The organism is Kitasatospora sp. NPDC094019 (assembly GCF_044764505.1).
Taxonomy (GTDB): domain Bacteria; phylum Actinomycetota; class Actinomycetes; order Streptomycetales; family Streptomycetaceae; genus Kitasatospora.
In genome coordinates, this window is the sequence record NZ_JBIWIF010000013.1 from 1 (window position 1) to 57,671 (window position 57,671).

Annotated in this window: 40 protein-coding genes and 2 pseudogenes (1 of these 42 running past the window's edge); 14 read left to right on the plus strand and 28 right to left on the minus strand. The window is 73.3% G+C overall.

The window, feature by feature from the left end; all coding sequences use genetic code 11:
- Positions 1-3,330 precede the first annotated feature (3,330 nt).
- The 3 genes from ACIQ9P_RS26435 to ACIQ9P_RS26445 all read right to left on the minus strand — a co-directional run bounded on the left by ACIQ9P_RS26435 (position 3,331) and on the right by ACIQ9P_RS26445 (position 6,937).
- The gene (locus tag ACIQ9P_RS26435) at positions 3,331-4,029 is read right to left on the minus strand and encodes a hypothetical protein (RefSeq protein ID WP_402360959.1); all 699 of its coding nucleotides are present in this window, start codon (positions 4,027-4,029) and stop codon (positions 3,331-3,333) included.
- Between the two features lie 1,295 nt (positions 4,030-5,324).
- Complete coding sequence (locus tag ACIQ9P_RS26440; protein WP_402360961.1) at positions 5,325-6,107, minus strand: hypothetical protein; 783 nt, start codon at positions 6,105-6,107, stop codon at positions 5,325-5,327.
- A complete protein-coding gene (locus ACIQ9P_RS26445) occupies positions 6,104-6,937 on the minus strand; it encodes a hypothetical protein (RefSeq protein WP_402360964.1) in 834 nt (277 codons plus the stop codon). The genes ACIQ9P_RS26440 and ACIQ9P_RS26445 overlap by 4 nt, the downstream gene beginning before the upstream one ends.
- A gap of 100 nt (positions 6,938-7,037) precedes the next feature.
- Between ACIQ9P_RS26445 and ACIQ9P_RS26450 the strand changes: the two genes are divergently transcribed.
- Complete coding sequence (locus tag ACIQ9P_RS26450; RefSeq protein ID WP_402360967.1) at positions 7,038-7,526, plus strand: hypothetical protein; 489 nt, start codon at positions 7,038-7,040, stop codon at positions 7,524-7,526.
- A gap of 272 nt (positions 7,527-7,798) precedes the next feature.
- On the opposite strand, the gene ACIQ9P_RS26455 is transcribed toward ACIQ9P_RS26450, so the two are convergent.
- From ACIQ9P_RS26455 to ACIQ9P_RS26500, 10 genes are all read right to left on the minus strand, one after another.
- Entirely contained in the window at positions 7,799-8,038 is a 240-nt protein-coding gene (locus ACIQ9P_RS26455; RefSeq protein ID WP_402360969.1) for a hypothetical protein, read from the minus strand.
- Between the two features lie 2,298 nt (positions 8,039-10,336).
- Positions 10,337-10,609 carry a hypothetical protein gene (locus ACIQ9P_RS26460; RefSeq protein ID WP_402360972.1) on the minus strand — a complete coding sequence of 91 codons (273 nt, stop codon included), beginning with the start codon at positions 10,607-10,609 and terminating at the stop codon, positions 10,337-10,339.
- A 180-nt stretch (positions 10,610-10,789) separates the two neighbouring features.
- On the minus strand, positions 10,790-12,043 hold the full coding sequence (locus ACIQ9P_RS26465; protein WP_402360974.1) for a hypothetical protein: 1,254 nt from the start codon (positions 12,041-12,043) through the stop codon (positions 10,790-10,792).
- A gap of 331 nt (positions 12,044-12,374) precedes the next feature.
- Positions 12,375-12,779 carry a hypothetical protein gene (locus ACIQ9P_RS26470; protein WP_402360977.1) on the minus strand — a complete coding sequence of 135 codons (405 nt, stop codon included), beginning with the start codon at positions 12,777-12,779 and terminating at the stop codon, positions 12,375-12,377.
- Positions 12,776-14,773 carry a hypothetical protein gene (locus ACIQ9P_RS26475; protein WP_402360980.1) on the minus strand — a complete coding sequence of 666 codons (1,998 nt, stop codon included), beginning with the start codon at positions 14,771-14,773 and terminating at the stop codon, positions 12,776-12,778. Before ACIQ9P_RS26475 ends, ACIQ9P_RS26470 begins: the two co-directional genes overlap by 4 nt.
- Positions 14,774-15,460: 687 nt before the next feature.
- The gene (locus ACIQ9P_RS26480) at positions 15,461-16,447 is read right to left on the minus strand and encodes a hypothetical protein (RefSeq protein ID WP_402360983.1); all 987 of its coding nucleotides are present in this window, start codon (positions 16,445-16,447) and stop codon (positions 15,461-15,463) included.
- 57 nt (positions 16,448-16,504) lie between these two features.
- A complete protein-coding gene (locus tag ACIQ9P_RS26485; RefSeq protein WP_402360986.1) occupies positions 16,505-19,123 on the minus strand; it encodes a Helicase associated domain protein in 2,619 nt (872 codons plus the stop codon).
- Between the two features lie 125 nt (positions 19,124-19,248).
- Entirely contained in the window at positions 19,249-19,953 is a 705-nt protein-coding gene (locus ACIQ9P_RS26490) for a helix-turn-helix domain containing protein (RefSeq protein ID WP_402360989.1), read from the minus strand.
- Positions 19,950-22,193 carry a hypothetical protein gene (locus ACIQ9P_RS26495; RefSeq protein WP_402360992.1) on the minus strand — a complete coding sequence of 748 codons (2,244 nt, stop codon included), beginning with the start codon at positions 22,191-22,193 and terminating at the stop codon, positions 19,950-19,952. Before ACIQ9P_RS26495 ends, ACIQ9P_RS26490 begins: the two co-directional genes overlap by 4 nt.
- A 7-nt stretch (positions 22,194-22,200) precedes the next feature.
- Positions 22,201-22,821, minus strand: a complete 621-nt coding sequence (locus ACIQ9P_RS26500; RefSeq protein WP_402360995.1) for a helix-turn-helix domain-containing protein — start codon at positions 22,819-22,821, stop codon at positions 22,201-22,203.
- Between the two features lie 208 nt (positions 22,822-23,029).
- Between ACIQ9P_RS26500 and ACIQ9P_RS26505 the strand changes: the two genes are divergently transcribed.
- From ACIQ9P_RS26505 to ACIQ9P_RS26515, 3 genes are all read left to right on the plus strand, one after another.
- On the plus strand, positions 23,030-25,096 hold the full coding sequence (locus tag ACIQ9P_RS26505; RefSeq protein ID WP_402360998.1) for an AAA family ATPase: 2,067 nt from the start codon (positions 23,030-23,032) through the stop codon (positions 25,094-25,096).
- On the plus strand, positions 25,093-25,407 hold the full coding sequence (locus ACIQ9P_RS26510; RefSeq protein ID WP_402361001.1) for a hypothetical protein: 315 nt from the start codon (positions 25,093-25,095) through the stop codon (positions 25,405-25,407). The genes ACIQ9P_RS26505 and ACIQ9P_RS26510 overlap by 4 nt, the downstream gene beginning before the upstream one ends.
- Positions 25,408-26,115: 708 nt before the next feature.
- A complete protein-coding gene (locus ACIQ9P_RS26515) occupies positions 26,116-28,992 on the plus strand; it encodes a tetratricopeptide repeat protein (RefSeq protein WP_402361004.1) in 2,877 nt (958 codons plus the stop codon).
- Between the two features lie 199 nt (positions 28,993-29,191).
- Here the strand turns inward: ACIQ9P_RS26515 and ACIQ9P_RS26520 are convergent, their stop codons facing one another.
- Complete coding sequence (locus ACIQ9P_RS26520) at positions 29,192-29,614, minus strand: sigma factor-like helix-turn-helix DNA-binding protein (protein ID WP_402361007.1); 423 nt, start codon at positions 29,612-29,614, stop codon at positions 29,192-29,194.
- Between the two features lie 427 nt (positions 29,615-30,041).
- Here ACIQ9P_RS26520 and ACIQ9P_RS26525 point away from each other — a divergent pair.
- A pseudogene (locus ACIQ9P_RS26525) lies at positions 30,042-30,197 on the plus strand (IS5/IS1182 family transposase); the annotation flags it as partial.
- A 19-nt stretch (positions 30,198-30,216) separates the two neighbouring features.
- Here the strand turns inward: ACIQ9P_RS26525 and ACIQ9P_RS26530 are convergent.
- Positions 30,217-30,567, minus strand: a pseudogene (locus ACIQ9P_RS26530) (FAD-dependent monooxygenase); the annotation flags it as partial.
- 561 nt (positions 30,568-31,128) lie between these two features.
- Here ACIQ9P_RS26530 and ACIQ9P_RS26535 point away from each other — a divergent pair.
- On the plus strand, positions 31,129-31,680 hold the full coding sequence (locus tag ACIQ9P_RS26535; protein ID WP_402361010.1) for a hypothetical protein: 552 nt from the start codon (positions 31,129-31,131) through the stop codon (positions 31,678-31,680).
- 76 nt (positions 31,681-31,756) lie between these two features.
- On the opposite strand, the gene ACIQ9P_RS26540 is transcribed toward ACIQ9P_RS26535, so the two are convergent.
- Positions 31,757-32,206 (minus strand): hypothetical protein, encoded by a 450-nt coding sequence (locus ACIQ9P_RS26540; protein WP_402361013.1) that lies wholly within the window; start codon positions 32,204-32,206, stop codon positions 31,757-31,759.
- Between the two features lie 1,609 nt (positions 32,207-33,815).
- On the opposite strand from ACIQ9P_RS26540, the gene ACIQ9P_RS26545 reads away from it, so the two are divergent.
- The 5 genes from ACIQ9P_RS26545 to ACIQ9P_RS26565 all read left to right on the plus strand — a co-directional run bounded on the left by ACIQ9P_RS26545 (position 33,816) and on the right by ACIQ9P_RS26565 (position 40,165).
- A complete protein-coding gene (locus tag ACIQ9P_RS26545; RefSeq protein WP_402361016.1) occupies positions 33,816-34,265 on the plus strand; it encodes a hypothetical protein in 450 nt (149 codons plus the stop codon).
- Complete coding sequence (locus ACIQ9P_RS26550; RefSeq protein ID WP_402361019.1) at positions 34,262-37,024, plus strand: tetratricopeptide repeat protein; 2,763 nt, start codon at positions 34,262-34,264, stop codon at positions 37,022-37,024. The genes ACIQ9P_RS26545 and ACIQ9P_RS26550 overlap by 4 nt, the downstream gene beginning before the upstream one ends.
- A gap of 226 nt (positions 37,025-37,250) precedes the next feature.
- Positions 37,251-37,928: a hypothetical protein gene (locus tag ACIQ9P_RS26555; protein ID WP_402361022.1), complete on the plus strand. Its 678-nt coding sequence runs from the start codon at positions 37,251-37,253 to the stop codon at positions 37,926-37,928.
- A 107-nt stretch (positions 37,929-38,035) separates the two neighbouring features.
- Positions 38,036-39,001 carry a hypothetical protein gene (locus ACIQ9P_RS26560; RefSeq protein ID WP_402361025.1) on the plus strand — a complete coding sequence of 322 codons (966 nt, stop codon included), beginning with the start codon at positions 38,036-38,038 and terminating at the stop codon, positions 38,999-39,001.
- A gap of 747 nt (positions 39,002-39,748) precedes the next feature.
- Positions 39,749-40,165, plus strand: coding sequence for a hypothetical protein (locus ACIQ9P_RS26565; protein ID WP_402361028.1), 417 nt, complete (start codon positions 39,749-39,751; stop codon positions 40,163-40,165).
- Between the two features lie 835 nt (positions 40,166-41,000).
- On the opposite strand, the gene ACIQ9P_RS26570 is transcribed toward ACIQ9P_RS26565, so the two are convergent.
- The 4 genes from ACIQ9P_RS26570 to ACIQ9P_RS26585 form a co-directional block, all read right to left on the minus strand.
- Positions 41,001-42,020 carry a DUF4190 domain-containing protein gene (locus tag ACIQ9P_RS26570; RefSeq protein ID WP_402361031.1) on the minus strand — a complete coding sequence of 340 codons (1,020 nt, stop codon included), beginning with the start codon at positions 42,018-42,020 and terminating at the stop codon, positions 41,001-41,003.
- A 759-nt stretch (positions 42,021-42,779) separates the two neighbouring features.
- A complete protein-coding gene (locus ACIQ9P_RS26575) occupies positions 42,780-43,268 on the minus strand; it encodes a hypothetical protein (protein WP_402361034.1) in 489 nt (162 codons plus the stop codon).
- Between the two features lie 881 nt (positions 43,269-44,149).
- Entirely contained in the window at positions 44,150-44,365 is a 216-nt protein-coding gene (locus ACIQ9P_RS26580; protein ID WP_402361515.1) for a DUF6243 family protein, read from the minus strand.
- A gap of 677 nt (positions 44,366-45,042) precedes the next feature.
- A complete protein-coding gene (locus ACIQ9P_RS26585) occupies positions 45,043-45,723 on the minus strand; it encodes a TetR/AcrR family transcriptional regulator (protein ID WP_402361037.1) in 681 nt (226 codons plus the stop codon).
- A gap of 184 nt (positions 45,724-45,907) precedes the next feature.
- Between ACIQ9P_RS26585 and ACIQ9P_RS26590 the strand changes: the two genes are divergently transcribed.
- Positions 45,908-46,942: an NAD(P)-dependent alcohol dehydrogenase gene (locus ACIQ9P_RS26590; protein WP_402361040.1), complete on the plus strand. Its 1,035-nt coding sequence runs from the start codon at positions 45,908-45,910 to the stop codon at positions 46,940-46,942.
- A 427-nt stretch (positions 46,943-47,369) separates the two neighbouring features.
- Here the strand turns inward: ACIQ9P_RS26590 and ACIQ9P_RS26595 are convergent, their stop codons facing one another.
- From ACIQ9P_RS26595 to ACIQ9P_RS26625, 7 genes are all read right to left on the minus strand, one after another.
- Complete coding sequence (locus ACIQ9P_RS26595) at positions 47,370-48,116, minus strand: DUF2071 domain-containing protein (protein ID WP_402361043.1); 747 nt, start codon at positions 48,114-48,116, stop codon at positions 47,370-47,372.
- A complete protein-coding gene (locus tag ACIQ9P_RS26600) occupies positions 48,113-48,454 on the minus strand; it encodes a metalloregulator ArsR/SmtB family transcription factor (protein WP_402361046.1) in 342 nt (113 codons plus the stop codon). The genes ACIQ9P_RS26595 and ACIQ9P_RS26600 overlap by 4 nt, the downstream gene beginning before the upstream one ends.
- A 378-nt stretch (positions 48,455-48,832) precedes the next feature.
- Complete coding sequence (locus ACIQ9P_RS26605; RefSeq protein ID WP_402361049.1) at positions 48,833-50,098, minus strand: sensor histidine kinase; 1,266 nt, start codon at positions 50,096-50,098, stop codon at positions 48,833-48,835.
- Between the two features lie 4 nt (positions 50,099-50,102).
- Positions 50,103-50,945: a response regulator transcription factor gene (locus tag ACIQ9P_RS26610; RefSeq protein ID WP_402361052.1), complete on the minus strand. Its 843-nt coding sequence runs from the start codon at positions 50,943-50,945 to the stop codon at positions 50,103-50,105.
- 134 nt (positions 50,946-51,079) lie between these two features.
- On the minus strand, positions 51,080-52,225 hold the full coding sequence (locus ACIQ9P_RS26615) for an endonuclease/exonuclease/phosphatase family protein (protein WP_402361055.1): 1,146 nt from the start codon (positions 52,223-52,225) through the stop codon (positions 51,080-51,082).
- On the minus strand, positions 52,222-53,193 hold the full coding sequence (locus ACIQ9P_RS26620) for a D-alanyl-D-alanine carboxypeptidase family protein (protein WP_402361058.1): 972 nt from the start codon (positions 53,191-53,193) through the stop codon (positions 52,222-52,224). Before ACIQ9P_RS26620 ends, ACIQ9P_RS26615 begins: the two co-directional genes overlap by 4 nt.
- Before the next feature lie 516 nt (positions 53,194-53,709).
- On the minus strand, positions 53,710-54,774 hold the full coding sequence (locus ACIQ9P_RS26625) for an aldo/keto reductase (RefSeq protein ID WP_402361061.1): 1,065 nt from the start codon (positions 54,772-54,774) through the stop codon (positions 53,710-53,712).
- Between the two features lie 137 nt (positions 54,775-54,911).
- Between ACIQ9P_RS26625 and ACIQ9P_RS26630 the strand changes: the two genes are divergently transcribed.
- Together ACIQ9P_RS26630 and ACIQ9P_RS26635 are read left to right on the plus strand one after the other, a co-directional pair.
- Positions 54,912-55,751 (plus strand): helix-turn-helix domain-containing protein, encoded by an 840-nt coding sequence (locus ACIQ9P_RS26630; protein ID WP_402361064.1) that lies wholly within the window; start codon positions 54,912-54,914, stop codon positions 55,749-55,751.
- Positions 55,748-56,440, plus strand: a complete 693-nt coding sequence (locus ACIQ9P_RS26635; protein ID WP_402361067.1) for a hypothetical protein — start codon at positions 55,748-55,750, stop codon at positions 56,438-56,440. The genes ACIQ9P_RS26630 and ACIQ9P_RS26635 overlap by 4 nt, the downstream gene beginning before the upstream one ends.
- Positions 56,441-56,572: 132 nt before the next feature.
- On the opposite strand, the gene ACIQ9P_RS26640 is transcribed toward ACIQ9P_RS26635, so the two are convergent.
- Positions 56,573-57,671: the 3' portion of a GMC family oxidoreductase N-terminal domain-containing protein gene (locus ACIQ9P_RS26640; protein WP_402361070.1), read on the minus strand. It continues 368 nt past the right edge of the window; the window shows 1,099 of its 1,467 coding nt (coding positions 369-1,467); the start codon falls outside the window, past its right edge; it ends in the stop codon at positions 56,573-56,575.

Consider the following 57,671-nt stretch of genomic DNA (forward strand, 5'->3'; position numbering starts at 1 on the left):
GGCGGAAGCCTGCGGCTTGAGCAGGGCCTGGCGGCCCTGCGGCGGTGCTGACGCACCGCCAGGTGCGGGGGTGCCGGCTACGCCGTCACCGTGCGTGGTTGCTGGCCCGGGGCTACGCCCCGGGGCCCGGCTGCGCCGGGCGGGGGCAGGTGGGTGGCTGGGGCAATTCGCCGGTGGCGAATTGGCTTGTCGGGGGCGGCCCCTGGCGGGGCCTCAACTGTGCGGGTGGCTGGCGTCGAAAGCGGCACGGGCCTGCGGCCCGCCTTGGGGCCCGTTCCGGCCTGCGGCCGGGAGCGTTGACGATGTGACGTAAATCGCCGGTGGAGGGGCCTCCCCTGACGGGGTGTGCAAGTAGCGTTGACGATGTGGCGCGAATTTCCGGTAGGAGGGCCATCCCTGACGGGACGGCGAGTTCGGCGGGCCTTTTCGTTCACGATATCCCGCGAATTGTCGGTGGAGGGCCATCGCCTCGATATCAGCCACGGGGCGCAGCGATGCCCGACCCGGGGCCTGGGCGGCCCTGGGGCGGTCCGTCGGGCGGCCTGCGGCCTCCGGGGAGGGGTGGACGCGGGGCGGGGCCCTGCGGGCTCCGCAGGGCCGGAAGCAGCGGACGGCCGGTGTCGGAGGGCGGCGTCCTGCGGCACCGGCGGCGAGTGCTGGTTCGCGGCGGGCGAGGGCCGGCCCAGGCGGCGTCCGCGACGGCGACGGGCGCCAGGGCGCCGCCGAGCCACCCACCGGGTACCACCAGGCGTCACCGAAGGCCCACTGTCGGCCCGGCTCCCGGCGCGGCCGGGGACGGCCCCTGACGGGGCGCAGCCGGGTGCACGGCGCCCGTTCCCGAGAGTACGGCCATGGCCACCGGCACAGCACGGCGACGGGCGGGGGCGGCGCAAGCCTGCGGCAGGGCCCGGCGGGCACTCCCGGCCGGGCCGGCGGACCGCCACCGGCCCGCGCCGGTGAGCCGCCCGGCAACACCACGAACCACGGCGCAGCGACGACACCGAAGGGACCGGCCCTCTCCGGGAGGTGACGCGGTGCAGAGATGCAAGAGCTGTCACGGACTTCACCCCCGGCCCCGGAGAGACGGCACGAGGAGCAGCACCCACCCGGCCGGCGAGGCAGCGCGAGGAGCAGCACCACCAGGCCGGTGGCAGGGGGTGGACGCGGGCCGGGACGCAGCACCACACCACCACCCCGCCCTCCAACAGCCCCCACCGCGTTCCCAGCGCGGGCGGCCTGCGGCCGCGAAGGGAGTGCCGGCCTGACGGCCGCACCAGTGGGCGTGCAGGGGCCTGGGCCTGGCGGCCCGGCAGCGGTGTGGGTGCGGGACCGGGCCTGCGGCACCGGCCGGGGCGGCGGGCCGGGGCCGGGGCCGGGCGCGGCCGGTGCCGGGCGGTGTCGGGCGCTCTGGGGGCGGGCCGGGCGGCCTGCGGCCCCCCGGGGAGCGACGGCACACCCCGTGGGTGCCCTCCCGCGATGTGCCCGGCACCGCCTGCCGGAGCCGGCGCTCCGGGGAACGGCAGCGCTGCGGGGAGCAGCAGCGGGTCCTCCCCCGGGCCGAGGCGCGGGGAAGGGGAGCGTGCCGGCCGACCGGACGCGGCCGGGGCTGCTGGTGGGTCGGGGCCGGAGCAGCACGGCAGCAGGAGTCCAGGATGGCCGGGGGTAGCTCGGCGTCCAGACGGTCAGCCCCGGCCAGGGCAGCCGGGCCGGGGACAGGGCTCCCGGGTGGACCAGGGCCAGGAGCAGCACGGCAGCGGGACGCGGAAATGGTTGTAGCCCCGACCTGGAGGATCGGGGCTACAACCAGCAGATTGACTCAACTCGGAGCTGGTATCGGAGCTACTACTTGCACTGTCGCCGCTTGAGTTTTAACTGACGGTCGTGCCATCTCTGGCTTATGTACCACAAAGTGCGCCATCTCCACGCCTGACTTCGTCAGCTCTTCCGATATTTCCCTGAAGACCAAACCCAGATCAGGATCGTTTATTTTCCCAGAAAACCTTGTTCTTTTACTTTCCATTCCGATTCCCTTTTCTCTTGAGTCGGCGAGAAATAACAGCAGAAATCAGTCCGGATACCAGAAACGCGAGTGCGAAGGGGTCACCCTCCGAGTAAAACCAACCTGCACCGAAAGCGTACACCAGAACCATAGATCCGATTACGCGCATCAGAGTCCTGGAAAAGCCTTCGGCAAAGGATCCCAGCCGCCTAACGACCTGTCAACACTAGCCACAGAAGAGCAAATGAGAGTATCGCTCTCAAGCGCAATGCCGCAACACCTATTAAGGCACCGCACAACAGCATCGGCATCATGCCAGACAGGGCCGACAGCGGGGCGGGGCGCAGCCGGGCACCACCACCTGGTCCTCGCGCGGGCGGCCTGCGGCACCGGGCGGAGCCCGGGGCCGGCGACCGGCACGGCGACGTCCTGGCGGCCGACGGCAGGCGGCAAGCGGGCGGGGCGCCTCCCCCTCCTGGTCCTCGTGCGGGCGGCCTGCAGCCGCCAGAGAGTGCCGGCCTGACGGCCCGGCAAGGGGGCCGGCCGCGGGCGGCCGGGCGGGAACGGCCCCGGGGACGGCGGCCAGGAGCAACCGCCCGACACCGGCACGGCGCAGCAGCGGGCCGGGGACGGCGACCCGGCACGCGATGGCGGCCGACGGGCCGGACGGCCGAGACGGGCGCAGCAGGACGGCGGGCCAGGACCGGCGGCCAGGGCCTCGCCACGGCCTGGACAGCGGCCCACCGGGGCGCAGCCGCGGGGGCGGGACGCGGCACCGGGCCGGGCGGCGACCAGGGCGCAGCGGCAGGGCACGGCGCCGGTCCCCCGCCCCAATCCCCCGGCGAACCCACCCGCGAGTTCACAGACATTCACCGCCCTGCCGAAACAGCCCCGACCGACAGTAATCCCGGCCGAATAGACAAGACAAAACCAGGACGGAAACCAGCGGCAATTCCAACGACAATTCCGACGGGCCGTCAATCCGCCGGAACACCCCGAAGCCCGTCCCGCCCCCCGAACAACCCGCCCAGCCCGGAGCAGCCGGGAGCCGACCACCCAACGTCACCGGAACCGCCCACCCCGGGACCACTGCCAGCCCGCCGAACGACGCCCGACCACCCACCCGGATTGGTCCACCCGACAGCAATACCGGCAGTGAGGTCACACACCGGAACCGGAACCGGGAAGCCCGCGCCCGGACAGCCCGCGCCCGGACAGCCCGGGACCGGGCGGGCCGGACCGGCCGACCGGCCAGACGGCCGGCCAGGCCGGAGAGCCGTCCGGGGCCGGGGTGGACCGGACCGTCCGGGCCGGGGCCGCAGGGCTGGGGGCTAGCGGCGACGGCGGACCGAGCCGCGCCGCTGCCGGTCCAGCCTCACCCGCGTCGCGCGCTCCCACGCCCGGCTCGCCGGCTCCACCCACAGATCGTGGAGCTCGGCAGGGACGCCCAGGCCGCGCAACAGGGCCTCCAGCTCGGCCACCATCACATCGGCGCGGCGGTGGCGCGACCAGCGGCCCTCCAGCCGGGCCCGCACCACCTCCTCGCTCAGCCCAGGCTCCTCGTCCAGCCCCGACCGGCTGGCCACCAGTCGGCAGGGAACCGGCGTGCGGCCCCGGTGCCGCAGACCTTCGAGCGAGCGCGTCAGCCGGGACTGCATCGCGCCGCGGGTCAGACCCGGCGAGTCCACCGGCACGTGGCCATCCAACTGCGCCTCGCGCCGCAGGGCCAGCAGCGGCGCCGGGTCGGCTCCCGCCAGCTCGGCCAGGATCCGGATGGTCGACGGGTGGGGCAGCCGGGTGCCGGAGCGGGCGGTACGCACCGTCTCCACGACCACGGGCATCCCGGCGGCCGCGGTCATCGCCGCCACCCGCTCGTCGGTACACCCCGGCTCGAGACGGTGCAGGAGAGCGTCGAGAGCGGCGGCCAGCCGAGCGCGCCCGGTGCCGGCCGGGTGGACCGGCTCACGGGACCGGCCCGGCCGGTGCAGCGGCCGGGGACGGGACGGCCGGGGGTGCGAGTGCGAGCTCATGAGGGCCTCCAGGGCTGTCGTACGGCGGGTGTGCCGGGCCCCACCACACCACCCGGGCCGGCCCCGCCACAACCGCCGTCCACACCCCCGGGGGCTGCGACGCAGTAGTTCTCCACGCTCCCCAAAACCCCAGGTCACAGCGTCCTTCCCCCAACATCCAACCGAGCACCGAACCGGCACCGCGACGACCCGACAACCGAGGCGCAGTAGCGGGGCGGGCAGCAGCCGAAGAGCGCCCGCAGCGGGACGCCAGGCCGTGCCCCGACCCCTGACCCGCGCCGTCCCAGGCCGCCCCGGGGCGGGACTGAACGGGGCCGGGCGGGCGGAGGCAGGCGGGCGGCCGGGCGGGCGGGGACGGCCCCGGGGACGGCGGCCAGGAGCAACCGCCCGACACCGCACGGCGCGGCAGCGACTGCTCGACACCGGCACCGCACAGCAACGGGCCGGGACGGCCGCGGGCGGATGGCCGGCGGGCAGTGGGGAGCAGCCGCCCGCCACCGACACGGCGCAGCGGCAGCAGCGGGCCGGGGACGGCGGCCCAGCACGTGATGGCGGCCGGCGGGCCGGGGCCGGGGCCGGGAACAGCCGAGGCCCCCTGTCGCGGGGGCTGTCGCGGCCCGCCCACCACCACCCCGGCCTGCGCCGGACACAGCCCAGGGCCGGGGACGACGGCCCCCGCACGGCCCCGGAGCGTCCCGAGCACGCACCACACCCTCCGCCCCAATCCCCCGGCGAACCCGACCCGCGAATTCACGACCCGCCGAAACAGCCCCGACCGGCGGTAATTCCAGCCGAATCGACAAGACAAACCCAGGACGAAAACCGGCGGGATTTTCCGACGGACCATCAATTCACCGGAGCACCCTGCCCCGGCCCCGCCCCCGAACCGCCCGCCGGGCCCGGACCGAGGCCGCCCGGCCGGAAGCCGCGGCCACCCGCCGTCACCGAAACCGGACCGGCCCGGAACACCATCCCACCGCCGAACGACACCCGACCACCCACCCGAATTGGTCCACCGAAACGCGGAACAGACCCCCGAAACACCATGAGGTCACACACCAGCCCGGGGACGGAAGACCCGGCACCGAACAGCCGGGCCGGCCGAGCCGGACCAGGCCGGCGGGCGGTCCGAGCCGAGTTCCGTAACCATCAGTCCGTCACAAAACCCCCCAGCCAGCATCCCGACCGACCCGATACGGGACCGGGACCGGGACCGGGCCGAACGAACGGGCCGGCGGCCACGCCGGACGGCAGACAGCCGAACGAGCCGGGCAGGCCGGGACGAGCACGGGGCGCTAGCGGGCGCCCAGCCACCACATCACCGCGGCGCCGGCCAGACCTGCTGCGACGCACAGGGCGATCGCGCCGACGAATCGTCTGCGCCGGGACGGAGGCTGGACCCCGATCGCAGCGGTGCCGCGCCGGTCCGCATGGGCGATCGGGGCGGCGACATGCACCGGGGAATGATCACCGGCGGTGATGTTGATGTGTTGCACCACGCGGGCGACCTGTTCGGGAGTCGGATCGCTCCGCCCTGGAGGCATCGCGGCACGCAGCTCGGCGACCAGTTCGATCAGCCGGGTGCGGATCTGGTCGGTGGCTCCCTGGAACGCCGAGCGGTGGACGGTCCAGTAGAGCCGGTGGATCGCGCTGTTGTACTCGCCGTTCATGTACATCACCAGGTCGGCACTCATCGGGATGTCGACCAGCACCACCTGGTCGTCCCGGCGAGCCAGCACCTCCAACTGCGCCACGCCGTTGCGCAGCCGGACCTCCTCCTTGATCTTGCCCTGGACGAAGTCGGGGAGCTGCAGCGGGCTGATCTGCTGCCCCTTGATCAGGTAGCCGGGGGCCGCGCCGTCGATGGTGATGGTCCCAGGCACGATCCGGTACTCGGGCAGCTCATCGTCCCCGCTGTAGCCGTTCAGCTCGCGCAGCGCCCAAGTCCGCAGCTCGGTCGAGCCGGTACGCCCGCCGAGCGCGACGACCTGCCGCAGCACCGACGCCAGCGAGGTCTTCTCGTTCAGGACGTCGCGCTCCAGGCGGGCCAGCGGGCCCGGGCGCCAGAAGAGGCTCACTTCGCGGCGAGCAGGGGGACGACGATGGCGGCTGCGGCGACCACGACGCCGAGGATCGTCCACAGGACCGAGCTGCGGTGGAACCACGGCTGGACGGGGGCCGGGGCGGGTTCGTTGGTGTTCGCGGTGGCGGTGCCGCCGCGGTCGGCCGAGGCGGTGTTGGCGTTGATGGTGACCGGGGAGTTGCTGCCCGTCTTGATGTCGAAGGCATGCTTGGCAGCCTTGTCGACCTGGGCCGGGTTGGGGTTCTGCTGGCCTGCGGGCATCTGAGCTCTCATCTCTGCGACGAACTGGGCAAGGCGGGTACGGATCTGGTCGAGGACACCCTCGATGATGGGGGTGGCGACCTCCCAGTGCAGGGAGGTGATCTCGGTCCCGGTCATGCCGAGGTCCGTCTGCTGCTGGCTCATGAGCAGGGCGTACTCGGCCGCGCCGGGTGGGCTGGCGAGGATCGGGCCCTGCGAGCGGCTCACCATTGCCTCCAGGGCTCTCACCCCCTCGTGCACCGGCATCTTCTCGCCGAGCCCCGCGTTCCTGGCCGCTTCGGGGAGCTGTTGATGGCTGATCCGGTGGCCGTTGACCTGCATGATGCCGCCGAGAGAATGCCTGTTGACGTTGACGGCGAGCGCGGCCGGCACCTGCCGGTAGACGGGCAGGGCGTCGTTCGGGCCGTATCCGGTCAGCTCTCGCTGCGCCCACTCTCTCAGCTCCTGGTGGTGGGCGTACCCGCCGAGGATCAGGCAGCGACGCAGCGCCTGGGCAAGAGGGATGGTGTCGTCCAGCACAGCTGCTTCGAGTTCTTCGAGGCCGCAAACGTCTTCGGGTTGCACGGGCCCAGTGTGCCGGGTGGCACCGACACCTGTCCCTCACATATACCTACCGCGATCAATGTGGTGGCTCCGGAGCGGCAGAGCGCGGCACGCTGTGCGGATGGACTCCTTGCCGCCGCTGCCCGGCCAGCTCCCCTGGCCCGTGCCGGACCCGCGGGCCCGCTACTTCGTGGCCGACTACGCGCAGATGCACGACCTCGTGGCCGACCTGGTGCCGCCCGCGCACGCCCCGGCCTACATCACCAGCGTCTTCGAGACCGCCCGCGAGCTGGTCCGGCACTCCTACTACCGGTACGAGTTCACCACCATCGCCGTCTCCGTCTCGCTGTTCGCCCTGGAGCGCGCCTTCTCCGAGCACCTGGGGGTCAAGAAGCCGTTCCAGAAGATGGTGGAGCAGGCCGCCAACGAGGGGATCATCACGGCCGAGCTCGCCGGCCGGCTCGCCGCCGGCCGCAACCTGCGCAACAAGCTCGCGCACGGCGACCTGACCGACACCGCGCTCACCCCCGCCCTGGCCGTCGCGATGGTGAAGGCCGCCTTCGACAGCGCCGAGCTGCTCTTCCCAGCTCCGACTGACGGTCCGCTCTAGCGCCCGCTCCGACCGGAGATGGGTCCGAAGGAGTACGTGGTGAGGGGACCAGCAGTTTCTGGTCTCCCCTCACCACGTACTCGCTCTACAGGTGTGGGCCGATGAGGGGCACGGTGATGACCGAGATGGTCTCACCCGCCTCGTCCTTCTCGTCCGGCTCCTACATCCAGTAAACGCGCCAGGCGGTCGAGGGTCTCGTCGGCGTCTGAGGTGAAGCAGAGTTGGTCGATGGACGGCCCACCGGGCCGTCCATCGACGCTCTTGGCGGAGTGCTAGTTGTAGAGCGGGTCGGCCAGGCTGATCGCGCCCGTTACGGACTCGCACGGCCAGGGTGCGCCGTCACAGGCTGAGCAGGTCGGCTCGTTGCGGTCGCTGGGCGCGTGCTTGGCCAGCTCCGTGCCCGCGAGCATCCGGATGCCGCGCTCGTCGAACGACATGCCCTTGTAGGTGTCGCCCGCCAGGAATACGGCGCGATCGTATGCGGCGAACTGCCGCTCAAGGTCGGGATCCATGGCGGGAGCGTAAAACACCTGCACCCCGTGGGGCAGTCCAACTCCATACCCTCCGCCGCCGACCTACCCGCCCGGTGTCGCGCGTGCGCCGGCCCCCACTGCGGCCGACCACTCCCCAACCCCGCCTGCACGGGGCGGCCTGGCCTCTACTGCGGGCATGCCTGCCGTCAGGCTGCCCTGCGCCAGCGCCGCCTGACCCAGCAAGCCCCGGCGCTTCGGCAGGAGGCCCAGGAGCTACCGGAGGGCCACTACCGGAACTCGCCGCCGACGTGCTCGAGCAGCTGGCGGCGTTGGACGGTGAGCAGCTCGCCCTGGTCGTCCGGCACGCGCGGGCCGTGGCCGAGCACCAGGCGGCCTTCTGCGGGGCTCTCGGTGTCCCGCCCGACGGATGGGCCTCTGACCCGTCGTAGGCGGCCAGGCGCGGGCCCCATCCAGGTCCCGGTCAGCAGCTGGTGCCCGCCAGCCTCCTCGGGCTCTTCCTCGAACCCCGCGCCCGCCCCGCAGAAGCCGGCCGCCCTCTTGGGGCGTGACAGGATCAGATCGCTCCGCCCGCACACCATTGCCCGCAGGCGGAGCACCAACTTGGCCGACCGCCACCTGCTCGCACCGGACTCCGGCGGCCGGCCGGGGCAACACCAGGCAGGCCCCGGACGCGGTGTCCGGGGCCTGCCTGGTGTTGCCCTGCTCGGCCGCGCGGCGGGTCAGAAACCGCTGCGGCGTACGACGGGCCGGGTGGGAGGAGCGCTTCGGCGTCGCGGCGCCCGGCCGCGGTCAGACACCACAGCTTGCGCCCACCGGGCAGGCGGAGCCCCTCGCGGACCCGGCCGGCCCACTGGAGGTCGCCGAGCGCGTCCCGGACCGACTTGTCGCAGCGCTGGTGGGGCAGGACCAGCGTCCACAGCTCCCGGGCGGTGCGTCGTCCTCTCCATCGCCGCCCTCGGCTACGACCTCGGCCTGCGCACCCTGCGCCACCACCGCGCCTAACAACCAGCCGCCTGCGGCACGCGCGAACACGACGGATGTGAAGCTCCCAACGGCCCAGGGGGCCCTCACCGCGCCAGGCGCAGCACGGACCACCACCTCGTGCTCCAGGTCCTCCTGTTCCTCACACGCGGGCGGCCCACGGCCGCGGGGCCAGCCTGCAAGGGGTCGGGCCTGCGGCACCGGCCGGTAGTGGCGGCGTGGTGCTGGTGACCCGCGCCCCCGGGAGCGGGCGGAACAGGACGGGGGCGACGGGCGGAGTGGCGTCGAGGACGGGTGGCCTACACCCCCCGGGGAATCAGCAGCACACCCCCGAGAACGATGACGCACACCCCCGGCGGAAAGCAGCCGGGGCCGCAGAGACGGGGCCAGGGGGCGGAGCGGCGCCCCTCCCGGGAGAGCAGCGGCACGGCGCTGGTCGGGGGCAGTGAGGGTGCGGGGCACGGTACCGCGGCGACCGACCAGGCGAATGGGCAGCTGGACGGTCCGTCAGCCACCCCATGCCAGGGCGCGGAGCGAACCCGGCAACCGGCACAACGGAATCGGGTTGAACTAGCGAATAGCCCAGGCATACACAGAGGCCCCCACGCTAATCACTAGAGAGAACCCCAGAGCCCAAGAAGGGAGATGTGTACGGCTTACCCGAAATCTCTCCGGAAGACCTCGGCGGCGATCAATAATCTTTAGCTCTTCAATTCCCAGATCGTCAGCGAGCCCCCGCTGCATAATAGCCAGGGGCTCGAGGGCAAGCAGCGAACTCCGCCTCAGACTACTGCCCACAATCCACGCGACCAGAGAGCAGAGCCCTCCGAGAACCCCCACCGCTCCAGCCAGAAAATCTAGCTTCGAGTTTATCGCGGTGACATACCCCGTCACAAGAACGGCAGTAGTGACCATGTAAAAGTTCAACACCTGCATGGCTTGCCCATATTTGACCTCATGCCAACGCCAGGCGTGATCAAAGGCTATTCTTTGTGATTCTTCGGAGTTTCCCGTCGTCGCCACGAAGACACTATGGCACCAGATTGATGCAGTCGTCTACGGCCGCGAAAACCCGTCCGGCGAGGCCCACCTGACGGGCTGCCCAGCGGGCAGACGGGGGACGTGGTGAGCAGGCTCCGTCCGCCGTCGGAGCAGGTAGCGGCGGTGCCAGCCACTCCGACGGCGGACGGGGACGCCAGCGGCGGACGTGCCAATGCGTGCTCGGGGAGGACGTCACCCCTCTGCCCGCCAGGCCGGGCTCGGCAACTCGGCTCCCACCCAACCGGACCACCCGGATCAGACCGAATCCGGGCAGCCGCGCCTCGGCCCGCCTGATCAGCTGCCGACGCAGTTTCGCCCCGGGGTGGGCTGTCCTGCCGTCGGGGCCTGGGTCGGGTGCCCGGCCAGCAGCCGCTCAGCGACCTCCCCGTGGCGCCGCATCACGTCGAGGGCCGCGTAGAGGGCGTCGGCGAGGGCTCGGCGCGCAAGGGCGGGGTCGTCGGCGCGGGTCGCGCGGTCGAGCTGGAGCAGCAGCACCCGGTCGTGTCGGCGCAGCTCGTCCGCGAAGACGAGGAGCTCGACCGCCAGGTATGGAGCCCACCCATTCACTTCTTCTTCGGGCGCCGTACGACGCGGCGGGGGGTAGCCAGCCGAGCAATCCTGGTGTCGCTGGCCAGCTTGTCCGGGGTCCCAGTGAAAGCACGTACCGCCTCGAACAGTTCCCGGTCCGAACGGGCGGTCAGCTTGGGCTCGATGATGTCGAGCAGCTTCTTCCACCGTGCCTGAGGCTTAGCGGACCAGAGCTTGGCGGAGAGGCGCCTCGGTGAAGCTGCGCAGCACGCGGCCAGCCTGGCTGCTTGTCAGCTTTTCGAACAGCTTGTCGTAGCTGGGTAGGGCCGCGTTGGAAACGCCCCACTCGTTACCGAGGAAGACCTCGGCCAGCGTGAGGACGTACTTGCCTTCCACCGCTTCCGGCACGTTGCCGTACTGCCCAACGAGCACGGTAAGGGATCGGGCGGGTGCCGGTTCGGTGTGGAAGTTGTTGTAGCCATGATGGGCAGCCAGCAGGTCGTCCAGCAGCCCGTCGATCTCTGCCGCCCGCTCGTTCTCCGGCAGGTAAGCCCCGCCATCGACGAGGTTGAGGAGCTCCTTGGCTGCCCGGGCCTGCGTCATGTCGGCACTGGCGCTGAACCGGCCGTACTGAACGCCGAAGCGCCGCCGCGCCTCCTCGCTGATTTCTGGCCACAGCTCCGGCCACAGCATGAGGACGTTGTTGGCGACGACCGGTGTGCGGCTGGTGTTGGTGTAAAGGCCGAACAGGCCGGCGCCGAGCGCGTCGGCACGCTCTGCGGGAAGGTCTTCGAAGAACGCCGTGGTGTTCTTGACCTCGCTCGGGTCGAGCTGGTCCTTCTTGATGTTGGCCAGCAGTTTGCCCGTTTCGGCCGTGATGGTGTCGTACGGCAGGGTGATGACCTGCCGTACACACGTCTCCAGCCAGGCAGCGAGCTGCATGCCGGTAAGTTCCACCTGGTTGGGGTGGGCGGCGCTGGCGTAGTTCCGCATGTACCGGATGTGGTCAACCTGAGCGTGGCCGGTGGCAGAGAGCAGTCCGATCTCGCGGGCAGCACGCAGCAGGTCGATGTCGTCCACCTTGACCAGGTCGTCCTCCGTCGACAGGTGCTTCCGTCGGTCGTGTGACGGGACGGCAATGTCGAAGAAGTAGGCCAGGTCGTATTCGGCTACGCGCCGGCGAAGCTCGCGGACTGTCTCGTTCCATAGGTAGTCGAGCGCCGCGTCGAAGAGTCCGGCGGCCGCCGCAGTGATCATCTTGCTCACGTACACCGATCGGCTGCGGTCTTCCATGGGCAGTCGCCGGAGAGCGCCTCCGAAGCTCACGAGTGCCTGCTCGCGTTCCGGCAGCTCCACCAGCACTCCGTCAGTCGGGAGCCCGGCCTCGGCGAGCTGATCAAGGAGCATCTCCTCAAAGCGTTCAAGGTCGTCTACAGCAGGCGGCAGCGCGTCTCGGCGCGCGATCTCATTCACCGCCCGAATGTATCCGCCGGGAATGGTCGACGCCGCTGGCTTTTGCAGACCGCCGCGCCCCTGCAGATCCCCACGGGACAGGCATCCCGCAGCGCAGCCGGCTGCCCTCCCACCCCTGACGCCGGCCACCGGCAGCCACCGAAACCCACCCTCCGCAGTCCGGCCAGGGCGCCTCCCGAGGCCCGACCGTCGGCCAGGATTGGTCTACCAAAATGCGATCCCGGCAGCCGAACAGCCTTGAGGTCGCGGGACGAAACCGAAGACGGACACCCCCGCGCAAGACTGGGGGCGGACACCGCGGGGCGGTTGGACCGCCCCGCGGTGCAAATCGTCAGCGCCTGCGCCAGCGCCGATTGACGAGCGGCACGCCAAGGCGGGCAGCCACCGTCCGTTCCAGCTCGCCGACCACGTCGTCCGGAGTGTCAGCACGCAGCGGCAGCACCCAATAGGCCAGCCACTCCTCCTGTTTGGACCCGGACTCCGCCAGGTGCTGACCGATGCGAACCGAAGCGGCGCCCCCGCCGAGGGCCCGCTCGGGTCGGGTCCGCCCGCAGTAGCAGGCGACGCCTTCCCAGTTGACCGGGATGTAGATGGCACGTCGCTCGGTCCCGCTGTCCTCCCCGATCCTGATCGGGGAGTCCCGGTACTCCTCCAGCCACTGGCCCACCAAGTCGGCCAGCACGGCGTAGCGCTCGGGCGTCATCGTCACGACGCCCTGCCATACCTGGGCGGTCACCAGCTGTCCGACAGGGGCTCCGGCTCGGCGATCTTGCCGAGGCGAGCGGTGATGCCCGCGAGGATCGCAAACGTCGGCTCCACCTCGAGCCAGGCGATCTTGTCGACCGTGCCGTTCTCGTCACGGATGTCGATGAGGTCCATCAGCCGGTCCTTCGCCGTGGACACCGCCTCCTGGAACCGGGTGAGGCGCGCGGCCTCCTGGGCGGCGGGATTGTTGCGCTCCGCCTCGGAGATGAAGCCGTGCCGGACGGCCTGGCGCAGGAACGCGTTGAAGGTGGAGGTCGCCCAGTCCGACGGCAGCTCCACCAGGGACTTGGACTCGCTGTCCCACCAGCGCAGCGGGCTGCCGGCCCGGGAGCGCTTCACCGCGTCGGCCAGGATCTCGCGTCCCGGCTCGGTCTCCAGGAGACCCTTGATGATCTGCCCGACGCTGGTGCGGGCGATGGTGGTGCCGACCGTCTCCTCGGCCGAGCCACCGGCAGCCCGCAGGTGGCCGGTGAGCACCAGGGCGACCATCCCAAGCACACCGAGCATGAGGGCGGCCTGGGTGTCGCCGGCGTGGGCGCGGTCCCGGAGGCCGTCGATGGCGTCGTCCGTGGCGGCGTTCTCCACCGTCCACTCGGTGTCGACCAGGTCCTGCCACAGACAGCCGGTGTCCAGCGCCTTCCGGATCGAGTCCAGGGCCTTGGCCTCGATACTCGCCGAGTACGAGCGCAGCCCCAGCTCCACCACCGGGCCGTTGCGGTAGCTGAGGTAGAGCCCGGTCTTGCCGAGCTGCGAGCGCACGACGTGGTTGAAGGCGCTGCCCCTGCGGGTGAACTCCTGGACGACCCGGGCGAAGCGCAGGTCGGGCAGGCCGTCCAGGCCGAGCAGGCCCATGGCCTCGGGCACCTGCCCCCGGCCGATCAGGACATCCCGGCGCGCCGTCGCCAGCTCCGCACTGGGCTGTTCGCCGTCCAGCAGGCCCTCGTCGTGGAGGGCCGTCACGATCTCTTCGGCCATGACCGCGTGCTGGGAGCCGTCGGAGAACTTCTTGGGGGACACGTTCATCTGGACCAGCACGCTGCGGACAGCAGCGGGGAACCGCTGCATCCCGCGCAGCGGGTCGTCGTCCTCGAAACCGACGATCATCTGGACCGGAACGGTGATGGCGTTGAGCGCGATCGCCGCTTCGTTCCGCTCCCGCAGGTCCGTCTCGGTGCCCGTCCGCAGCTGCGCCAACCGTTTGGTGGCCGCCTTGACGATCTTGCGGACGAGCTCGCGGCGGACGACGAGCGGCAGGCGCATGAGGTAGGAGGGCAGGAGTCGGAGCCGGGTGTGGTCGCGGGCGTCGCCGGTCAGCCAGCCGCGCTCGACCGGCAGGAGCACCAGGCACGAGTTCAGTCGGCAGTTGCCGTCCACGGCCGTGTAGTCCTCGCCGGGCTGGCCGGGGAAGCCGGTGAAGGTCGCCGGCACCACCGTCAGCGCGCTCTCGACGATGCGCTCCCCGATGTCCTGCGGGTTGTCCTTCTGCACGGCGATCGCGGCCCGGTCCACGGCCTCCATCACGGCCTCGAACGCATCGCTGTGGACCAGCGTCGCGTACCGGTCGTGAGGGGCCGGCATCGACAGCGCGAGCCGGCCGCGGTTAGCGTTGGGGTCGGCAGAGTAGCTCGCGTCGGCGAGCAGCCGGTCGTTCTCCGCCGCCGGGGAGAGCATCGGCGCATACGCACGGAAGTTCATCATCGACAGCCAGCCGAACGGCGTCCGGTGCTTCACCACTTGGCTGTGCTCAAGCTCCTGGGGGTCGGTGGCCAGGTAGGTGAGACGCTCGATGTGGCTGTCGCTGAGGACGACCCCGGCGAGCTCGCCGAGGTTCTTCTGGGCCTTGGTCGTCTGGCTGACAGGCGGAACGCGGTGCTCAAACTCGCCGTCGCGGTTGCGGAAGCCGTTGACCGGGATGACCTGGATCTCGCGGGGCTCGCCGCGGTCCGGGTTCACACTGCTGTTCATGGGGCGCCTTCTCGGAGGGCCGGCGTGTAGTACGCCGGCGTTGGCCGCGCGTAACGCGGCGCCATCCGGGCTGCCACGCACCCACTCCGCCATGGAGGGACCTCGGTCCGCTCTGGGCTTCATAGCGTTGTCGCGTCGGCCAGCGGCAGTTCGAGTGCTCTGCGTGTGTGGCAGCGAGGCTGTCGCAGACGGAAGAGGAGCCCGAGTCGTGCGGTCGCAGACCTCGGTCCGCGCGCGCAGGCGTTTGACCACCGCAATCAACGGCGTCGGCGGCACACTACCGGTTCTCCCAGCGTCACTCAAAGTGCCCAGGTCACAACGCTCCTGTCCTCTTCTTCGAGCCTCACGCCCGCTCCGAAGATGCCAGCCGCCCATCCGGGAGAGCTGCTTCAACGCGGGCACTTGGTCCGGGTGAACAGGCACCGTGGTGAGCACCAGGCAGGGTGCGGGTGAACCTCCCCGGCTCCCCAGGCTCCGGGTATGAGGCCGGACGGAACCGGGGAACGGTTGGGGTGGCAGGATCGGACCGCTCCGCCCGCACACCATTGCCCGCGGGTGGAGCCCTGACTTGGTCGGCCGCCACCTGCTTGCACCAGACTCCGGGGGCCGGCCAGAGCAACAACCAGCGGGCCCCGGCCGCAGTGTCCGGGGCCCGCTTGTCGTTGTCCTGCTCGGCCGTGCGGCGGGTCAAGAGCCGCTGCGGCGTACGACGGGCCGGGCGGGCCGTTCCTGGGTCGCGGTCAGGGCGTGGGCGGTGGCGCGGGTGCGCTCGAGCCAGTTCGCGACCTGCTGGACTGTGGTCGGGCCGAGGTGGCGGGTGAGCTCGCGCACCGCTTGGTGGTCGTCGTCGGTCAGGGTGTGGAGCCCGGCGCGGGCGAGGGCGGTGTACAGCGGGTCGGCGGCGGCGCCAGCGAGTCGGCGGTGAGCGGTGTCGGTGTGCTTCCGGGCGTCGTGGGCGGCCTCGGCGGCGCACTGCGCGACGTCCTGGCGGTGGCGGGCGGCGCTCTGGGCCCGTTGCAGGCCAAGGTCCCGGTCCGGATCGTAGGTCTCACCGGCGGCGGTGGCGGCCTCGTCGCGGATGCGCTGCCACTCCTGGTAGGCGAGCACGGCGCGGGCGAGGGTGCTCTCGTCGCCGGCGTCGGCGTGCTGGTCGGCGGTGCGCAGGTCGGTGTGAGCGTCGGCGAGGGCCTGGTCGATGGCGGCCGGGGTGAGGCCGGCGGCCCGGCGGCGGATCCGGGAACGGGTCTCGCCGAGCAAGCCGTCCTCGGGGTCGCCGCTCTCGTCCTCGTCCGTGCTCTGGTCGTCGGGGTGGGCGGGGTGCTGGGCGAGGGCCGCGTACAGGGTGCCTCCGGCTTCCCATGACTCAGTGTGCAGAACCGGGTGGGTGCGGCCGGCGCTGTCGCGGGTGACGACGAGCCGTCCGTCGACCAGGGCGGCCCAGCCGATGAGGCCGTCGATGTCCTTCTCCACCCAGCCGCGGGCGGGGCCGGCGCCGCGGTGGAGGGTGCGGATGCCGTCGTGTCCGGTCCAGCGCAGCCAGATCGCACCGCGCACCAGCGGGCCGTCCAGGATCGCCCGGCCCAGGTCCCGGTGGGCGGGCTGCGGCCGGGTGCGGGTGGTGGACAGCTCCAGCAGGACCGGCGCGGCGGGGTCGGGGCGGGCGGTGTCGGTCATCGCGGGCGGGGCCTTCCGGGTCGGCGGAATCAGGGTGGGGCGGCCCCCGTGGTGGGGCTATCGGCCGGTGGCGCAGTGGTGGTCGGACTCGACGTACTCGCCGTCGGTGAAGGCGCTCTCCATCGACCAGCCGCAGGCGGAGCACTCGGCCCGGCCGTCCCAGCCGATCTCGGGCCCGTCGGCCTGGTCGCAGTCGTGGTCGGCGTCCACGCTGGTGCCGTCCTCGAACCGGGCGTCGCCCCCGTCTCCGCACGCCCCGCAGGTCCATTCCGCGACCCAGGTGACCGTGCCCTCGGCCGGGCCTTGGTCCTGCTGCTCGGCGAGGACGGCGGGCAGGGCGTCCAGGAGCGCGGTCTGCTGGGCCGTCAGCTTCTCCTCGGCGCGGGCCTTGTCCTGCTTGCGCAGCCAGGTGCCGGGCCGGAAGGTCGGGTCGGCCTCGCCGCCGGTGCGGTTCGCCGGGCCGTCCAGGGTTCCGCCGGTGGCGAGGTAGGCGAGCATGCGGCGGTACGAGCGGTTCCAGTCCGGCTCGATGCGCCACATCGCGTCCAGCGCGGTGAGCTGCGCGTCCTGGGCGGACGTCAGCTTGGCGTTCTTGCGCTGCCGGCCGACCCACGCGCCCACCGCGTGGCCGTCCAGCTTCTCGGCGGCCGGGATCGCCAGGTGCCCGTGGGCCTCGGCCCAGGCACGGGCGTGGGCGTAGCCGCGGTCCCAGGAGCGGGCGTGCTTGTCCCAGATCATGCCGAGCTGGTCGAGTTCGTGGATACGGACCGGGGCGAGCAGGCCGGCGCCCTTGAGGTAGCGCTGCCGGTCCAGCCAGGAGATCAGAGCGCCGTCCCGCGTCTTGTCCGTGGGGTCGAGGTGGTGGTGGCCGGTGTGGAACACGTCGGCCAGGCCGAACATGCGCTGCCACTCGGTGGCGCGCGGGTTGAAGGCGCGCAGCTTCACGGTCTGCAGGATCTGGGCGGCGTGGCGGCGGGCGTTGATCCGCAGCCACTCCACCGGCGACTCCAGGGCTGCCGGCTGCTCGCCGCCGACGGCCTCGCCGGACTCCTCACCCGCCTCCGAGGTGGTGACGTCGTCCTTCTCCCCCACCCGGCGGGTGCGCAGCTCGGTGATCCGGCCGACCACCCGGGCGTCGTGGGCGGCCAGCGCCCGCAGAACCCGCCAGATCGTGCGGAACGAGGATGCCTCGATCTCCTCGTCGGCCTCGCCATTGACCGCCTCCCCGGCCTCGGTCACCTTGGCCGGGTCAGCGGCCCGGGTGTCGTCGCCGACCAGCGGGGTGGGCAGGTAGACGGGGATGATGACCCAGGAGACCTTGCCCTGCCGGTATGCCTGGCGCAACGCCCGGCCGACGGCCTGGACGACGTCGATGACGCTCGACTTCGGGTCCGCGAAGACGATCGCATCCACACTTCGCACGTCGATACCCTCGTTCAGAAGCCGGGAGTTGCAGATGATGCAGCACTCCTCGCCCTCCTCCCCAGGCCGCTCGCCGGTGGAGGCCGAGAAGGTCGCGAACGCCGCCCGACGATCCTTGAGCTTGTCGGAGCCGGCCACCGCGAGGGCTGTCACCCGCTCCGGCCGGTCCGCGAAGGGCAGCAGTGCGGCGGTCGCGTTCATGGTCGCGGCGAACTCCCGGGCCGCAGTCACCCGGGAGTGGAAGGTGATGACCCGGCGCAGCTGGAGGTCGGCGACGGCGCGCAGCACCGCGATCTGCAACGCGAGGCGCAGCAGTTCTTCGTTGGAGCGCTGAGAGCGCAGATCGGCGACGGCGGGCAGGTTGAGGAGCTCGCGCAGGTCCTCGTCCGTGACGACGGGGACCAGGACACGGTAGTCGGCGAGGTAGCCGTGCTCGATGCCCTGCCCGAGGGTCCAGGTGCAGACGGTCTCGCCGTAGATCGAGGTGTCCGTCATGGAGCAGAGCGCGGGCAGCTGCTCGGCGCCCTGGCCGTCGGCGTCGGCGTCGGCGGTGAGGTCGGCCAGGCCCGGCTTGGCCTTGGTGTCGTCGGCGATCTTCGGGGTGGCGGTGAAGTACAGGCGGCGCAGCGCCGGAACCTTCTCGTCGGAGTGGATCGCCGCCCACGCCTTCCCTTCGGCGCCAGCCGTCCGGTGCGCCTCGTCGATGATCACGACGTCCCAGGCCGGGAGCCCGAAGTCCTTGTGCGCGGTGACGATGCGCTCCAGGGAGGCGTAGGTGGCGTAGACGGTGACCGGCTCGCCCGGCTTCACCGAGGCGACCAGGTCCGCGATCCGGGCGGCCTGGGTGGTCACCCGGGCGTGGACGCGGCCGCCGGCCTCCGCGCTCTCCAGCGCCTCCGCCCGCGAGCACGCCGCGATGGCAAGTCCGCGGCGCCCGCCCTTGAGGGACCAGGCGGCGGCGGTCTGCTCCAGCAGCTCGATCGTCGGCACCAGCACCAGCACCCGGCCCCTCGCCGCCAGGCGGCGGGCGCAGCCGGCGGCGATCAGGGTCTTGCCGGAGCCGGTGGCGGCGACGACGGTCGCGCGGCCGCCGTTCTTGACGGCCTTCACCGCGGCCGCGACGGCGTCCTTCTGGAACCAGTGCAGGGGCAACGGGTTCACCACCGTGGCGGCCGGCTCGGCCTGGGCGGGCAGCGAAGCCGGGCCGCGCAGCCCGGCCGGGACGTCCTCGATGGCGGTGGTGGTGCTGTCCACGGCGCGGGGTTCTCCTTCGGATGCTGAGACGGCGGGGCGGGTACGGGCGGGACTGTGGCAAGGGCCGGGTGGGCGGCCTCACTCCCGGGGCCAGGTCATGGGTTGGGGAGAGGCCGACCGGGGTTCTACTGCTCGGGCGGCACCCAGCCGCGGACTTCCAGGTAGGCGATGTCGGCGTCCTCGACGGCGCGGCCGGTCTCCACCAGCCACTCCTTCATGGCCTCGGTGACGTCGCCGTGGTGCTCGGCGACGCGCTGGGACCACTCGGCGGCGTCGAAGCCGCCGCTGCTGCTGGAGCCGTAGGTGCGCTCCTCGGTGCCGTCCGAGCGGGGGATGAATCCGCGGCGCACCCCGCCGCTGTCCTTCTCCGAGCCCGCGCTGTAGACGTACTGGTCGGCCTTCATCCGCACGGTGAAGGCCAGGCGCCCGCCGGCCTGGCCGGTCGCGTGGACGACCGGGGCGAGGTGCGCGGCGCCGGACTTGATGGCCTGCTTCCCTGCGCGGCCGGCCATGCTGCCGCCCGGGGTGCCGATGGTGTCCTTGCCCCGCACCCGGGCCTTCTGCCCGCCCTTGGTGGTGCGCCGCGTGGTGTTCGCCCCGGCGACGGCGGACAGCTCCTCCTCGTCCCGCTGGCCACCGCGTACCGCGCGGACCAGCTGGCGCAGCGCGCCCGCCATGCTTGCGCCCTTGCCCTTGGTGAAGAACTGGCTCACCAGACTGGCGTCGCGGCCCAGCATCTTGGCGACCTGGCGCTTGGTGTAGCCCTGGTCGATCAGCTCCTGGGTCAGGCGCGCGGCCTCGTTCGGATTCTGCGGGTCGGCCGGGCTCACCGCTGCTCACCTCCGGGCGCCTGCTCGGCGGCGAGTTCGGCGCGGCCCAGGCCACGCAGCTGCAGGTACTGCTCCTGGCTGACCGGGTGCTCGACGGGGCCGGTGAGGTGGCCCTTGAGGAGGTAGTCACCGGGCTCGCCCCGGTAGGGCCAGGGCTGGCGCTCGGTCAGGGCGATGCCGTCCGTGCCGAAGTACACGACGCTGCCGGGCTTCGCGTGCAGGGCACCGGCGTAGCCGACGACCTCCTTGCCCTGCCGGTACTTCGTGTCCAGCAGCGCCGCCCGGGCCCCCGACCACACGTACGCGGCCCACTCCGGGTGGGCGTAGGGGTCGCGGGAGAACCCGGCCTGCCGCTGCCAGGTCACCACGCTCTCGTCCTGGCCGAGAATCTCGACTCCGGCCGGGAGCGCCTCGCCGACCGGGGTGGTGCCAGAGACCAGGCGCGGGCGCTGCGCGAAGCCGCCCAGCCCGAACAGCAGCACCGAACGCACCGCGCGGGAGGCGAGGTAGGCCGCCTGCCGCTGCCGCTCGTCACCGTGGATCTTCGAGAGGTTGGTCAGATCCCCCCACGCGGCCTTGAGCTTCTTGCCCCAGCTGTCCAGCGGGTCGCCGTCCTCCCACACCAGGCCGCCCAGGATCTCGACCCGCCACGGCATCAGGTGGTTCGACAGTGCGAGGTGCACCTCCGCGCCGCCCGCCCAGGTCGTGAACGTCGTCCCCGGCTCCGAGGGGTAGACCCAGGCGCGCTCACCGGTCACCGGGGCGGGCAACAGGCCGACGTGCTCCCAGCCGGCGGGGACGGTGACCCTGATGTTCCAGTGCGAGCACCGCATCAACGCCTTCGTCTGCTCGGCCTGGGTCATCGCCGCGAAGGCCCGGGCGGTGATGCGCACCGGCACATCGACCGGCGACTTCCACAAGTGCTTCGCGTAGGCGAAGGTGCGGTCGTACTCCACCAGCGCGGGCAGCTGCTCCGGCACCCGCGGGGGCAGGATCAGCTCGGTACGGCCCTGGCCGCCGGTCGCGTGCAGCAGACCACGCAGCTCCTCCGACAGCACCGGGTAGCCGCCCGCCCACTTTCCCTTGGTGGGGATGGTGCGGGTCCACAGGTCCCGCCCGGTCTGCGACGGCGAACCCATCAGCACCACGTCGTCCCAGTGCCGGCGCAGCGCCTGCCACAGCAGGGTGAACGCCTGACGGCACACCGCCACGTCAGCGCCGTCCGCGTCGAACCACTCCCCGATCGAGCGGATCTCCACCGTGCCCGCGTCCGGGGCGGCGGCGGGGGCGTAGCGGCCCACGGGCTGACGCTGGTGCACGAAGTGCCCGGCCAGCTTGTCCCGGCCCGACCCGACCGCCGTCGTCCACCGAGGGCTCGGGGTGTTCAGCCAGGCCGCGACCGCGTCCTTGAGCGTGGAGTAGCGCTCGGCGCCGTCGTGCCACGGCGCGCCGGCGGTGATGTAGACCCGCTCGGTGCCGGGCGCGGTGGCGAGGACGGCGTCCAGGATCTCGCCCGGGGTGCGGGCCCCGAGGTCCAGGCGCACCACGCGGTCGCGCACCGCCAGGTCGCCGGTCGCCGCGTCCAGGAACACCGTCGAGCGGGACTGCTGGACGAAGTTCGGGCGCTTGGACACCAGGCCCGTGGTCACGGCCTCGAACCGTGCGCCCGCCGGGCCTTCGGGGAGGGTGGGCAGCTCACGCGGACCGGCGGCAACGGCCGGACGATCCACCACAGCGACCGGAGCGACCGAAGCCGCCGGGACGACCGGCGCAGCAACGGCGGCCACGGCCGGAGCGGGCTGCTCGACGACGGCCTGGTCCTCGACCTCGATCGGCGCCTCGGTCTCCGGGGCGGCCGGGGCCGACTGCTCGACGACGGCGGCGGGGCGGGTCAGCACCGGGGCGACCGCGACGGCGGGCTCGGCGACCGGCTCGGCCTTCGGCGCCTCGACGGGCGCCGCGGACTGGTCGTCGGTCTTGGCGGCGCGCACGGCGGCCGGGGTCGGGTCCAGCAGCGGGGCGATCCGCACGACGTCGCCGACCGACAGCCCGGATGCCTTCGCGACGGCATCCGCCTTCGCGCCCTCGTACCCCGCGAGTTCGGTGATCCGGCGGGCGCGCTGCAGGTTGAGCTTGTCGAGTGCGGCCTGCGCGGCCGCGACCGTCTTCTCGGCCTTGCCGATCTCCTCGCGCAGCGGGCGCAGCTCGGCGACCTTCGCGGTGTACGTCTTACGGTCCATCAGGGTGTCACTTCTTCTCGGCGGCGGTGTCGGTGGTCGGGTCGGTAGGGACGTAGGCGATCGGGCCGCCGGAGACGGAAGCCAGGCGAGCACCGAGCAGCAGGCCCGCCAGGCGGGCGTCCTCAGGGTCGGTGGAGGTAGCGGCGTTGGCGGGGGCGGTGAGGTCGGTCAGGTAGCCGACCAGGCGCGCCTTCGGGAAGCGGAACCGGCCCGCGGTGCCGACCGTGCCGTCCGGCTCCCACTCGGCCAGGCCGGTCAGCACCGCGACGACGAACCCGGCCACCGTCACCGGCAGCACCCCGCCAGCCGCGACCCGCGCCGGGTCGCACCGCCACCACCCGGACAGCGCGGCCAGCAGCTGCGCCTCGTTCAATGCGGTGCCGAAGCCGATCCAGTCGCGGTCCGGCTCGTCGACCCGGGCCGGGGCGTCCGAGCGCAGCACCGCCACCTCGGCCGTGCCGAGCACGGTCAGGTCGGCGGCGGGCCGGGCCTGCAACTGCTGGAGAGCGGCCAGCGGGAACACCTGCCGACCCTGCTCGCGCACGCCCGGGACCACACCGGTGGCCAGCAGTTTCCTCACCGTCGGGATCGAGCACCCCAGTGCCGTCCCGGCTTGACCGGTCGTCACGAACACACCCACAACCTCCACGCCTATTTATTTAACTTGTAACGCTAGGCCGACCCTATGCCTCCCCTCCGACGCTTTCCACGCCTTTTTAGTAAGTTATACAGGCGTGATAGTGATGAGCTCCGCTTGTAAGGCGAAAAGCCCATTGCCGACCATCGCGGTCTGCCATGCTCCTCCGCATCGGCCAGGCACGGACGGACGGCGTCTCATGAAGATTCACTCGATAGCGGCTCAGGACTTCCTCTCCTTCGCCTCCCTCGACCTCACTCTGAGGCCCGGGACGACGGTCGTCACCGGGCCCAACGGTGCCGGGAAGTCGAACCTGGGCGCCGCCGTCGCGCTGCCTCTGCTGGTCCTGGAGCAAGGACTTGGCGGCTCCCGAGACGGCTCCGATCCGTTGGAGCTGTATGAGCGGGCTGGCCGGTTCGGTGCCGCCGCCTACACCGTCAGCCTCGAAATCGAGCTGGACCAGCCCGGGGAGCAGGAGTTGGTGCGGTTGTTCGCGGAAGCCGCGGTAGCCGCCAACGCACTCAACGCTCATGGTGAGACGAGGCATCCGGAGAGAGACGTGCTCGCGCTGTTTCCGGGGCTGAACGTTGCAGCGGACTCCGTCACGTCCCTGTTTCGCGGCACGCTGCGGATCGCATTCTCGGCACACCGCCGGACCCGCTGGTGGGCTGCATGGGAGTTTGACCACAACGGCCAGCCGATGCAGTGGATCCTCCGCGGGCCCCACGCCGATTGGCTCTGCCGCGGCCAGCTTCCGCCTTGGACGGAGGGCGGCTCCGCTTCGCCGCTGCTGCGGTTCACGGAAACGGGGACGGAGCAGCGAGCGCAGGAAGCGACGATGATCTACCTCTTCCTGCGAGAGGAGGTATCGCCGTTGACAGGTGAGACGGAGCCTGCGGCGATCGACTTCGCCCGCATCATGGCGAACATCGACTCCACGAGAGCGCGTGCCATCGATGTCCCGGCCCTCACCGACGGCTCGGGCGTCGAGCCATCCGCCATCGCGGCGCTCTCGCACGCCTTGGGCCGCGAACTCACGGGCCAGGAACGCTACGACTTCCGTTCTGTCCTCGCCGCAGTGCTGCGTCGAGGCCTGGTGCTCACCAACAACCGCCGGCTCCCCCTCGCGCGAGACTTCCCCCTCGCACAGTTGCGGGGTCCCGCCGATCTGCGCGACGGCAGCGCGGTGGCCGCCGAGTTGTACCGCCTCAAGAACGGCACCATCGAGGAGCAGCGGCGCTTCGCACAAGCTCGGACGACCTTCATGGACATCACTCGGCTCGACCTTCACCTGCAAAGCACCCCTACCACCGATCAGGGTATGACGATCGACATCCTCGTCGGCCCGGCCGGCAGCGCCCGCGTTGTCCAGTTCGCGGGCGCCGGCGTCCAGGAGTGCCTGCTGCTCGCCACCCTGCTGGCAGGAGAGCCGGGTCGCGTCCTCGTCCTCGACGAGCCGGCCGTCAACCTGCACCCCACCGTCCAGCGAAGCCTGTCACGCCACCTCGCCAGCGTGCAGGGCATCGTCATCACGCACAGCCCCGACATGGTCCCCTGTTCCGACATCGAGGACCTCGACCGCGTCGTACGCCTCACCCAACAGACCGACGGCACCCGCGTCAGCTCCGTGCCCGCCGCGCACCGCCCCCAGCTCGCCAACTGGATGCAGCGACTCCTCCTCTCCGACGTACGAGCACTGCTTTTCGCCTCAGGGGTGATCCTGTGCGAAGGGGCCACCGAACTCGGCGCCCTGAGTCAGTGGTGGAGCCAGAACCCGGGCGGCCTCGGCGACCCTGGTAGCGCGAACATCGCGATGGTCGACGTGAACGGCGATGCGAGCTTCGGCGGGTACATCAACTACCTGGAGGCGTTCGACATCCCCTGGGCCGTCATAGCCGACGGCCCGGCGTTCGCGTCCACGGCCAACCTCGGCAAGCAGCTCAGAAAGCTTCGCCTCGCCCCGGACGACCCACCCGCCGACGACGCCGACTTCGCCGCCTGGCGGGCCTACTGGAACCGCGCCGGCGTCTTCACCCTGGCCGACACGTTCGGCACCGGCGGAACGAAGGCCGGCGAGATCGAGGCATTCCTCGCTCAAATCGACAAGACGCTGTTGGACACCGTCCAGGCCGAACATCGCTCCAGCAAGCCCCGCATCGGTGCCGCGTTCGCGGCCGCCCACCCCGAGGCGCCGACCGAGGTCACGGACCTGTACCAACAGATCCGCACCCACCTCACCACCCGCTCAAACCGACCAACGATATGAGCAGGCCAGCACCCGCAAACTGCGGAACCTCCTGCAGGAGGACCGTCGGTGTCCAGGCGCAGCGGGCCGGCTGGCCCGGTCTGGAAGCCGACCAGCAGGATCTGCTGACGGCGATGGGTATCGAGGAGGACCAGGAGCTGGTGGCAGCGAAGGCCGCCGCCGAGGCGAAGCCGAAGGTGTCCCGCAGCTTAAGGTTCGCCCAGGGCGTCGCCGCGCTCGCCCAGTTCGTCGAGCGGGAGTGGCATCCCCGGGTGCCCCGCCAGCACAAGGAGCTGGTGGAGGGTGTGGAGGCCAGCCCGGAGGGTGAGTAGCAGGTGGTGGTGTTGCACTTCGCGCTGGGCACCTGCGCCCTGTTGTGGTGGACCGCCCGCCAGGTCGGCAACGACACCTGACGCAGCCACGAGGACGCCCTCGCCCGGTCGTCGAGGACCAGACCGCCCGGTCGGTGCTCAGTCCGCCCAGCGGTGGTCGACGACACCGTACAGATCGGTACGCGCGGGGCTCCACCGGCAGGGCCGTTCCGGCTTCGGTGATGGCGGTTGCACGCACGGCTTCAGGAGCCGTTGGCTCCCCAGGGACCCGAGGACGGAGCCGCTCCCGGGCGGTTGGCGGGATCGGCTCCGGTGGGGCATGTGCCGGCAGTACGCTGCGGCGGGGGTGAGCGGACGGTGTCCGTCGCAGAAGTGTCCTGGGGGCGTGATGGACATCGTGTTGATCGTGGTGGCCGGAGCGCTCGGCGCCCGGACCGCAGCGGTGGGTGGTGGCGTCCGGTGGTTCGACGAGTGCGACGTCGACGTCCGTCCCGCTCGGCCCGGATCCGTCCGCGGTGACGCACACGGCATCGATTCGATCGGGAGTCGGCCATGACCCCGCCTCCCTGGTCCTGGTGCGGCAGGCCCGGGAAGCCGCACGAGCCAGCCGCCGTTCGCGATCCCGGTAACCGGGGGGAGGTCGCCGGCAGCGCCCGCCCGGCCGAGAGGGACAGCACACCGGTCCCGGGTCCGGACCGCATCCCGGCGGTGCCGGCTTCGGTCGATGAGAGCGACGCGCCGGTGGCGGTCAGCGGGCCGACCGGTGCGCGGACGCCTCCCGCCGTCCGGGTGGAGGCGTCGGGCGAGAAGGCCGTCGGAGCGGGGCACGACATCGCACACTCCGCCGTCGGACAGGGCAGCCGTGTCGAGCACACGGAGGTGCACAACCGGGTCGAGGGCAGCACCGTCCGCGGCGATTTGTTCCAGGCCGGGAACATGACGGTCAACAACTACCACCCCGCGCCACCGCCCGTACCGGTATGGCGGCCGGTTCGGGTGGGTGCGGTGCCGCCGCTGGCTTCGGCGGTCCAGCCCCGTCCGGGCCTGCGGGAGGTGATCGACGGGGCGCGGGAGCGGAACGCCACCGTGGTGCTCACCCAGGTCCTGTCCGGTGGCGGCGGCGTCGGAAAGACCCAACTCGCCGCCACGTACGCCCGCCGGGCCCACGCCGAGGGCGTGGACGTCCTGGTCTGGGTGAATGCCGCCGACATCTCGCAGATCGTTTCCACGTACGCGAGAGCCGCGCACCAGGTGGGGGCACCCGGCGCGGACGGGCGGGAAGCCGAACGCGATGCGGAAGCCTTCAAGGAGTGGCTTGCCACGACCGACCGTTCGTGGCTGGTCGTCCTCGACGATCTCACGGACCTCGAAGGCGCCCAGCCGTGGTGGCCCCACCCACTGGCCGGATCCGCAAGCCGCGCACGGGTGCTGGCCACCACCCGCCGACGTGACGCGCTCGTCTCGGGTGCGGGCCGGGCGGTCGTCGACATCGGTATCTACACCCGCGCCGAAGCGCTGGCCTACCTGCGCGAGCGGCTCGCCACGGCCGGAGCGGAGCATCTGCTCGACGCGGGCGCCGACGACCTGGTCGAAGCGCTCGGCCGACTTCCCCTCGCCCTCGCCCACGCCGCGGCGTACATGATCAACGAGGACAAGGCCAGTACCCGCTACCTCCACCTGTTCAGCGACCGCACGTCCCGTCTGGAGGCCCTGCTGCCGCCGGCTGCCGACACCGACGGCTACGGCCGACAGGTCACCGCCTCCCTGGTCCTCGCACTCGACGCAGCAGAGCAACGCGAACCCGTCGGCCTCGCTGCGCCTGCCATCCGCCTCGCCGCGCACCTCGACGCTGCCGGCCACCCTCAGGACCTCTGGGCCACCGCCGCATTCACCCGCTACCTCACCACCTACCGCGCGCCGTCACCCGGCGCCGCCGCACCGGCACCGGTCACCCCCGACCAGGCACGCGCCGCCGTTCGCCTGCTCCACCAGTACGCCCTGCTCACGAGCAAGGCGGAGGACAGTCCGCGCGCGATACGTCTGCACGGCCTGACCGCCCGCACCGTCCGGGAGGGCATCGCTGTGGGCGAGACGCCGGCAACCGTCCACGCTGTCGCCGACGCCCTCAGGGAGGTCTGGGACTACGAGCGCGAGCACCCTGTACCCCTTCTGACCGCTGTCCTGGGCGCCAATACCGCTACCCTCGCAGCCCACGCCGGCGACCTGCTCTGGAACCCCGATGCGCACCCTGTGCTGTTCGCGGCGGGCGCCGGTCTGAGCAACGCCGGCCTCTACTCCGCCGCGCTCGCCCACTGGAAGCGTCTCGCCGCCGATGCCGAACGGCTGCTGAGCCGCGACAGCCCCAGCGCCCTCGTCGCCCGGGAGAACCTCGCAACGTCCTACCGGCAGGCCGGACTCCCCGGCGAAGCGATCCTGATCGGCGAACAGGTGGTCGCCGACAGCGAGCGACTTCTCAGTCACGACGTCACTCGTGCTCTCGCCGCTCGTACGAGTCTCGCGGCCTCCTACCGGGAAGCCGGCAACACCGGTAAGGCGATCGACTTGCTGGAACAGGTACTGGCCGGCAGTGAACGGTTACTGGGCAGCAGCCACCCCGATACCCGGGCTGCCCGTAGCAGCCTCGGATCCTGCTACCGGCAAATGGAGCGCACCGGGGAAGCAATCACGCTCGAGGAAAAGGCACTCACCGACAGCAAACGCCTGCTCGGTGACAACCACCCCGACACCCTCACCGCGAGTGCCAACCTCGCCGCCTCCTACTGGCAAGCGGGGCGCACCGGCGAGGCGATCGCGATCGAGGAAAAGGCACTCACCGACAGCAAACGCCTGCTCGGTGACAACCACCCCGACACCCTCACCGCGAGCGTCAACCTCGCCGCCTCCTACCGGCGGGCAGGGCGCACAGGCGAAGCGATCGGTCTGCTGGAACGGGTGGTGCCCGACATCGGGCGTCGTTTGGGCCACGACCACCTCCACACCCTCACGGCTCGTGCCAACCTCGCGGCCGCCCTGGGGCAGGCGGGGTGTGTCGGGGAAGCGGTCGACCTGCTGGAAGGGGTGGTTGCCGACTGCGGGAGGCTCCTGGGTCACGACCATGCCCAGACTCTGTCTGCTCGCAGTAACCTCGCCGCCTCCTACCGGCAGGCGTGGCGCACCGGCGAAGCCACCGAGCTCGAGAAGCAGGTACTCGCCGAACGGCGGCGGCAACTGGGCGCAGTACACCCCGAGACCCTGGCCACCCGTACGAACCTCGCGTCCTGCTACCGGCGGGCGGGCCGGGTCGGCAAGGCGATCCTCATCGATGAGGAGGTCCTCGCCGACAGCGTGCGGGTCCTCGGCGACGGCCACCTGCTCACCCTCACTGTCCGCGCCGGCCTCGCCGCCTCCTACCGGCAGGCAGGACGCACCGGTGAGGCGGTCGACCTGCTGGAGCAGGTGATCTCCGGTGCCAGGCGGATCCAGGAGCGCGACCGCCTCCACCGGCAAGATCCGGGGTCGGACGGGCTGTTGGAGAGGCTGGTTCGGCGGGCCGTTGGTCGCGAATGGCCGGGACAGGGGACATGAGCGGGGATCGACGGGGTCCGTGCCGGGCTCCTGTTCGGGCTCTTCCTCCTCGCCGGAAGGTGTCCGCGCGAGCCGGCCCGGGTCTGCGCCGCGCGGCGCTGCGGTGGTCCGCGTTCCCCGCAGGGAACGGACATGGCGACCGCCTTCCCCGTGGTCCGGTGCCCGCACGGCACAACCGCCCGGTCTCCTTGCGGTGGGGTCAGCCCGCGCGGCGGGTGAGGGAACGCAGGCGGACGTGGACGGCCGCCGGATCGGTGCCGGTGAGCTGCGCCACCTCGGCCGGCGGGAGCCCGAGCACCAGGTGGAGCAGCAGGACGTCCTGCTCGGACGCGGTGAGGTGGGCCACGGGAGCGAGGGGGTCGGGGCCGGCCAGGGCGCGGATGCGGTGGCGGACGCTCTGCCAGGCGCAGGCCGTGGGGCTGGGTGTGGCGAGGACGTCGTGCCAGCGTCGGGCCAGGTTGTCGAAGGCTTCGTGGACGGCTTGCCGGGCGAGGGCGGCCGGCAGTACGAGGGAGGCGTAGCGCAGGTAGTGGTGGAGGTGTTGGTCGCGCAGGGCGATGAGGTCGAGTGTCGGGGGGTGGTGTGTTCGGGGCCGGGTGCGGTGGTGGGGTGCGGGTGTCATGGGCAGCCGGCGTTGCGTGGGCGGGTGGTGGTCGTGGTGTGGGGGACGGCGACGGCGACGCGGGGTTCGGGGCGTCGGGCTCGTAGGCGCAGGCGGTCGAGGGGTCGTGGGACGCGGATGGGGAGTCCCGCCGAGGTGTAGCCGGCCGGGGGCAGTGGGCGGCAGGGTCCGATTCCTCGGAGGTCGGCGGGTACGTGGCTGCGGAGGAAGGCGATGTCTTCGGGGGTGAAGTCGGAGCCGGGGGTGGGTCCGGCGGGGCCGGCTGCGGGAAGGGGTCGGATACGGACCTCGATGATGCGTTGTGCGGTGGGGCGGCGGGCAGCGGCCGGCCGGCCGGGGTTGCCCGACTGGTTGCTCCGGCCGGCTGCCCGGTCCCAGGCGGCGCCCCATTCCTTCACCATGGCCTCGGAGACGCTCATCGCTCGGGCGAAGGCGGAACACCGTCGAGCGGCTGATCAACAAGCTGAAGGCATGGCGAGGCATCGCCACGAGGTGCGACAAGACCCCGGAAAGCTACCTCGCCGGTCTCCACTTACGCGCCTCGATGATCTGGATCAAAGACCTCACCAGGGCAACTCGCTGATCACGACCCAATACGCTCCCTAGTTGGTTCCGACTGTGAGTTCACTGAACAGCTTGTTCGCCGACTCCGAGGCGAACTGGCGGTGGAGTTCGGCGCGGGCGATCTGCTTCTTGAACTCGCCCTCGTAGCCGGCGAATCCGGCGTTGTGCATGATATCGGTGATCCACGTGGCGAACGCCTGATAGTTCCAGATGTGCGGCAGACAGGTCTGCGAGTAGTTGTCGAGGAGGCCGGAGTCGCCCTCGGTGGCATGGCGGATCACCGCACGGGCGAAGACCTCGGTGTCGTGCAGAGCGAGGTGGATGCCCTTGGCGCTCATCGGTGGCACGATGTGCGCGGCGTCGCCCAGGAGGTACAGGCTGCCGTAGCTTCCGACTGCCGGCGCGGACAACTCCCGTGCCAGTGTGAGCAGTACGGGGTGGGGAACGGCCGTGCCCAGGAGCGCGCAGTCGCAGGACGGCGGCAAATTCCAGTCCTCGCCGGGGTGCCACCGCTTCCCCCCATCCCCGGGGAACCGCCTCGCAGCCCGTCGCGACGTCGGCCAGCGGTTCCCCCGAGGTGGACGTCCCTGCGGGCATCGTCGCGATCATGTCGCCACTCGCTTCCCGGTCCACGCCGCAAGTCCTCTCCACGCCAGCTGCCGTGCGGGCCGACTACGTTCCGGGCAGCGCGATGTCACGCACGGATGTCAGCGCTGGCACCCCGATCCCTGCCGGCCGCCGGCCCCGGGCCGGCGGACCCGGCGTCGCGGCCCGGTACGGGTTCCGTCACAGCGACCGGTTCGGTGAGAGCCTTCCGCCGCCGGTACGTCCGGGATTGCGGACGCCGGCTCTGGCCCCGGCCCCGGAATCGCGCCAGACTCGATGCCCGGGCCACGACGCCGCGGCCCACGGGAGGCGACAGCATAGCCGAGCAGGGTTCCGGCTGGGGGGTGATGTGGGTCTACGAGCCATGGCGTGCCCACGAGGACAACGGTGTCCAGATCCACGATCGGGTGTTCGCCACCTTCGAGGGGGCCCGCGCGGCCGCGCTCGGCTGGGGCCCGATGCGCATGGCAGTTGCGGCGCAGGGCGTCCCCAGCGCAACGGCGCAGTTGCGTTCCTGCCGTCCGGGCGAGGACGTGATGATCAGCTACGGCGACCTCAAGGACGCGTTGGCGATCTACCGGGTGCGCAGCGGCCGGAGTGCCCGCTCCGCGGGCACGGCGTTCTACACGCACTGGCGCGACACCCTGTTCCCCGTCCTGGGGTCCGAGATCATCTCCTCTCGCGGAGCCCTGGTCTGGTACGGCTGGGATCCCCGCCCGCGGACTCCGGCCGCCCCTCCGCGAGGCGGCAGTGGCGGCAGTACTGGTGGCGGTGGCGGGTCGTCGTGCCTGCTGGTCGTACTCGGACTGCTTCTGGGCCTGGCCCTTCGCCGGACAGCCGGTCAGGCGTCGACGCTCCTGCCCGACCTCCCCGAGCACGGCGCCTCCGGCCGGTGAGCAGATCCGCCCCACCACCGACGGCGGCTGTCCCGCCCCGACCCGGCACGGGGATGGACGCCCATCCGCCCAGCCTTCACGGTCCCCTGCCGTCATGCGGCGGCAGGGGGATGCGGTAGCCGGCGTCAAGCCTGTTGACGATCTTCCGGAGTTCACGGGCGCTCCGAGGTGACATCGCGTTCATCACCGTGTCGAGGAGGGCTCGCGCCTCGAAGGGGTTGCCGCAGCAGTACCAGTGCAGGTTGCCCCGCTCGTGGTCGAGCCAGTGCTGCCGCCCGGAGCGGCGAACGTGGTCCCGCCACAGACGCACAGCCAGGATCTCGGCACGCTCGGCCGTCCACCGTTCCAGCACGGAATGCACCCGGCCGACGAGCGCGGTGCCCCCGGCGGTGACCTGCGGCCCGCACAGCGCGTCGACCGCGACACCGGACAGCGGCCCGTCCCGGTAGTACAGGTGCAGACCGAACTCCCGGTACCGGCCCTGCGAGGGCCTCCACGCGTTGTTGCCCCGCCCGCCGCTCCGCATACGGGTGCTCGCCGTCCCCGGTGACACCGAGCAGGACGTCCGTCACCTCGTCAGCACCCGTCCCGAAACGCAACGGCCCCACGGCCGCGGAGGGCTCCAGCGCCCACCGCACGCGCTCCTCGTCCGGCCGGACACGCAACCGTCCCGTAAACATGATCAACAGCTTGCCCGGCATCACCGACGCACCGGCACAGGGGCCCAACAGCCCAGCCCCGACAGCGGACCCGGGGCAGGACACGGCCCTTCGTGCCGATTCGGCACGGAAGCACCCGTCCGGCCCCTCCCCGCAGAAATCCACGGCAAGCGGGCGGGAGCGGACCCGGGCAGGCCGCGACCCGCGAGGGCGACCAGACGCAGCGGGCCGGGACAGGGAGCAGGCGCAGCAGCCGGGCCGGGGCCGAGAACCCCGGGGCACGGGGCCAGTGGCCGGCCGGTCCCGGGCGGGGAGCAGCCGCATCGGCCGGGGAACACCGCGGCGTCCCTGTCGCTCGACATCCCCGGGACGCTGTGGAGATGAAGACCGACCCGCGCGCGATGACCGCGGCCCGCTGGACCGTCAGCACCGGCGCCGGCCTCACCGCGCCGCTGCTGCTGGCAGCCGGCGGATTCGCCTACGACGTCCTGCGCGACCACGTGTACCGGCGAAGGCGGGCCCGGCCTCCTCGACACACAGGCCCGCTGGGTCCACCCCGGGGATTTCGTCCTCGTGAACCCGCTCGTCCTCGCTCCCACCTGGCCCACCCGCCAGGGCGGCCCCATCCGCAGATCGCCTTACCAGCGACGACACCACCCCCGGTGAACACGACACCCGGCCGCGCGGGCGGGAGCGGCCGCCACACCCCGGTCGGACGAGAAGGGCCGATGCGGCCAGGGCGCCGACGGGGCGCGGGCCGACCGGCCGGGGGAACAACCGCGGCCCCCTGGCGGGAGGGCTGTCGCGCCCCGGCCGGACGCCGTGACGGCTTCCTGGCGGTCGGCCGGGGCGAGGAGCCCGGCGTCGGTGACGACCGGGGCGGCGGGCGGGTGCGGCCGGGCCAGATGTGGTACCGCTCGTGCACCGTCGGTCGGCCGGCTCCTTCTCGGCGAGCGCCGGGTCGTCGTCGCGGGCCTTCATTGCGGAACAGTTCGCGGTGGCGGGGGAACGTCGCGGCGATGTCGGCCATGGCCGTGGCCGAGCGGTCGTCCTTCGCCCTTCGGCAGCGGCGCCCCGGCCGGGACCGCCGCGCGCGAAGGCGGGCAGGCTCTCGTCGAGCGCCGTCGCGTGCTGTGCGCCGTAGCACCCGGTACTCCGGGCGGCCCCGGCCGTCTCCGGACGGCCCGTCCCGGGCGCCGCGGCGGCCGCGCCTCCACGATCGGACCGACCGTCCGCCGGTCGCCCTCCGCCGGTCGCCCGCGGCCTGCCGCCCCGGCACCGCCATCGCCCGTACCGCCTTGGGGACCCTCGTCCCCACCGGCCTGCGCCCGATCGGCAGCACCCCATGGCTTCGGCCGGCACGAACAGCGGCCCGCCCGACCCGATCCGGACACTTTTCCCGCCACCCTGTGCCGGCGGTCCGTAGACTTGCTCCCGATCGCCCATGTCCGGTGCGGTCGAGGGGAGTTGGGGATCATGGAACTCGATGCGTTCATGGCACTGGCCGGTCCGGCCGTCACCTCCGCGGCGGCCGCCTACGGCGGTGCGGTCCTGACCCGGGCCGAGGAGGCCGCAGCCGACGCGACCGCGGGTCTGGGGCAGCGCATCCTCGACTCGGTCTGGCGCCGCAGGGACGCGCAGCAGCGAGCCGAGCTGGAGTCCTGCCTGGACGATGCCACCCGGCCGGATGGCGAGGACGCCATGGGCGCCCTGCGTTACCAGATCCGGCGTACCCTGCGCTCCGATCCCGAACTGCTGGCCGAGCTGGCCGCCCTGCTGCCCGCCGGGGAACCCCGGGGCACCACCAGGGTGGAGGCCAGTGGCACCGGCTCGGTCGCGGTCGGCGGCAGCATCCACGGTCCGGTGACCACCAACGTCACCACCGCGCCCGCCCCGCCCGTCGCCGCGCCGGCCGGCGCCGAGTGACGAACCCCCACCCGCCCGGCGCCGTCCCGGTCCACGCCGAGGGCATCGCGTCGGTAGCCGTCGGCGGCAGCATCCACGGTCCGGTGACCATCCGGACCACGGTGCTGCCCGCCGGTGCGGTGCGCGACGCCGCCGACACCGAGGCCCGTGGCGTGGTGTCCCTGCGCGCCCGGAAACACACCTTCACCGGCCGGACGGCCGAGCTGGCCGAGGTGCGGGCCGAGCTGGCCCGGAGCACCGGCACCGCGGCCGTGGTCCTGCACGGTCTGGGCGGGGTCGGCAAGACCGAGCTGGCCCTGCAGTACGCCCACCTGCACAGTGGGTCGTACGACCTGATCTGGTGGATCGACTCCGCCGTCCCCGGGGCCACCGAGGCGGCCCTCGCCGCGATCGCCGAGCAGCTGAGCCCGCACTGGACGGGCACGGAGCCGTCGCTGCCCGCCCGGGCCGCCTGGGCCAGATCCTGGCTGCAGCAGCACGACAGGTGGCTCCTGGTCCACAACAACGTGGAGGAACCGGCCCTGCTGGGGGACCTCCTGGGCCGTCTCCCGCGCGGACACCATCTGATCACCAGCCGGCACGCCACCGGCTGGCAGGGGCAGGTACGGTTCGTCGGCCTCGGCGTCCTGCCCCGCACCGACTCAGTGGCGCTGATCGGCTCCTGGGCGCCGTTCGCCTCCCCCGAGGAGGAGTGGCACGCCGACCGGCTCGCCGGGGAACTCGGCGACCTGCCACTCGCCCTGGAACAGGCCGGCGCCTACATGAACCAGACGATGACCGGCGTCCAGGAGTACCGAAGCAGCCTCCACGAGTTCCTGGACGAGGCCGCCCTCGACCACGCCGGCGACGAGCGGACCGTAGCCGGCGTCTGGGCCCTGACCCTGACCGCGCTGGCCGAGAGCAACCCGCTCTCCGTCGAGCTGCTCCACACCCTGGCCTGGCTCGACCCCGACGGCCTCCCCCGGGAACTGCTGGCCGGCCCCACCGCCGGTCCGGTCCGGACGAGGACGGCGCTCGGTCTGCTGCGCGCCTACAGCATGGTCACCCTCACCCCGCAGGAGGTGACCGTCCACCGGCTCGTGCAGAAGGTGCTGCGCGACCGGGCCACCCGCGAAGCGGCCGCGCGGGCCACCGCGGACGGGCCGTCGCCCGCGGCGCGCGGACGGGAGGCCGCCGAGCGCGTCCTGCTCGCAGCCGTGTACCCCAACGGACCGGAGGAGGATCCCGACACCGTCCGACTCGCCCGGCTCGCGGCACATACGACCGCGCTCTCCACCACCGACCCCGGCACCTACCACCTCGGGCCGTCCCGGCTCTTCGCCGACACCGCGCTGCACCTGCACGAGCACGGCCAGAGCGTCCAGGCCCTCCCGCTCTTCGCCGCCTACGCCCGGCAGACCGCCGACCGCTTCGGCACCGACCACCCGTTCACCCTGAACGCCCGCGGCTCGGTCGCCACCTCGCTCATGGCGGCGGGCAGGCTCGAACCTGCGGCCGACCTCCTGGAGGAGCTCGTGGAACGGGCCACCCGGGTGCTCGGCGGCGGAGACCTCATCACCCTGCACATCCGGGCGAGCCTCGCGGAGATCCAACTGGCGCGCGGCCAACTGCAGCGCGCGGAGGACGAGTTCGCCGCGGCGGTGGCCGACAGCACCGCACACCTCGGCGCCGATCACCCCCGGACACTCACGCTGCGCAACAGACTGGCCACCACCTACGAGAACCGCCACCAGTACGACCGGGCGATCGAGATCTACCAGGACCTGCTCCGCCACGAGCACGGCGGCCTGACCCACTGGGAGCAGCAGTACTCGACACCCCTGCGGCTCAACGCCGCCACCGTCCGGAACAACCTGGCCGGGGCGTACGAGGGCGCGGGGCGATCCGCAGAAGCCATCGCCACGTACCGCGAGGCGCTGGCCGACATGGTCCACCAGGTGGGGGCGGACCACCCGAGGACGCTGGAGTGCCTCGGCAACCTCGGCCACGCCCTGGACTCCGCCGAACAACGGGAGGAAGCCTCCCGCATCTACCGGGAGGTCGCGCAGAAGCGCGTGCGGATCCTGGGCGAGGACCACCCCGACACCTTGCTGAGCCAGGGCAACCTCGCCTACATGCTCCTCAGGACGGGAGAGCCGGAGGCGGGCCTGGAACTCTGCCGCAGGACCCTGCTCCAGCGCGAGCAGGTCCTGGGCGTGCTGCACGCCGCCTCCCTGGCGAACCGGAAGCTGCTGGCCTCCGCCTACCACTGGACGGGCGACCTCACGGCCGCCGCCGATCTGTTCGAGACCACCCTGCGACAGCACCGGGAGGTCCTGGGCAGCCGGCATCCCGACACCCTGTCCACCCTCTCCGGCTACGCGACGTGCCTCATACGGGCCGGTGACGCACCCGGCGCCGTGCCGCTGCTGGAGGAGGCCCTCGCCGCCCAGGAGGAGCTCTCCGGGCCGGAGGGCGTCGCGGCCATGACCTACCGTCACAACCTGGCCACGGCCCTGCGGGACACCGGTGCGTTCGACCGCTCCGAGGAACTGTTCACCACCGTCCTGGAGCAGCGCACCCGCCGGCTGGGAGGCGACCACCCCGACACGCTGATCAGCAGCGGAAGCCTGGCCCGGCTGTACCAGCTGACCGGCGACCTCGACCGGGCCCTCCCGCTCTACGAGTCGGCACTCACCGGCCTCACCGCCACCTTCGGCACCGACCACTGGACCACCCGCACCCTGGCCGGCCACCTCGCCGAGGCCCGCACGGCCTGAGACCCGCCCGCACCGGGCACGACACCGGGAAACCGCTGCCGCACCGATCGTGGGACGCGTCGAGCGGACGGGAATCCCGATCCGGGTGATCGCCGGCGAAGGCTCGGAGGCGGGGCCTCTCGGCAGCCCGAAGACTGCCGAGACGTTCGCCCGGGCCGCGCGGCTCCGGATACGACCGGGAAGCCCCCCTCCCGGCCGATCGGGGCTCTCTGGCAAGATCACCCGAATGAGATTCCGCCGCTTCCACCTTCCCCGCCGCAAGGACGGCAGCCTGCTCGCGGGAGCGCCGACCGGCGCGCCGGGCCAGGGCCCCGACGACACCGCGGACCCGGACCCGGAGCTCGACCTCGATGCCGACGGGCGGATCACCGCCGATTCTCTGGCAGCGGTCCGGGCGGCCGCCGAGCGCGGCCGGCCGGTGGCGATGGCCAACTACGGCACCGCGCTGCACGCGGCGGGCGACCGGGCCGGGGCGCTCCACTGGTACACCCGGTCCTGGGAGGCCGGGAACGTCATCGCCGGATTCAACCTCGGCACACTGCACCAGACGGCCGGCGACCTCCGCCGGGCGCGGCTCGTCTGGGAACAGGCCGCCGACCTCGGCGACGTCGACGCCATGCTCGGCCTGGTGAAGCTGGCGTTCGAGCGCGACGACCGGCCGACCATCGAGCGCTGGGTCCGCCGCATCCACGCCCAGGACCTGGCCTTCCCGATCACCGCGGTCGGAGTCGCCTTCGCCACGCACGGCTACACCTCGGACGCGCTGGCCGCCTTCGCCATCGCCGCAGACCTGGGCGACGCGTACGCCATGGAGTACCAGGCGGAGATCCTCACGGCCCGCGGCGAACACGAGCGGGCCGACGCCCTCCGGGCCCGCGCCGCCAACGCCGAACGCATGTACTGACCCACACACACCGCCCACCGGTACGCGGCACCGCATCGACCCCGCAGCAGGGATCGCGGGTACCCGCTCCTGAACGAGGGGCGGCTTTATGAAAGGAAGCAGCCCTCGTGCAGAGCACCGGCCTGTACCTTCTCGCCACCGGCGCGGCCGACGTCGACGACCCCGCCGACGACCGGGACGCCCGCGCGGCCCAGTGGCTCCGCCAGGGATACTGCGCCGTCGGCTACAACGAGGCCACCGCCGGTCTCACCGACACCACCGAGGACGCCGTCCGCGCCGCGTTCGTCGACAAGGGGTTCAGTGCCCGGGCGGCAGCCGTCTGCAACCGGTTCGTCAACCTCTGCCGGAGCGGCGACCGGGTGATCTTCCGCGACGCCACCCACGTCCGTCTCGGTACCGTCGGCGACTACTACCGGCACCCCGGCGACGACGTGGACCGCTACCGGCACCGCCGCTCCTTCTCCCTCCTCGGCAGCATCCCCCACACCGGCGACCGGCGCCTCAAGGACGCCACCAAGTCCATAGGCACCTTCGCCACCGTCAGCAAGTGGCGTGACGAACTCGAACAACGCTTCGCCTTCGCCGTTCCCGACGCCGCCCCGGCCACCAGGCGCACCCCCACGCCGCCCGGCGTGCCCGCCCTGCGCGTCAAGGACGACCACGACCCCGCACAGCGTGTCCCCGCCGCCGCCCCCGAAGCCACCGCCGCCGCCCTCAACGAGCACAACGCCACTCAGAACAACCTCCTCGCCCTGCTCGAGGAGCGGGGCCGGACCGTCCTGCGACCCATCGGTCGGGAGATCGCTTTCGACCTCCTCGTCGAAGATCCCGGCCGTCTGACCGTCATCGAGATCAAGTCCGTCAACGACACCAACTCCGCCGACCAGCTCCGCCACGGCCTCGGCCAGGTGCTGGACTACATGGACCGCCTGTCCGCCGACGGACGCGACATCAGCGGCGTGCTCTGGACCTCCAGGAAGCCGACGGACGCGAAGCGGTGGCGGCGCCTCTGCACAACCCACAACGTCATCCTCGGCTGGCCCGGTGAGGAGGAACGCACCTTCGGCGTGTGACAACCGCCCGCGCACCGAGCCGGCCCGGTACGCGCCTTGTCCCGGAACGCCCTGCCCGCGCCCACCCTCGCGCGTTCACAGGCACCCGGACCGGAACCCGCGAGATCCCCGCCCGCCACCACGACGCCCGTGCGGGATCCGGGTGCCGGTGCGACCTGGGCGTGCCCGGCCCGGTCTCCAGCGCGCAGTCCACAACGTCCGGCAGCGAGCAGCAGGCCGACGCAGTGGCGGCCTGGTCACCAGCGCGGGGTAAGCCGCCAGTGCCCGGCCGGGGCTGCGTCGAGCATCGCGAGCCGGCCGACCGGGAACCGGGCAGTGGCCGTGGCGGACTTCTTCGCCGGGATCCCGCTCACCCGCGACGAGGAGCCGGCGGCCGGACGCGCAATCGTCGCGGCGCAACCGTCCATCGTGGTGGTGGCGCCCGACGGGGTGACGAAAGAGGCGTACCGAGGTCAGCGGGGCGCGGGCTGCGGGCGGCTCGGACCGGGCCGTGTGCCGTGCGTGCCCGGAACCCTGCTCCCGGTGCCGGTGGCGCGGTTCCCGACACAACCGCAGGCTCCGCGCGGTGAGCGGCGCGCGCCCGGGGATGCCGGGTGTCACCGGCCGGTGGGTGGGCCGCCCCGCCGGGGCCGGGGCGGGCGCTCGCCCGGTGAGGGTGCCGCGGGGCGGCCGGTGCGCGATGATGGGCGGCGAACCCGGCACCGGGGGTGCGTGTGCCGGGGTGCGGGACGGGGCAGGGGGCGTTGCGTGGAGATCGTTGCCGGTGCGGGATCCGGGTGCGGGGCGTGGCCGGAGCTGACGGCGGACCGGCGGCCGGTGCTGCTGGTGCCCGCCGCGAAGGCGCGGCCGGTGCTGGTGGAGCAGGGGTGGGCCCGGGACCCGGGTGTCCTGGAGCGGCTTCCGGCCGCGGGCTGGTCGGCGCTCGCGGGTGCGCCGGGTCTGACGGTGCGCGGGCCCGACGGCCGGGTGTGGTTCGACCGGCCGGTCACCGCCGGGCGCGAATGGTGGCGGGCCCTGCGCACACGCGAGGTCCTGTTGCTGGTGACCGGCCCGTTCACCGGCGTCCTCGACCTCCGGCCCACCGCCGCCGCAGGCCGGCTGTTCCTGCTCACCACACCCGTACACACCACCGACGCCCTACGGGACGCCGGGAGGGGAACCTGATCCACCGCCAGCGGTCCGGCGGTCCAGGACGAGGATGCGCCGGAGGAACTCGTCCAGCGTCCGGATCCGGGCACCCGCGGCGGTCAGCCGTTCGGCGCGCGTCCGGGTGGCCTCGTTGAACCGGGCAGGCCCCGGCGCGTGGGCCGGGCGGCGGCCGGGGCCGGGACTGCAGCGCTGCCGGTTCGGGGGCCGTGACGCGCCGGGGCCCAGGTGGGCGGCGGGCGCGGCCGGCGCCCGGCATGTACCGACGCCCGTCACCGGCCCGTCCCGCGGGGCCCGCGCCGCACCGCCCGGCCGTGAGCGCCGCGATACGGCGCAGTGGGCCGTATCGCGGCCGTGTGTGCGGTCGGCGGCCAGTGGGCCGGGCGCGGACGCGCCGGGCGACGACCGGGCGGGCGGGCGGCGGGCGGCGGGCGGCGGGCGGCGGGGACAGTGGGTCAGGACGCCGGGGCGGCCGCCGCACCGGCGGGACCGGGGTACCGGGGCACCGGGGGCGCCGGTACGGGTACCGGCGGCGGAGCAGCCGGTGGGCGCGGTCGGCGAAGGGCCGGGACGGACGTGGTCAGACGGGTCGTCGGTGTCGTCCTGGGGCCGGTGCCGGCCGGGATCGGCCCGTACCTTTCCTGTCCTGGTCCCTGTCCGGGGCCGCCTCCTCGCCCCGCCGTTCCGCCCGGCGGCGGTGCTCCGCGCGCCAACGCCGTTCTTCGGCGACGCGGACGGTCCGAGCAGCGGCGGCGGCGGGACCGGGACCGGCCGGTGAACAACCCCCGAGCCGGCCCGGCCGGAGGGGCACGGCGACAGCGCGACGGCACCACCGCGGAGCCGGCCACCCCGCTCAGGCGGGCGGGCCGGACCAGACCACGTTCTTGCGCTGCGCCCCGAGGCCGTGGTCGATCCCGACGGAGAACGGGTCGGCCGCGCCGGCCGGCAGCGCGTACGCGGACACGCCGGTGGCCGCCTCGCCGGGCGCGAGGGAGCCGGGGAGGACCTTCATCCGTCCGCTCCCGTCGATCAGCGTGAAGACGAGACCGCCGAAGGCGTCCCTGACGAGGGGCAGTCCCGCCCCTTCGAGCGAGACGCCCTGGGAGCCGGTGTTGACGACGGTGATCCTCACCTCGACGATCCTGGCGTTCTTGGGGGCCTCGAAGACGGTCGTGCCGGGGACGTAGCGCTGCGGCGCGGCCATGGTGACCTTCAGCCCGTCCGGGTAGGTGTAGGACTGGCCGAACGACAGGCGCCGGGCCCTCTCGTCCGCGGCCGCCTTCTCCCGCTCGGCCGCGAGCCGCTGGTTCTCGGCCTCGGCCCGTTCCTTCTCCTGTGCCGCCCTCGTCGCGGCGGCCTCGATCGCGGCTTCGGCCCGCACCCGCGCGGCTTCCTCCTCCGCCTTCCGCTCCTCGTTGACCGCCAGTACCTGTGTCACGACGAACACGCCGGCACCGGTCGAGACCAGCAGACCGGTGATGCCCAGAACCACGCCCGCGAGCGCCGCCGCACGGTTGGTCGCGAGGCCCTTGCGCACCTGCCGAAGGCCGACGGCCCCGAGGATCACGGCGAGCAGGGCGGGCAGCCAGGACACCCAGAACAGGATCACGGCCAGGCTCAGCGCGGAACCGACGATCCCGAGCACCATGGCCGCGGTGCCCAGACCGTTGCGGGGCGGCGGCACCGGCATCGGGTACGGGGCCCAGGACGGCGGACCCGCCACCGGCGCCGGGGCCCCACCGCCGCCGGTGACATCGCCCCGGTCCGAACCCGGCGCAGCCCACGGATCGTTGCCGCTCGTGTCCTCCACGGGCTGCGGGCCCCTCGTGTCCTCCACGGGCTGCGGGCTGTCGGGCGGGGCGGGAACGGTCATGCGAAATCCTTCATGCACGTGGAAACGAGGAGCGCCCGTCGGCTCCGGGGGCCGAAGTCCGGCCCGATCCGGCGACGGCGGCGCCCCGGCGTCCGCACACCCGTCACCCGGGCCGGCAGAACCGCACGTCAGAGGCTGTCGCAGAACACCGGGAGCACCGGCGGGTGATCAACATACAGGGTGCCGGGAAACAGCCCGCCACCGACGGCCCCACCGACCCGGGGCACCGGCCTGCCGCCTCCCCCCGGCGGACCACCACGGCCTGCGGCAACCCCGCAGCCCGCCCTCCGGCCCCGGCCCGCCGCCGGCAGCACGGCCCGGACCTGTAGGGACGTCAGGGCGGGGGACGTCGGCCCACAGCCGTGCCGTGGGCGTGAGCGGCCGCGGGTGCTCCGGTGGTGTGCCGCATCGTGCCGCCCTCCTCGGCCGCGGCCCGGCCCCGCGAGCGGGCCGCGGCGCAGACGGGCGCCTGACGGGAGGGGCGGCCCCGTTCACCGAGGAGATCGGCGCCGTCGGGGTGGTGTGCCCAGGCCGACCGCAGCGGCAGGCCCGGAAAGCGCGGTGGTCGCACCAACCGGACGAAGCGGCAGATCCCCGCTGTCCGGTACGGATCCCCGGGGAGCGGAGCGGGCAAGGAGACCGCCGGGCCGATGGGGGAAGAGCCGGACGGGAGCGCTCCCGGTCGAAGCGCTCCCGTCCGGCTCCGTCGGGACGGCCCCTGCTCCCGGCTCGGAGCGGGCCGGCGCTCACCGGCGGGCCCTACGGGGCGGACCGCAGGCCCAGGGCGCTGTGCTGCACGAGCCCGGCGGGGACATCGGCGCCGCCCGCCCACTCGCGGGCCAGGTCCACCAGCTTCTCGCGGAGTCCGGTCGCGGGTTCACCGAGGACGATCGCACTGAGCACCAGTTCGAGCATCAGGCAGTCGTACGCGTCGTCGCTGTTGTTGTAGCGCTCCGGGTCGCGTTCCACGACGGCGCCGGTGATCGTGCGCGCGCCGTCCGCGGTCGTGGTGAAGGTGGCCCGGTAGATCTCGTTGCCCGTCCAGCTGCGGTACAGGAAGACGACGCCGTCCTCGGTGAACACGTCCCACTTCTCGTCCATGTCCCGGGAGCGGTAGCCGAGCTCGATACGGGCCCAGTCCTCCCGCGACCAGATCCGCGGTGGCAGCAGTGGCAGATCCCGGGGAGCGGAGATCGGATTCAAATCGGGCAACGAGGACCGGGTCGTACGCCCGTCGGTCGGCGGCATGGAGGCGATCCTATGCGGGGGCGGCCGCGATGGTGCCGCCCGTCCGCCGCCGGGTGCTCGGCGGCCGACGGCGTACCCCTCCCGGGGTCCTGCGCGATCACGCCGGGCGGGTGTCCGGCGCCACGGCATCCCCGGTGGCCGAGCACGTCCCGCCGCGCCAGCTGGTCGGGGAGGTCCCCCAGGGCGACGGCCGCGTGACGGCCGGCCGACGGCCAGGGCCCCCGACCCACGGCCGGACCAACGCCAGAACTCCTGCCCGGCCGTCCTGTTCGGTCCCGGCCAGGAGGCCCGACAGGAGGCCCGGCAGGAGGCCCGGCAGGAGGCCGGACAGGAGGCCGGACAGGACCGGCAGCGCCGCCGGCGCACCCGCGAGCCCGCCGGCACCCGGCGCTGGATCCCCTACGACACCGGAGCCCCGCAACGGCCCCTCCCAGGCGCAGCGGCGCCCGCAGAGCCCCGGGCCGCGCGGCCCGGGCAGTGGGTTCGACCCCTGCGGCGCTCGCGCGGCGCCGGCCGATCGCCCTGCGCCGGGTCGCGACCGACACGCCCGCCGGTACCGCACGGCGGTTGCAGGTGCGGCTCACGAGCGCGGGGAGGGCACTGTGCCGCGCGGACGTGACCGCCGGTGCCGAAAAGCCGGCCCGGCGCCCGCTGACCGGGATCGCCACGGCCCCGCGTCGGATCGCAGACGCCGGGCCGTGGCGATCCCGTCACCGACGGGCGGGGGTGCGCCGCGGCCGCGGGCGTGCGGGTGTGCCGGTGTACCGGCGCCGGCACGCCGCTGGTCGCGTCGACGACCCGCCGCCGCGCCCGGGACGGCGGCGGGGCCCGGACCGCGTGGTCCGGGCCCCGCCCCGTGCTCCCCCCGCGGCCGCGGTGGGTCAGTCGCGTGCGGTGCCGTCGTCCGCCTGCCCGGCGTCCTCGGCCGTGCCCGCCTTCTCCCGCATCTTGCGCACCAGCTCCGCCTTGCGGTCGGCCGCGCCCTGGCGGTCGAGGTTGCGGTGCGGACCGTTGTTCTGCCGTTCGGTGCGCGACAGCCTCTTGCGCTGGCCGCCGCCCATGCCCACGGGGTTGTCGATGTTCTTGCTCACGGTCAGGGCTCTCCGGTCGACGAGGTGAAGTGATCCGCGGGTTCACCGGCGGGGGACGGGCCGCGACGTCGAAGAATCCCGCCCCGGGCCCGGCGCGCTCCCACCCGTGAACCGGCGTCTGGAGGAACAACATCAAGGACGTTACCCGGTTCCGCCGGACAAGCGCACCAGCCCGGGCGCCGACCGCTTCGGCGGGCGCTCTCCCGCACCGGCCTCCCGGTGTCCCCGGATCCCACCGGCCCTTGCCGACCGCCTGCGGCGCAGTGGCCGGCTTCCACCACCGGGCCCGGTCCCCGGTGCGTGCCGGCTGCCGCACCGGCGGGCGGCCGGGGCCTTGTGCCTGCCGCCCGGCAGTCGCGGACGCGGCCCCGGCCGGGGGCGGCCCGGCGGGAACCCGGGCGCAGGCCCGGCGGGAACCCGGGCGCAGGCCCCGGGGAGAGCCGGGCGCAGGCCCCGGGGAGAGCCGGGCGCAGGCCCCGGGGAGAGCCGGGCGCAGGCCCGGCGGGAACCCGGGCGCAGGCCCCGGGGAGAGCCGGGCGCAGGCCCGGCGGGAACCCGGGCGCAGGCCCCGGGGAGAGCCGGGCGCAGCGTTCGCCGGGCGCTTCGGTGCGGGCCCCGCATTGCGGACCGAACCGGGCCGGCCCGGGCCGGCCCGTGGTGTCCGGGTCCGCCGCCCGCGGGGCTCACCGCGGGTGCGTCGGGGCGTTCGGGGCGACGGCGGCCAGTCGGTGTTCCAGGCCGTCGAGGATCAGGTCCAGTCCGTAGCCGAACTCGGCGCCGTGGTCCCACCCGGGCCGCAGCACGTGTTCCCGGGTGAACTCGACCAGGTGCGGGTAGCGCTCCGCCGGGAACTGGGCCAGGAAGTCCGGTGCCGCCGCGTGGGCGTCCTCGGGGGCGAACGGCAGCGCGGCTTCCGTCAGCGCGAAGCCGTAGGTGTAGCTGTCCAGCAGGGAGAAGGCGTGCGCCGCCAGCGGGAAGGGGAAACCTCCGGCGCGCAGGGCGGCGAGGACCGCGTCGTGGTGGCGCAGCGTCGCGGGTCCGGGGTGCGCGCGGGACTCCATCAGCGGGGTCGCCCACGGGTGGCGGCGCAGTACCGCCCGGGCCGAGTGGGCGCGCCGGTGCAGTTCCGGGCGCCAGCGGCCGTCGGCCGTCGGCAGGTCGATCTCGCCGAAGACGACGTCCACGATGCCGTCGACGATCGCCTCCTTGTTGGCCACGTGGTGGTAGAGCGACATCGGTTTGACGCCGAGTTCGTCCGCCACGGAGCGGATCGTCAGCGCGGCGAGGCCGCCGGCGTCGGCGACGGTGATCGCCGCGCCGAGGAGCCGTTCCCGGCTGAGCGGGGTCCGCCTGGTGCCGGTCATCTCGCCCTCCGCCCGTCGATCCGTGGTGTGTGGACTCGTGACGTCCCCGGGCCGTGGTGCCCGGAGCCGTGATGTCCGGGGCCGTGCCGCGTGGTCGTGCTGCGTGGAGTCGTGTTGACAACGGCACCCAGGGTACCTTACTAAGTAAGTCGTACTTAGTAAGGCTGGATGGAGGGCGGGACCGATGAGCACCACCGGACACGGGACGACGGACGCGGGCGGCAGACCGGAGGAGGCCGGCGGCACGGGGTCGATGCGGGCGATCGTCCAGGACGGTTACGGCCCGCCCGACGTGCTGCGCCTGGCCGAGGTACCGCGCCCGGCCGCCGCCGCCCATGAGCTCCTGGTCCGGGTCAGGGCCGCCGGCGTCGATCGCGGCACCTGGCACATCATGGCCGGACGTCCCTACGCCGTACGGGCCGCCCTGGGGCTGCGCCGCCCGCGCAACCCGGTGCTCGGAATGGAGCTCGCCGGAACGGTCGTCGCCGTCGGCAGCGGCGTGAGCGGGTTCGCCGTCGGCGACGACGTCTTCGGCATCGGCCGCGGCTCCTTCGCCGAGTACGCCACCGCCCGCGCGGACCGGGTCGCCCACAAGCCGGCCGCCATGACCTTCGAGCAGGCCGCCGTCCTGGCCATCTCCGGGACCAGCGCGCTCCAGGCCCTGGGCGGGCCCGGCCGCGTGCGCCAGGGCCACCGGGTGCTGGTCATCGGCGCCTCCGGCGGCGTGGGGGCGCACGCCGTACAGCTCGCCAAGGCATACGGCGCCGAGGTCACCGGCGTCTGCCGTACCGACAAGACGGACCTGGTCCGCTCCCTGGGCGCCGACCACGTCATCGACTACACCCGCACCGACTGCACCGACGGCGACCACCGCTACGACCTGATCGTCGACACCGGCGGCAACACCCGCCTGTCACGGCTGCGCCGCGTCCTCACCCCGCGCGGCACCCTCGTCATCGTCGGCGGCGAGGACGCCGGCGACTGGCTCGGCCTCGGCCGGCAGTTCCGCGCGCTCCTGCTGTCCGTCCTCGTCCGCCAGCGGCTGACCATGCTCACCACCAGGCAGCGCAGCGCCGACCTGGAGATCCTGGGCGAGCTGGTGGAAAGCGGCCGCCTCACCCCGGTGGTCGGCACCACCCTCCCCCTCGCACAGGCATCCGAGGCGGTGTCCCGGCTGGAGGCCGGGCAGGCCCGGGGCAAGATCGCCCTCACCGTCTGACCAGGGGCACGGGAGCGGTCCGGCGGCGGCGCGGACCACGGACCCGACCCGGCAACCAGGACCAACGGGGGTGCAGTGGTGCAGGCGGACGCAGGTCGCGACGATGAGCGGCGACAAGTCCCAGGTGTCCCGTCCCCGGAGGAGCGACCGTGATGTTCACGACCGGAACCGGTCCCGCAGCCGCCGAACGGGACCAATGGTCGTATTCACCGGCCGTCGGCGTCGGACCGCTCCGGTTCGGCATGACCGTTGATGAAGTGGTCGAGCCTGCCGAGACTCCCGGCCGTCGGCACCGGCGCTCGCAGGCGGCGTAGCGGCTCCGGGTGGACCGGCATCCGTCGCGGCCCGCCCGGCGGTGAAGATGCGCTTCTCCTCCACCTCTGCGGCCGGGACGGCGAGGCGGCGGGGCGGCGGGGCGGCGGGGGATTCAGCGGGCGGGGCGGGCGCCCTGGCCGCAGGCCATGGCCGGCAGGGGACCCCAGGTGACGGGGACGCCGCGCATCACGAGTGCGCTGTCGAGGGTCGCGCTCCCCGGCGGGAAGCGGTCCGGGTCGTCGAAGAACGAGGACGTGGCGCGGCGGACCCGGCCGGCCTCCACGCTCCAGGAGTCGGTCCGCAGTTCCATGCCGTCCAGGTGGCGGCCCGAGCCGGTGGCGGAGAAGCCCTTGGCCCCCTCCCGGAAGAAGCGCGACGCCTCGGCGGTGTCGGCGAAGAGTTCGCTGCCCCGCAGTTCGTCGGCCGGTTCGACCGTGACGTCCACGCGCACCGCGCCGTCCCGGGTCGCGAGTGCGACGCGTATCCGGCCGGGCGTCTCGTCCGCCTCGAAGTCGGCGAGGCCGTGTTCGCCGGGGAAGACGCGGCCTCCCGCCCAGGCGTTGAGCCGGGAGGAGGTGTCCCGGCGGGGGATGTAGACGCCGGTCTCCACGCCGTCCGGTCCGTCCCATTCGACGGCGATCCGGTGGGCCGCGTTCTCGCTCCGCAGTCCGAGCACCCCGGGAGCCCAGGCGGGCCGCACGCCTCCCAGGCGCAGCAGGCAGATGCCCGCGACGGCGTGGCCGCGCACCAGCTGGGGACGGAGCGGGGCGGGGAGCAGGCGTGCCGCGGCATGCGGGTCGAGCCGGTAGTTCACCAGGAGCCGCCGTTCGACGACGCTGGACAGCCGTGGTGGTTTCATGGTCCCTCTGTCTCCTCGCTCGGCGCCCCGGGGCGCCGGGTGGTGCGGCGCAGCACGATCTGTTCGGGGCAGACGGCGCTGAGGAAGCGGCCGACGGAGGTGGCCAGGCGGTCCTCTGCCAGCGTGTAGAGGATCCGGTTGCCCTCCCGCCGCTCGGTGACCAGCCCGGCCGCCTTGAGCACGCCGAGGTGGCGCGAGATGGACGGCGCGCTGATCGCGAACCCGGCGGCGATCTCGCCGGCCGCGAGTTCACCGCCTCTGAGGTCCTCCAGGATCTGGCGCCTCGTCGGGTCGGCGAGCGCGCGGAACGCTCCCGCCTCGTCCTGAGCTTCTGCCACACCTCTATTTAGCATCTTGGCTAAATAGCTGGCAAGGGGGTCGCCGTCCCGGCCCGTCCGGTCCTCGCCCTGTTCCCGCGTCGCGCCGTGCCGCCGGGACCGGTGTGCGGTGCGGGTGCGCCGGCGGCGCGGGGTGGGTGCAGGGGAGGAGGAGACCTGAGGGGACCTTCGCGGCGAGGGGGTTCCGGCCGGTGGAGCGGCCGCGGGAGGGGTGGTGCTCGCGGGCGCACGGGTACCGCTCGCCGGGGAGTGCGGGGACGGGCGTTCGCCGTCCCCGGGCCGCGGCGCGTCGGCGGACACCGGCGGACACCGGCGAACGTCGGCGCAGATCCCCGTCCGGTTCGGGGCCCGGGAGTCAGCGGGTCGGGGGGCAGGGGGTCAGGGGCCGGGGAGGTCGAGGGTGGCGAGGGCCCCGCCGCCGGGAGCGTTCGCGAAGGCCAGCCGGGCGCCGAGGACGGCCGCCTGCCCGGTGGCGATGGTCAGGCCCAGGCCGTGTCCCTGGCCGCGTTCGGCGGCCCCGGTGCGAAAGCGCTGCGGTCCGTCGGCCAGGAGGGCACCGGGAAAACCCGGCCCGTGGTCGCGCACGGTGATCCGGCTGCCGGTGACGGTGACCTCCACGGGGGCAGTGCCGTGCCGGTGGGCGTTGGCGAGAAGGTTGGTCAGGATCCGCTCCACCCGGCGCGGGTCGGTGCGCACGGTGGCGGGACCAGCCAGCCGCAGCCGCACACCGCCCTCACCCTTCGCGCTCACCTCCTCGACGAGATCGCCCAGGGGAACCTCGTCGAGCCGGGCGCTCTCGGCGCCGGCGTCGAGACGGGAGACCTCCAGCAGGTCCTCCACCAGGCCGCGCAGCGCCCGGACCTGCGTGCGGACCAGACCTGCCGCCTCGTCGTCCTCCGGCAGCAGACCCGCGGCCGTGACCAGGCCCATCAACGGGGTGCGCAGCTCGTGCGCCACATCGGCGGTGAAACGCTTCTCCGCCGAGAGCCGGTCCTGCAACGCCACGGCCATCCCGTCGACCGCCGCGGACATCTCGGTGATCTCGTCCCGGGCGCGGCCCCGGCGCCCGATCCGGGCGTCCAGGTCACCGTCCGCGATCCGGCGGGCGGTACGGGACCCGTGGCGCAGGCGCCGGTTCATCCGCTCCGCCGCCAGCACCGTGAGGGGCACGACGACGGCCAGGGCGGCGAGGGCCGCCTTGACGATGCTGCGGTCCAGCAGTTGGAGACTGCGCACGGTGGCGCTCATGTCGGTCCGCACGGTGAGCACCCGGCCGTCCTCGACCGGGGCCGCCGCCCACATCCAGTACCAGTTCGGTGCTTTCACGTCGTACCACAAGGCGTACTCCCCCGCGGTCTGCGAGCCGTCCAGGGCCCGCACCAGCGGCCCGGGCAGGCCGGCCCGGGATTCGAGGGAGGCGTTGTCGGGACGGCGCCCGGTACGGGAGAACTCCTGCTGGGCGGCGACCAGTTGCGCGACCGCCAGGTCGCGCCCGGTCCGCTCGCCGCGCTCCGCGGTCGCCCGGTGGACGAGCACGCCGATCACCACCGCCACCGCCGCGCAGGCGAGCACCACCAGGGCGGTGATCTTCCAGCGCAGGGACCGCGGGTCCAGGGGGTGCGGGCCGGTACGTCGCGCGGCCACCGCGTCAGCCCCGCACGAGCTTGTAGCCGAAACCCCGGACCGTCTCGATCCGGTCGGCGCCGATCTTCTTGCGCAGCCGTACCACGCACAGGTCCACCACCCGCGTATCACCCTCCCAGCCGTAGTCCCACACCTCGCGCAGCAGGCGGCGCCGGTCCAGCACCGCACCCGGACTCTCCGCGAAGACCAGCAGCAGGCGCAGCTCGGTGGGCGTGAGGGCGACGGCACGCCCCTCCAGACGGACCTCCAGACCACGCGGGTCGATGGTCAGACCCCCGAAGACCAACAGGTCCGCCACCTCCCCACCCGGCGCGTCCCGCTCCCACCCACCCGCACCGCCCGGGGAACCCGGACCACCCGACACACCCGGCCCGGACGGCACGGACGGGGAACCCGGACCGCTCGGCCCGCCCGGCCCGGACGGCTCCGGCCGCGCGGGCTCCGCGGCCGCAAGGCCCCCGTACGTGGCGCGGCGCAGCAGGGAACGGATACGGGCCACGAGAACGGGAATGTCGACGGGCTTGACCACGTAGTCGTCGGCCCCGGCCTCCAGGCCGGCCACGACGTCGAGGGCGTCGCCGCGGGCGGACATCATCAGGACGGGGGTGAGGGTCTCCTCGCGCACGCGCCGGCACAGGCTGATGCCGTCCAGGCCGGGCAGCATCACGTCCAGGATCAGGACGTCGTGCGCTCCGGCCCGCACCGCGTCCAGGCCGTCCAGGCCGTCACCGGTCACCTCGACCCGGTAACCGTAGCGTTCCAGTGCCAGTTGCACCGAACGGCGGATCACCGCGTCGTCCTCGACGAGGAGGACGCTGACCGCTTCGGGTACTCGGGTGGCGGACAAGAGTTCTCCGGTGTCGTCGCGTGAGGGGGTCGGGTCATCATTTCAGCACGTCCGGGCCGGTCCCCACCGTCGGGGGCAGCTGGGGGGAGCACGCCGCCGGGAGTGGTGGCGGGTGGTCGGGGTGGTCGGGGTGGTCACAGCTTCAGGGACGCCGCGACCGGGAGATGGTCGCTGCCGGTGTCCGGCAGCGTCCACGCGGAGCGCGCGGTGATGCCCTTCACCAGGATCTGGTCGATGCGCACCACCGGGAGGGACGCGGGCCAGGTGAAACCGAAGCCGTCGCCGGCTTCCCGCTGGGCCGAGCGCAGCGGACCGGTCAGCGGGCGCAGCGCCGCGTCGTCGAAGGAGCCGTTGAAATCACCCACGACGACGACCCGCGACAGCGGCTCGCGCTCCACGGCTGCGGCGAGCCTGCCCGCCGCCTCGTTGCGGGCGAAGGTGGTGAACCCCGCCTCCGGGAGCACGCGCACCGAGGCGAGGTGCGCCGTGTAGAGGGCGACGGGACCCTTGGGTGTGACGACGGTGGCACGCACCGCCCGGGTCCAGGGCATGATCTCCACCGGCTCCACGTCCTTCAGCGGGTACTTGCTCCACAGCGCGACACCGCCGTGCACCTCGGCGAAGGCGTAGGCGGAAGCCAGCTCGCGCCGGAAGGTCTCCTGCGCGCCGCGCGCCAGTTCCTCCACCGCCACGACATCCGCCCCGGAACCGGCCAGGGCGCGCGCGGTGCGGCCCGGGTCCGGGTTGTCCTCGTTCACGTTGTGGCTGACGACCGTGAAGTCCCCGCCGACCGCGCGCTTGTCGAGCAGGACCGGGGCGAACAGCACACTCCAGACCAGGGCCGGCAGCAGGACGGCCACCGCCGCCAGCGCGGAACGCCGCAGTGCCGCGAGCAGGAGCAGCAGCACCACGCCCAGGCCCGACCAGGGCAGCACGGTCTGCCAGAGACTGGCGAGGTTGAACGGGCCGTTCGGCAGCCAGGGGTTCAGGGCCATCAGGGCGGCGAGCACGGCGGCGGCCCCCGCGACCAGCCACCCCCGCCGCCACTTACCACGGCCCGCCGAGCGCGCCGCACCCGCCGGGCCGGCCAGGCCGGTCGGGCGGCGAAGGACACGGTCCCGAAGGACGCGGTGGAGAGGGACGTGGTGACGCTCCGCCCGGCGACGGGACCCGCGCCCGCCGTCGGCGCCGGGCTCGCGGGCCGGCGCGGTGGTGTCCACGACCGGGGGTGTCGTCGCGGCCGCAGGTGACGGTGCGGCCGTACCGGTACGCGCGCTCATGCCCACTCCCGCCGACCGCCGTCGAGTGCCGGCAGGATGCCGGGCAGCTTCTGCCGCAGGACCTCCACCAACCGCCCACTGCGCTCCAGCGCGGCCCGCATCCCGTCGGCGGGCGTGGTACCCGCCCGCTGACCGAGCACGACCCCGTAGACCAGCCGGCGCTCCGAACCGTCCCTGCCGTCGGCCACCTCCAGCGCCCACATCAGATTCCCGCCCGCCAAGGTCGTCGAACCGGTCTTCAGACCCACCACCCCCGGCAGGTCGAGCAGCCTGTTGGTATTGCGCAGCGGCGCGGCCCGGCCCGGCAGCACGGTGTCGCGCAGCGCCACCGTGGCCCGCAGCGCCGGCTCCTTCATCGCCTCACGGGCCAGCTTCACCTGGTCCGCCGCGGTGGACACGGTCGTGGCCTCCAGACCACTGGCCCCCGTGTACGTGGTGCCGGCCATCCCCAACCGGGCGGCCTGCGCGTTCATCCGGGCCACGAACGCCTCCTCACTGCCCGCGTCCCACCGGGCCAGCAACCGGGCCACATTGTTCGCCGACGGCAGCAGCATCGCCTCCAACAGCTTGCGCTGACTCAGACGCTGCCCCGCCGTGACCGGAGCGGTCGACTCGTCGACCGAACCCGCCTCCTCGGCCGCCCGCGCGTCGACCGTGATCACCGGCCCCTCCTCCCCGTCCCGCAGCGGATGGTCCATGAGCACCACGTACGCCGTCATCACCTTCGTGACACTCGCGATCGGCACCGGCCGCTGCGCCCCCGCGACACCGAGCACGCCGACTCCCGCCGCCGCGACGGCCGCCTGCCCCTCCTGCGGCCACGGCAGACCGAGCGCCGCGACCGCCTCGGGCGCCGGCAGCACCGGCACCCCACCCGCCCGGACACCGTCACCGCCCTGCCGGGCCGCCAACGCGCCACCACCGGCCCCCGCCCCGGCCAGCAGGGCAACCGCCAGCGCCCACAGCACCCCGCGACGGACCGGGGAACGACGACCGGGCGCGGTCCGCCGCTCCCCGTCCAGGACCGGGTCCCCGTCCCGGTCTCGGGGCAGGTCTCGGGGCAGGTCTCGGTCTCGGTCTCGGTCTTCGGACGGTGTGAGCACTGACACGGCGGCGGCCTCCCGGAGCCAGAGGAACAGGTCCCGGGGCGGTCGCCGCCGGGTGTGCCTCCAGGCTCCGCGACCGGCACTTCCACCCGGTCGTCACGCGGCTTCCGCCACCACGCAGTCGTGTATCAACCATGTACCGGACCGCCCACGGCCCGGGCCGGGCAGGAACCCGGCGAGGCCGGAACGGCCTGCCCTGTACCGGAACCCGCCGGACAGACCGTCCCCCGGTGGTGCCCCGCCGGGCCGGTCACCCGGCAGCACGCCTACACCACCGCCCCTGCACCACCGTCCACCGCCAGTGACTCCGGGCCGACCGCCCGCCGCACCGGCCCGGCCCGGCTGGCCGACGGCGACGTCTTCGCGGACGGACGGCCGTCAGCGGCGGGTCCCGATCCGCATGCCGCCCGTGGTCACCCGGCGGATCGGCTCGCTCGCCAGCAGGTCGTGCGGCTGGCCGAGGGCTGTCGCGCCCGCCGCGTCGAGCCGGGCCAGCTGGGCGTCCGTCAGCTCGACCGCCAGGGCGCCCAGGTTGTCCTCCAACTGGGCGGGGGTCCGGGCGCCGAGCAGCGTGCTCGTCACGCCCGGCTTCCGCAGCGTCCAGGCCAGCGCCACCTGGGCCGGGGTGTGCCCCAACTCCCCCGCCAGCTCCCGCACCGCACCGGCCACGCCGAGGCTGCGCTCGGTGAGGGTGCCCAGGGCGAGGTTGTGGCTCCGCCGGGTGCTCCCGTCGGGGCCCGCGCCCGTCGCCCCCACGTCCTGGCGGCCGTACTTGCCGCTGAGGACCCCGCCGCCCAGCGGCGAGTACGGGATGACGCCCAGGCCCAGCTCCCGGGCCATCGGGATCAGGTCGCGCTCCGCGGTGCGTTCGATCAGGCTGTACTCGACCTGCAGCGCGACCAGCGGCGACCAGCCGCGCAGGTCGGCGATCGCCTGCATCCGGGACACCTGCCACGCCGGGGTGTTGGAGATCGCCACGTACAGCACCTTGCCCTGTCGGACCAGGTCGTCCAGGCCGCGCAGCACCTCCTCGACGGACGTTCGGGCGTCCCAGACGTGCAGGTACAGCAGGTCGAGGTAGTCGGTGCCCAGCCGCCGCAGGCTGCTCTCCACCGAACCGAACAGCGCCTTGCGGTGCCCGCCGCCGGAGTTCGGGTCGCCGGGGCGGCGCAGGGTCGAGTACTTGGTCGCCAGCACCAGGCGGTCGCGCTCCTCGTGGGCGAACTCGCCCAGCAGCCGCTCGGAGCTGCCCTCGGTGTAGGTGTCGGCGGTGTCGAGGAGGTTGCCGCCGAGCCCGACGTAGCGGTCGAACAGCTTGCGCGCCTCCGCCCGTTCGGCACCCCACCCCCATTCGGTGCCGAAGGTCGCGGTGCCCAGGGCCAGCGGTGAGACCCGCAGTCCCGAGCGGCCCAGCAGCCGGTAGTCGTCCAGGGCCAGTGCCATCAGGTCCTCCTGTGTGCGCGAGTGTCCGCGTGTGTTCGCGTTCCGTTGCCGGGACCGAGTCTGCGACGGCGGCCCGTCCGGGATAAGGGAGGGACTTTCCTGGGAAGGCCGCTCCCACCCTGGCGGTTGGAGCGGTCATGACGACCCGAACCGTGGACACCACCGAGGAACTGGCCGCCTTCCTGCGCGACAGGCGTGAACGCCTCGACCCGGAGCGGCTGGGCCTGCCCGCGCACCGGCGGGCCCGGCGCACACCCGGACTGCGCCGCGAGGAGGTCGCCGAGCTGGCCGGGGTCAGCACCGACTACGTGGTCCGGCTGGAACAGGGCCGGGGCCTGCGGCCCTCCGCCGAGGTACTGGCGGCACTGGCCGGGGCCCTGCGCCTGGACGCGAGCGAACGGGACTACCTCTTCGACCTTGCCGGACGGCGACGCCCCGGCAACACCGGCGCCACCGGCGGCACGGCGACCCCCGGCCCGGCGCCGTCGCTGGCCCGCCTGGTCGAGGACCTCTCCCCGCTGCCCGCCGCGCTGATGGACCACCGCTACGACCTGCTGGCCTGGAACCCCGAAATGGCCCGGCTGCTACCGGACTTCCACACCGTGCCGCCGGAGCGGCGCAACGCCATGTGGCTCTGCCTGCTGCACCCGCCGATGCGTGCCTTCTACGCCGACCGCGAGTCCGTGCTGCGGGACGGTGTGGCCCATCTGCGCGCGGCCTGGGCCGCCCACCCCGAGGACCGGGCACTGACCGCCATGATCGCCGAATTCACCGCGCAGGACGAGGACTTCGCGCGTCTGTGGGCCCGGCGGGAGGTCCGCGTCAACGGCCGCGGCCGCAAACTGCTGCAACACCCGGCCGTCGGCGCGATCACCGTCGACTTCGATATCCTCCTCCCGCTGGAGGACCCGGAACTGCGGCTGCTGGTCTACCGCCCCGCCGACCAGGAGAGCCGGGTGTCCCTGGACCGGCTGTGATCGCCCTCACCCTCACCTTCACCCTCACCGGAGGCACGTACCACGGCGGCAACCGCGCCCACCTGACGTTCATGTACGGCTACGGCGACACCCGCTCCGGCCTCGCCGTCGTCCCCGACCGCCCCGACGGCGCCTTCATCGGCAACGTGCCCGGCCGGGAGACCCCCGCGGGCCTCTGGCAACCGCCCCCCGCACCACCACCGGCCGCTCCGACCGCCCCCGCCGTCCGGTCGCGCGCAGCCGTACCGCGCGCGACCGGACGGGCGGCAAGCCACGATCCCGCGCATCCGCCGGCCACGAGCGGCAGCGCGTGGAACAGTGCCCCGGCCATCGCCAGGGCCAGCAGCACGAACAGCCCGTCGCCCGGCTCGGTTCCAGGCAGTGCGGCGGTCGCGACGGCCACCGCGGGAAGCGCGACGACCCCGGTTCCGACCGCCACCGCCAGCGTCGCGGTCGCACGGCGCCGACCGAGGAGGACTCCCAGCGCGAGAGCCGGGACCGAGCCGAGGACGGCCGTCCCCACCGGCGCCGAGGCGAACGCGAACGGACCCGCCGCCGCCAGCACTCCCCAGCCGACCACCAAGGCCCAGCCGGGCACCGGGCGGCGCCCGACTCCCCTCGACGTCGGATTCCTCACTGCCGCCTCCATGTCCCCACCGTTCCCGAGCGACATCATGGCACAGATTTGAACGCGTTCAGTATCTGTGCGAGCCGGCGAAACCCACCCTTGGGGTGGGCGAAGCCGCTGGTCGATCGGTCGAGTTCGCGGGTGCCGCCCGTCGCGCACCGCGCGCCGCTGGTGCCGCGCCGGCGGCCGTCGCTCAGGTACCGCCGGCCGACTGCTCCAGGTAGCGGGAAGTGATCAGGTGGGAGAAGCCCATGACGGTCTCCTGCGGGCTGACGCCCGTGGCGCCCGGCAGGACGCTCGCGTCGCACAGCCGCAGGTTCAGGAAGCCGTACGGGCGCCCCTGGTTGTCGCACACTCCGCCCAGGGCGGACGGACCCATCCGGCAGGACGCCATGGCGTGGACGGAGATCAGGTCCCAGCGCTCGGGCCGGCCGTGCAGCGCGAAGTCGTCCGTCTCCGCGGGCGTGGTCAGCCCGGCCGGTCCGGGCGGCAGCAGTTCGACCGCGCCGGCCTCCAGGAGGAGTTCAGCGGTATGCCGGAACGCCGAGCGGAGAAGGTCCCGGTCCCCCGTGGTCAGCCGGTGCCGCAGGACCGCGCCGAGGCCGGGCACCGGCAGCAGCCGGGTGGTGCCCCGGACGCTCACCTGGGTGGTGTAGACCGCGACCCGGTCCAGTTGGGCGAGCATCCGGTCGATGGTCCCGGCGGGGTGGGCGGCCAGCGCCGCCGCGAGCGAACCCGGAGTGAGGTTCGCGGGCATCACCCGCACACCCTGGTCGGCGAACTCCTGCAGCTGCGCGGTGAAGATGGTGCCCTCGGTGGCGCGGACGGGCTCGCCGAACCGCGCCACCGTGCGGAAGTTGACGTGGAAGGCGATGACCCGGCCCGGGCCGTGTCCGCCGATGCCGCTGCGCCGCAGCAGCAGCGCGCTGCCGATCGGACCGGCGGCCAGGAACACCGTCCGTGGGAGGTAGCGCAGCCGTCGGCCGTCGCGCAGGGCGTGCACGGCCGTGACCCGGGTGCCGTCGTGTTCGAGCCGGAGGACCCTGGTGTCGGGCTCGACGACCGCCCCGAGTCGTTCGGCGGCGGGCAGGTAGCTCACCAGCATGCTCTGCTTCGCCCCGGTGGGGCAGCCGGTGACGCACCGGTTGGCGTGCCGGCAGCCCCGCACCACCCGACGGGCCGGTGCCCAGCGCCAGCCGAGCCTGTCGGCCGCCCGGGCCAGCAGCACCGAGTCGCGGTTCCCCGGGCCGGGCCGCTGGTCGACGACACCGAGGCGCCGCTCAGCCTCGGCC

Bases quoted from the DNA above. Each gene is read 5' to 3' on its own strand.
- ACIQ9P_RS26435 (WP_402360959.1), bottom strand. From the start codon at position 4,029: ATGAGCTCGCACTCGCACCCCCGGCCGTCCCGTCCCCGGCCGCTGCAC.
- ACIQ9P_RS26450 (WP_402360967.1), top strand. From the start codon at position 7,038: ATGGACTCCTTGCCGCCGCTGCCCGGCCAGCTCCCCTGGCCCGTGCCG.
- ACIQ9P_RS26455 (WP_402360969.1), bottom strand. From the start codon at position 8,038: ATGGATCCCGACCTTGAGCGGCAGTTCGCCGCATACGATCGCGCCGTA.
- ACIQ9P_RS26475 (WP_402360980.1), bottom strand. From the start codon at position 14,773: ATGAACAGCAGTGTGAACCCGGACCGCGGCGAGCCCCGCGAGATCCAG.
- ACIQ9P_RS26480 (WP_402360983.1), bottom strand. From the start codon at position 16,447: ATGACCGACACCGCCCGCCCCGACCCCGCCGCGCCGGTCCTGCTGGAG.
- ACIQ9P_RS26495 (WP_402360992.1), bottom strand. From the start codon at position 22,193: ATGGACCGTAAGACGTACACCGCGAAGGTCGCCGAGCTGCGCCCGCTG.
- ACIQ9P_RS26505 (WP_402360998.1), top strand. From the start codon at position 23,030: ATGAAGATTCACTCGATAGCGGCTCAGGACTTCCTCTCCTTCGCCTCC.
- ACIQ9P_RS26510 (WP_402361001.1), top strand. From the start codon at position 25,093: ATGAGCAGGCCAGCACCCGCAAACTGCGGAACCTCCTGCAGGAGGACC.
- ACIQ9P_RS26520 (WP_402361007.1), bottom strand. From the start codon at position 29,614: ATGACACCCGCACCCCACCACCGCACCCGGCCCCGAACACACCACCCC.
- ACIQ9P_RS26540 (WP_402361013.1), bottom strand. From the start codon at position 32,206: ATGCGGAGCGGCGGGCGGGGCAACAACGCGTGGAGGCCCTCGCAGGGC.
- ACIQ9P_RS26545 (WP_402361016.1), top strand. From the start codon at position 33,816: ATGGAACTCGATGCGTTCATGGCACTGGCCGGTCCGGCCGTCACCTCC.
- ACIQ9P_RS26555 (WP_402361022.1), top strand. From the start codon at position 37,251: ATGAGATTCCGCCGCTTCCACCTTCCCCGCCGCAAGGACGGCAGCCTG.
- ACIQ9P_RS26570 (WP_402361031.1), bottom strand. From the start codon at position 42,020: ATGACCGTTCCCGCCCCGCCCGACAGCCCGCAGCCCGTGGAGGACACG.
- ACIQ9P_RS26575 (WP_402361034.1), bottom strand. From the start codon at position 43,268: ATGCCGCCGACCGACGGGCGTACGACCCGGTCCTCGTTGCCCGATTTG.
- ACIQ9P_RS26585 (WP_402361037.1), bottom strand. From the start codon at position 45,723: ATGACCGGCACCAGGCGGACCCCGCTCAGCCGGGAACGGCTCCTCGGC.
- ACIQ9P_RS26590 (WP_402361040.1), top strand. From the start codon at position 45,908: ATGAGCACCACCGGACACGGGACGACGGACGCGGGCGGCAGACCGGAG.
- ACIQ9P_RS26595 (WP_402361043.1), bottom strand. From the start codon at position 48,116: ATGAAACCACCACGGCTGTCCAGCGTCGTCGAACGGCGGCTCCTGGTG.
- ACIQ9P_RS26615 (WP_402361055.1), bottom strand. From the start codon at position 52,225: ATGAGCGCGCGTACCGGTACGGCCGCACCGTCACCTGCGGCCGCGACG.
- ACIQ9P_RS26625 (WP_402361061.1), bottom strand. From the start codon at position 54,774: ATGGCACTGGCCCTGGACGACTACCGGCTGCTGGGCCGCTCGGGACTG.
- ACIQ9P_RS26630 (WP_402361064.1), top strand. From the start codon at position 54,912: ATGACGACCCGAACCGTGGACACCACCGAGGAACTGGCCGCCTTCCTG.